This is a genomic window from uncultured Aquabacterium sp. (assembly GCF_913773725.1).
Taxonomy (GTDB): domain Bacteria; phylum Pseudomonadota; class Gammaproteobacteria; order Burkholderiales; family Burkholderiaceae_C; genus Aquabacterium.
This window is the reverse complement of record NZ_CAJYGK010000034.1, coordinates 1-54,431: the sequence shown is the minus strand read 5'-3', so window position 1 is coordinate 54,431 and position 54,431 is coordinate 1. Positions and strand designations below refer to the sequence as shown.

Genomic DNA, 54,431 nt, shown 5'->3' with positions numbered 1-54,431 from the left:
CCGATCGACATCCGGGACGGCATCCCCGTCGAGCTGGACCCGATTGCCTTCGACTACCGGCCGACGGCCTTCCGCGTGATCGACAACGGCCACACGGTGCAGGTGAACGTCGATGCCGGCAACGGCATCACCGTGAGTGGCCGGCGCTACGAGCTGGTGCAGTTTCACTTTCATCGGCCCAGCGAAGAGCGCATCAACGGCCGGCAGTTCGACATGAGCGCTCACCTCGTCCACAAGGACCCGGAGGGCCGGTTGGCCGTGGTGGCCGTGCTGTTGAATGCGGGCCCGGCCAATCCGGTGGTGCAGCAGGTGTGGAACAACCTGCCGCTGGAGAAAAGCCTGGAGCAGGCCGCCATGCAGCCCATCGATCTGAACCGCCTGCTGCCCGAGGCCCGGCAGTACTACACGTACATGGGGTCGCTCACCACGCCGCCCTGCTCGGAAGGGGTGTTGTGGCTGGTGATGAAGCAGCCCGCCGGGGTGTCGCGCGAGCAGGTGCAGGTCTTCAGCCGGCTCTACCCGATGAACGCCCGGCCGGTGCAGGCGGCCTCCGGTCGGCTGATCAAGGACGGTCAGTGAGCGTCAATACACGCGTCCGCCCTTGATCTGAGCGTGCGTCCGGCGGCTGAGGTCCGTCATCCGGGCCATCTGAGCCATGGCGTGGCCCGCATGGGCATGGCAGATGGCCAGCCCGAGCGCGTCGGCGGCGTCGTTGTGGGGCTCGCGTGGCAGATCCAGCAGCCGCATCACCATGTGCCGGATCTGCGCCTTGGCCGCGTGACCGTGGCCGACCACGGCCTTTTTCATCTGCAGCGCCGTGTACTCGGACACCTTGGGTGAGGTGTCGGACGACAGCAGGCCGGCGATGGCGGCCCCCCGCGCCTGCCCCAGCAACAGCGTGGACTGCGGGTTCACGTTCACGAAGACGATTTCCACCGAGGCGTCTGTCGGCTGATAGCGGGCCACCACCTCGCGGACCCCTTCGAAGATCAGCCGCAAACGGTTCGGGAGGTCGCCCTGGGCCGCTTCTTTCGTTCGTATCGTGCCGCTGGCCACGTAATGGAGCTTCGGCCCGTCCGTTTCCACGACCCCGAACCCGGTGGTCTGCAGGCCCGGGTCGATGCCCAGAATGCGCATGCTCATGGTGTTTCCGATTTTCCGGGGGTTGGATGTTGTGCTGTCGCATCACCCCCGCGTGAGATGGCGCTTACGGGGGGAGGAAGGTGCAGAAATCCGGTCTTTTGCACTTCTTGTGGCGGGAAAGAGCTCCATACACTTTCATCACGTGAGAGCGTCATAGGGGATTTTCAGATGCGGGCAGACAAGGGGCTGGGCCGGTGCCGGCAGGCCTGTGTCGGCCCGGGTGCTGGCGGGTTCACGGTGATCGAACTGATGGTCGTGCTGGCCGTGACCGTCATTCTGATGGCTGTGGCGGCTCCTGCCTTTCAGCCGATCGTGCAGCAGAACCGGACCCTGACCGAAATGAATGCATTGACCGCCAGCATGCGGGTGGCGCGGGCCGAGGCCATGCGCCAGGGCCTGCCTGTGACGGTGTGTGCGTCGTCGAACGGCACCAGCTGTTCGGGGCGTTCGGCCTGGGAGTCGGGCTGGATCGCCTTCGTCGACCGCGATGCGAATCAGGCGGTGGACACGGTCGACCTGGTGCTTCGCGTTCAAAGCGGGTTTTCGGGGGGCGACAGCATGGCGGCCAGCAACAGCGTGGCGGCCGTCACCTTCAGCCGGGATGGCTTCGCATTCAATCTCGGGGCGGCCGTGACGTGGACGATCCGCACCAGCCCCGTGAGCCAGAATGCCACCCGGTGCCTGGTGTTGAGTCGGGGCGGCCGGCTGCAGGAGCTGGCCTATGACGGGCAGCAGTGCACATGATGACGTCCGCCCGCCCCCCTCGCCCCGGGCAGGCCGGTTACGCCCTGCTGGAGGTCGCCGTGGCGCTGCTCGTGCTCAGCCTCGGTTTGCTGGGCGTGGCCAAGACGCAGGCCCTGATCCTCAAGAGCACGTACTCATCCGGTCAGCGGGCGCTGGTGTCGCTCGCTGCGGGCAGCCTGGCGGCCGCCCTGGAGGGCAACCCGTCCTACTGGCGGGGCGTGAGCCAGGGGCGCACGACGCCGCTGACCCTCACCGTCACACCAGGCAGCACGGGGCCCATGCTGTCGTCGTCGGATCTGACGGCGGCCACGCGCGACTGCGCGTCCAGCAGCTGCACGGCGACCGAACTCGCGGCCTACGACCTGCGTGCGTGGGCCACCAACCTGCAGTCTCAGCTCGGCGACTTCTTTCAGGGGGCCACGCTGGTTGTGCAGCCGCCTGATGCAGGGACCTCGGTGAACGTGCAGATCACGGTGCGCTGGCAGGAGAGCCTGCCGGCCATCCAGGGCAACGGTGCCGGGGTGGTGGACCAGACGCTGACCCACTATGTCCAGCCCTGATCGCCCGACCCTGCCGCCGACCCGCCTGACGCGCAGGCGGCCCGCGTCCGGCTTCACACTGGTGGAGCTGATGGTGGCCGTCGCGATCGGGCTGCTGGTGGTGTCGGCGGGCATCGGCGTCTTCGTCAACCTGAAGGCCACCTACCGTTCGCAGGACAGTCAGGCCCAACTGCAGGAGGCGCAGCGCATGGCGGTACAGATGGTCCGCACGGTGGTGCAGGCGGCAGGGTATTACATCGACCCGGCTCGCAACGCGCGTGTGGATGCCTTGCCCGCGGTGGCCGCCACCGGCGCGGTGCCGCGTTTTTCGGCGGGGCAGGCGGTGGCTGGCAAGGCCGGTTCAGGGGCCACGGGCGACACGCTGTACGTGCGTTTCCAGACGCTGTCGGGCGACGGCCTGTTCAACTGCAAGGGCGACACGAACACCGGCCCGGCGGGCACTGCCCGGCTGTACCTCAACACCTTGAGCGTCAATGCCAGCAACGAGCTGGTGTGCGAGGTGGACGACGGTGCGGCCGCCCAGCCCATTCTGGGCAATGTCCGGAGCATGGCGGTGCTGTACGGCGTGCATGAGGGCGCCGCCACCTTCGATGTGGCACGCAACGTCAGCCGCTACAAGACCGCCGCCCAGATGAGCGACGACGAGTGGCTGCGTGTCCTCACCGTGCGCATCGAGCTGACCTTCGTCGATGGACAGCGAACCTGGGTGCAGGTGATCAACCTGGCCAATTTCGTATGAAGAAGGACCTGCCTCTTGTCCGGCATGCCCGGCCGCGGTCACAGCGGGGCACGTCCCTGATCGTGTCACTGTTGCTGCTGCTGGTGGTGACGGTGCTCAGTGTTGCGATGTTCAGCAAGGTCGTGGGCGAAGAGCGCATGGCCGGCAATGTGCGGGAGCATCAGCGTGCGCTGGCCGCGGCGCAGACGGCGCTGCAGTATGCCGAGAACTGGCTCAGCGGTGTGTATACCGGCAACCTCGCCACCTGTGACGCCGGCACCGTGGCCGTGACCAGCCCCGGCCTGGTGCAGGTCTGCGACAAGCCGGTGTACGGCAGCGCGAGCACGGCCAGCGCCCAGCGGGCCATCGTCACCGAGCCGAGCAACTGGGCCACGCGTTTCACCTACCAGCCCAGCGGCATGGCCGTGGGCACGTCGGACAGCACGACCCAGCGCCATGCCCAGTTGCCCGGCTTCTACATCTCGGCCCTGGGCCTGGGACCGGACGGCCGCACGCCGCTCTACCAGGTCAGCAGCTACGGCATTGGCGGCAACGGTTCGACCATTTCGGTGGTGCAAAGCACCTATGCCCTGACCGCACAGGTCACGCCCCTGGACAACCCGTGAGATGACAACGCACATGACCCGCATCCGCACTGTTCTGCGCCCGGCGATGGTGTGCCTCGCCGTGGGGTGGCCGTTGGCGCCGCATGGCCAGCTGGTCATCAGCGACCGGTTGACCGGCGCCACCTCGTCGTACGACTGGGTGAGCCTCAATGGCGCGTGTCTGACGGCCGGCACGTACTCCGCGACCGGCACGAGTTCCATTCCCGGGTGCTCTGGCCTGCCGTACTACAGCGGCAAGACCCAGGTGGGCGGGGTCTCGGGGCGTCTTCCTGACCCGGTCGGGCAGGGGGCCTTGCGGCTGTCCAACGGTGACACCGTCAAGGATGGCAGCAACGGCAACAACCAGACCGGCGCGGTGGTGTCGAACTTCACGTTTCCTTCGGGGCAGGGCCTGCAGGTGACGTTCACCAGCGTGACCTACGGTGGCAACGCCTACAACACCACCGGTGCCGACGGCATGGTGTTCTTCCTGATGGACGGCGCCCGGTCGCCCAACGTCGGAGCCTACGGCGGCTCGCTGGGTTACAGCTGCTCGAACAACAAGGACGCTGCGGACGGGGTGCTGGGTGGCTACATCGGCCTGGGCATCGACGAGTTCGGCAACTTCTCCAATCCCGAAGACACGACCGCTTCCGGACCCGGCTTCACGCCCCGGTCCATCGTGCTGCGCGGGGGCGGCAACATCACCTGGGCCTGGCTCAATGCCAATTACCCGTCGCTTTATCCATCTGGCCTGAGCGCCAGTTCCCGGTCGGCCGCGGTCCGCAACACCTGTCGCACGGGTTATCTGTGGAACTACAACACCTGGTTTCCTGCCCAGACGTCGACACCGGTGCGCAGCTATCCGCTGATTCGCGCGCAGACTTTGCCAGCCAGCCAGCCGATTGCCAACCAGCAGGCCATCGCCTCGCCCGTGCGTGGCAACGCCATTCCGATTACCTACTCGCTCCGGTTGACGCAGTCCGGCCTGCTCAGCCTGTCCTACAGCTACAACGGGGGCGCGGCCACACCGGTCCTGACGGACCAGGCCATCACGGCGTCGAATGGCGCCTTGCCGTCCAACTTCCGATTCGGCTTCAGCGCCGGCACCGGGGGCGGCAGCAACGTCCATGAAATCACCTGCTTCAAGGCCGAGCAGATCGCCACCTCCAGCAGTTCCGGCAGCGTGAACGCCCAGCAGGCCTCACGGGTGCAGGCGGGTACGCAGGTCTACCTGGCCTACTACCACCCCACCAACAACTGGGGGCAGCTGACGGCCAACAGCCTGCTGTACGACACTTCGACCGACAGCGTCAGCCTGGCCAGCACGGCCAACTGGGACGCGCACTGCGTGCTGACGGGTGGCACCTGCCTGTCCACCGGCGGCACCACGGTGTCAGCCCAGGGCCCGACAAGCCGGGCCCTGCTGACCTGGAACGGCGCGCAAGGCATTCCTTTCCAATGGGCCAGCCTGACCAGTGCGCAGCGCAGCGCGCTCACCGCGGGCGACGCCACGGCCACGTCCGACCGGCTGAGCTACCTCCGCGGAGACCGCAGCAAGGAGATCACCTCATCGGGCACCGGCACCTTCCGCGCCCGCACCGGGGTACTGGGCGACATCCAGAACTCGAGTCCGGCCTGGGTCGGCCCGCCCACCACGAACTACCCGGACACCTGGCGTGATCGCCTGACCGGTACGCAAGGCGCCGAGACGGGCTACAGCGCCTTTCAGTCCACCTATGCCACGCGCCCCCATGTGGTGTATGTCGGCTCGAACGACGGCTGGCTGCACGGCTTCCGGGCGGGGGCTACCGATGCCAGCGGCAATTTCTCGACCACCACCACGCCGAACGACGGGCGCGAGGTGCTGGGCTACATGCCCTCGCAGGTGCTCGGCACCATCCATTCCACGACGGCATCGCTCAGCTACGCCTCGGCCAGCTACATCGACAACGCCTATGTCGACGCCACGCCGGCCACAGGCGAGATCTTCTATCGGGGCGCCTGGCGTACCTGGCTGGTCGGTGGTCTGGGGGCCGGGGGCAATGCCGGTGGGGTCATCAACAACCGCACCGCCACCGGGACCGGCACGATCTACGCGCTCGACGTGACCAACCCGTCCAGCTTCTCGGAAGCCAATGCCGCCAGCCTCGTCATCGGAGAGTGGTCCTCGGCCAGCCTCAGTTGCGTCAACGTCACCGGTTGTGGCGCACACCTGGGCAACACCTATGGCACGCCGCTGATCCGGCGCTTGCACAACGGCGAGTGGGCGCTGATCTTCGGCAACGGGCGCAACAGCGCCAACGGCGTCGCCGGCATCTTCGTCGTGACTTTCAACGCGACGTCCGGTGTGCCTTCGGTGCGCTTCCTGAGCACCGGGTACGGCCCATCCCGAGACCCGCAGGGCGCCAGCGGCAAGAACGGCATCGCCTTCGTGTCGTCGGCCGATCTCGACGGCGACCGGGTCACCGACTACCTCTATGCCGGTGATGTGTTCGGCTACGTCTGGCGCTTCGATCTGACGAGCAGCAACCCGTCGGACTGGGCGGTGCGCAGCACACCGGTGTTCTCGACCGGCGGTCTGCCGATCACCACGCGGGTGCTGGTGTCGTCGGCCCTGTCGGCCACCGGTGTACCGCGCGTCATCCTCAACGTCGGCACCGGCCAGGTTCTGCCACAGACGGCCACGGCAGGAGCTGCTTATGCCAGCGGCACGCAGTACCTGTTCGGGGTCTGGGATGCCGACATGGCGCGGTGGAACGAACTTGGCGGCGCGACCGCCCAGTACACCGGCGTCGCATCCACCGCCACCAACTATCCGACCGTGGCCACCAGCGAGCTGGTCACGCAGACCATCTCGTCCGTCACGGGCAGCAGTGGCGAGGTCAACGGGTATCGGACGGTGAGCCAGTCGGCCGTCTGCTGGCGTGGCAGCACGACCTGCACGGGCGGGACGTCCGCCAACAACCACATGGGCTGGCGCCTCGCTTTGCCGGGAACGTCCGAGCAGATCGTCTTCAACCCGGTGTTGTTCAACAGCCTGTTGGTGGCCAACACGCTGATCCCGGCCAATGACCAGCCGCTGAGTTGCACCACCACCGCCTCGGCCGGCTTCACGATGGCCATCCGGGCCGACACAGGTGCGGCCCCAGCCGCGTCGTTCTTCAGCAGCCTGACGCCCAGCAGCCTCTCCGTGCCCACCGGCGCCGTGATCGCCGGCGTGGGCCTCAACGGCACAGGCTCTCCAAGCTTCGTCACCACGCGCGGCCGCACCGTGCTGGTTCAGCAGAACAACCGGGGCACAGGCACGGCGGTGCAGGTGAACCCGAGCGCCACCGGCAAGGGGCAGCGGGTCAACTGGATCCGCGTGCGCTGAGGGCCGGGATACGAGAAAGGCATCACCATGCAGCCCCACCATCCCCTCGCGCGAGGCTTCACGCTGATCGAACTGATGATCGCGGTGGCCATCGTGGCCATCCTCGCGGCCGTGGCCTACCCGAGCTACACGGACTACGTGCGCAAGTCGCGCCGGGCCGAGGCCCGCAACGCCCTGCTCGACATCGCTGCCCGTCAGGAGCGCCGCTTCAGCCAGCTCAACAGCTACAGCAGCACGCTGTCCGACTTCGGCTACAGCGCCTCGTCGGTCAATGGCTACACGCTGGCGCTGTCGGGCGTCACCTCGTCGGCTTTCACCGTCACCGCCACGCCCACCGGCGTGCAGACGGGCGACAGCTGCGGCACCTTCGAGCTCAACGAGACCGGCCGCACGCGCAACCTGAACGGCACCACCGTCCTGACCGTGGCCGGCTGCTGGTGAAGCCTGCGCCGCCGCCATGAAAAAAGGGCCTCCGTGGAGGCCCTTGTCGCACGTGCCGATGGTGCTCAGTGGCGGAAGTGGCGCGTGCCGGTGAACACCATGGCGATGCCGCGTTCGTCGGCCGCGGCGATGACCTCGTCGTCGCGCACCGAGCCACCCGGATGGATCACGCAGGTCGCGCCCGCATCGACCACCACATCCAGGCCGTCACGGAACGGGAAGAAGGCGTCCGATGCCACGGCGGTGCCCTGCAGGGTCAGGCCGGCGTGCTGGGCCTTGATCGACGCGATGCGGGCCGAGTCCAGTCGGCTCATCTGGCCGGCGCCCACGCCCATGGTCATGCCGTCCTTGCAGAACACGATGGCGTTGCTCTTGACGAAGCGGGCCACCGTCCAGGCGAACAGCATGTCCTTCATCTGCTGCTCGGTGGGCTGCAGCTTGGTCACCACCTTGACATCGCCCACGATGTCGATCGCATCGGCCGACTGCAGCAGCATGCCGCCGCCCACACGCTTGAAGTCCAGGGCGTTGCCCAGCTTGCGGGTCGCGTCATCCAGCGGCACTTCCAGCAGACGCACGTTCTGCTTGGACGCATAAGCGGCGCGCGCGGCGTCCGTGAACTTCGGTGCAATCACCACTTCCACGAACTGCTTGTTGGCGTTGATGGCCTCGATGACGTCGGCATCGACCACGCGGTTGAAGGCCATGATGCCGCCAAACGCGCTGGTCGGGTCGGTCTTGAGGGCCTTGGTGTAGGCCTCCAGCGGACCGGCGCCCACGGCCACGCCGCAGGGGTTGGCGTGCTTGATGATGACGCAGGCCGGCGCTTCGAAGGCCTTCACGCATTCCCACGCGGCATCGGCGTCGGCGATGTTGTTGAAGGACAGTTCCTTGCCCTGGATCTGCGTCCAATTGGCCAGGGTGCTGACCACCGGCGAAGCCTCACGGTAGAAGGCCGCCGACTGGTGCGGGTTCTCGCCGTAGCGCATGCCCTGCACCTTGTGCAGCTGCAGGTTGTAGACGGCGGGGTACTCGGCCTTGGCGGGCACGGCTTCGGTTTCCAGCTCGACGCCGGCCTCCAGCGAGGTCAGGTAGTTGGTGATCATGCCGTCGTAGGCCGCGGTGTGGGCAAACACCTTCTTGGCCAGCATGAACTTGGTGGTGCGGGTGATCTGGCCGGCCTTCATCTCGGTCAGCACCTGCTCGTAGTCGACCGGGTCAATGATCACGGTCACGTCCTGCCAGTTCTTGGCGGCCGAGCGCAGCATGGTGGGGCCGCCGATGTCGATGTTCTCGATGGCGTTGGCCAGGGTGCAGTCGGCCTTGGCCGTGGCTTGCGCGAAGGGATAGAGGTTGACCACCAGCAGGTCGATCGTGTCGATGCCATGTTCCTTCAGCGCGGCCATGTGCTCGGGCAGGTCGCGGCGGGCCAGGATGCCGCCGTGCACACGGGGGTGCAGGGTCTTGACGCGACCATCCAGCATTTCGGGGAAGCCGGTGATCTCGGCCACTTCGGTGACCGGCAGGCCCTTGTCGGCCAGCAGCTTGGCGGTGCCGCCGGTGGACAGCAGGCGCACACCCTGGGCATGCAGTGCTTGCGCGAATTCAACGATGCCGGTCTTGTCGGACACGGACAGCAGGGCGGTCAGGGCCATGGTTCTTCCTTTGGGCAAAGAGCAGTGGAGGCTGGGAAATGAAAAATGGGACTGCGACGACGCTCACTTGATGAGCTTGTGTTCCACGAGCTTGCGGCGCAGGGTGTTGCGATTGATGCCGAGCCATTCGGCTGCCTTGGACTGATTGCCTTCGGCGCGCTGCATCACGACTTCGAGCATTGGGCGCTCGACCGCGTTGACGACCATGTCGTACACCGCGTGCGGTTCGGCGCCGCGCAGGTCTTGGAAGTAACTTTCAAGGTTGTCCTTGATGCAGTCCTGGATGGTCTTCTTGCTCATGTTCTTGTCGGTCAGTTCGCCATGCAGGCCGCCTGGTGGGGCGCCTGCAGGCTGTCGTCCCCGGTCGCCTCCCCGGCTGCAGCGGGCAGTCGGTCGTGGGTCAGGCTGAGGACGTCGAAAAAATCGGTGACCGCCCGCACCTGTGCATCACAGCTGTCGAGCGTGTTCATCTGGGCGCGAAAGGCTTCACCGCCAGGCAGGGCGCGCACGGCCCACCCGATGTGCTTGCGCGCGGTCCGCACACCGGCGAACTCGCCATACAGGCCATAGTGGTCTTCCAGGTGGCTCAGCAGCCAGTGCTTGACCTGTTGCGTCGTGGGCGGCGTGCGGTGTGTGCCGGTCGCCAGGTAGTGGGCGATGTCCCCGAAGATCCACGGACGCCCCTGGGCGGCGCGGCCCACCATGAGCGCGTCGGCTCCGGTGTGGCGCAGCACGGCCAGGGCCTTTTCGGGCGAGGTGATGTCGCCATTGGCCACGACCGGCACGCGGACGGCGTCCTTCACCGCCGCAATCGTGTCGTACTCGGCCTGGCCGGTGTAACCCTGCTCGCGCGTGCGGCCATGCACCGTCAGCATGGCCACGCCGGCCTGTTCGGCCGCCCGGGCCAGCCGCACGGCATTGCGATGCTGCTGGTTCCACCCTGTGCGCATCTTCAGGGTCACGGGCACCTTGTGCGGCAGGCAGGCGGCGACCACGGCCTCGACGATCTGCAACGCCAACGGCTCGTCCTGCATCAGCGCGGAGCCCGCCCATTTGTTGCAGACCTTCTTGGCCGGGCAGCCCATGTTGATGTCGATGACCTGCGCACCGCGGTCGATGTTGTAGGCCGCCGCTTCGGCCATCATGGTGGCATCGGTGCCCGCGATCTGCACGGCGATCGGTGCAGTCTCGCCGTCATGGTTGGCTCGTCGTGAGGTCTTGAGGCTGTGCCACAGATCCTTGCGCGAGGTCACCATCTCGCTGACCGCGTACCCCGCGCCGAGCTGCTTGCACAGCTGCCGGAAGGGGCGGTCGGTCACCCCGGCCATCGGCGCCACGAACAGGCGGTTCGGCAACTCGAGGGAGCCGAGTCGCAGTGCGCTGGTGGTCAAGGTGATGGAAGACATGGGCGACGAAAGGCGAGGCGGCACCAGGACCGGCACGGCAGGGGGGCCACCGAGGGCACCCGTGAAAGACAGCGCAGCCCCGTCCGCGCAGGCGAACAGGGCTGCTTAAAAAGAAGGCAGAGTATACCGGCCCTCGTCCTCCATGCGGGCGATGCCCATGGCACGAACCGCCGCCCGTGCCGCCACAGGCCGCGGGCGTTCAGGGAAATCCCGGATGAATATTGCAGTACAAATGCAATCGTTGCGGTCACAATGCCATGCGCGCGGTACCGTCGCGTTCCAATCCCTCTGACCGGTCCACCATGAAGCAGTCTTTATTCGCCTTGTCCGCCGGCGCCGTTCTGTGCGCGCTGTCCGCCTCGTCCGCACTTGCCGAGGGCTACACCATCAAGCTCGGTGGCATCTACATCGACCCGCGCGCCACCAGCAGCTCGCTCAAGGGCACCTTGCCGGTGTACCAGGGCGCCTACCTGGGCAACATCAACGTGAACGGCGGCACCCGCCTTGAAGTGCAGCCCAAGAGCACGGTCATGTTCAGCATCGAGCGCCCGCTGAGCGACCGCTGGAGCGCCGAGCTGGTGTTAGGCGTGCCGCCCGAGCACGATGTCAAGCTGCGCGCGCCGAACCCGGAGCTGAGCGCCCTCTCGGCAGAAGCTGGCACGCCGCTGGGCAACGCGAAGGTGGCGGGTACCACGCAGAAGCTGCAGCGCAACAATGGCGAGGTGGTGGCCACGGTGAAGCAGGCCGCACCGACGCTGTTCTTCAACTACCAGTTGGCCGAGCCGGGGGCCGCCCTGCGCCCGTTCATCGGTGTCGGCATCAACTACACGCGCTTCAAGGCCACCTCCAACGACGTAGGCAACAAGCTGTACAGCGACGGCAAGGTCCGCATCGATCTCACTGACTCCTACGGCCTGGCCTTCCAGACCGGCGTGAGCTACCGCATCGACCGCAACTGGTCGATCAACGCGGGCTGGGCCACGGCAGCTGTGAAGAACAAGCTCACCATCCGCACCGATCACAGCGAGCAGAAGGCCATCTACCGCTTCCACCCCTCAGCCTTCTCCATGTCGGTGGGCTACACGTTCTGATCAGAACGGCGTGACGTGCCGGCGACCGCCTTTAAGCGGTCCTGCGACAAGGGCCCCGACAGGGGCCTTTTTTTGTGGGTGTCTGGCTACCCTCCCATCCCACCGCACAATCCCCGCATGGAAGCGAGCTTGATGTCGTGGGTCCAGGTGATCCTGCAGTGGTTTGCACTCCCGGAAGTCGGTCTGGGTGCGGTGTTTCTGGTGGCCACGGTGTCGGCCACCTTGCTGCCCATGGGTTCCGAGCCCGCGGTGTACGCCCTGGTGAAGCTGCGGCCCGACCTGTTCTGGCCTGCGGTGCTGGTGGCCACGGCCGGCAACACGCTGGGCGGTGCGATCACCTGGTGGATGGGGCGGGGCGCCCATCGTGCGGCGGACGCGCTGCGCCACCGAGACGATGACCCCGCGCTGCCGCCTTCCGCGGGGCGTGCCGAGGGCCGGGCGGCGCGCTGGTTGGTGCGGTTCGGGCCGGCGGCCTGTTTGCTGTCGTGGCTGCCGGTCGTCGGCGATCCGCTGTGCGCCGTGGCCGGGTGGCTGAGGCTGCCGTTCTGGCCCTGCCTTTTCTACATGGCGATCGGCAAGGGCTTGCGGTACATCACGATGACCGCGGCGCTGTTGTGGATGATCTGAGCATCTCCCATCGGTCAAATGGGTGGGCGTGTGCGGCCGATTTCCCTCTTTCGGGGGTTTCCCATGAACATGGGAAGCATCTTGTAACGATTCCCTCGGGCCAGTCTGGCGGTTTGATCCGGCGCGCCACTAAACTGCTTTTCGTCCACCCGCATCGGTCACGCCGCAGAGCGACGACACAGTCAGCCGGCGGGGCGGCAAACAAGCAAAAACGCTGTCATCGAAGAGCCAGGTCCAGGGAGGGCATGTCTCGGGGGAAGGGCTCCGGTCTCAGGCCGGGGCCCTTTGTCCATTTCAGGGCTTGGGCGACATCGACGTGATGGTGAACTGTCCGCCCACCTTGTCCGCGGTAAAGGTCACCTTGTCGCCCACCTGAAAGCGCTTCAGCCACGCCGGGTCGGCCACACGGAAGCTCATCTGCATCGCGGGGATGTCCAGGTTGCGGATCTCGCCGTGCTTGAGCGTGATCTTGCCGGCATCCGGGTCGACCTTGCGGACTTCGCCGTCGACCGGTTGCGCCAGCGCGGACAGGGCGATCCCCAGGCCGGACAGCAGGCCCACGATCGTGCGCATGACAGAAACTTTCACAAGACACTCCGGTTGGTCAGCGGGAAACACAGCTTGTCAGACCCGCCAGGCCCAGGATGGTTCCCCGGGGCTGCGGACACATGATGCCCTGATGCCCGAACGTCCGCGCGAGGCCCCCGGTTGACCCTGTTGCCTTGCAGGAGCTTCTAAAATACCGGTTTCGCTTACCGCTCAGCCGTGCCTGCCATGCCCCACTCCTCTGCTCCGGCTTCGGCCGATCCTGTCGCCCACATCGCTCCTCGGGACAAGGCCGAGATCCTGGCGCAGGCGCTGCCCTACATCCGCAAGTTTCACGGCAAGACCATCGTCATCAAGTACGGCGGCAACGCCATGACGGACCCGGAACTGCAGGCCGACTTCGCCGAGGATGTGGTGCTGCTCAAGCTGGTCGGCCTGAACCCGGTGGTTGTGCACGGTGGCGGTCCGCAGATCGATGCCGCGCTCAACAAGATCGGCAAGAAGGGCCAGTTCATCCAGGGCATGCGCGTCACCGACGACGAGACCATGGAAGTGGTCGAGTGGGTGCTGGCCGGCGAGGTGCAGCAGGACATTGTCGGCCTGATCAACGCCGCCGGCGGCAAGGCCGTTGGCCTCACGGGCCGCGACGGGGGGCTGATCCGCGCCCGCAAGCTCAAGCTGCAGGACATCCAGGACCCGAGCAAGGAGCACGACGTCGGCCAGGTCGGCGAGATCGAATCGATCGACCCCAGCGTCGTCAAGGCCCTGCAGGACGACCAGTTCATCCCCGTCATCAGCCCGATCGGCTTCGGCTCGAAGAACGAAAGCTACAACATCAATGCTGACCTGGTGGCTTCCAAGCTGGCCGAGGTGCTCAAGGCCGAGAAGCTGATGCTGCTGACCAACATCAAGGGCGTGCTCGACAAGGACGGCAAGCTGCTGACCGACCTGACGGCCCGCCAGATCGACGAGCTGATCGCCGATGGCACCATCAGCGGCGGCATGATTCCGAAGATCGCCGGCGCCCTGGATGCAGCCAAGAGCGGCGTCAACGCCGTGCACATCGTGGACGGCCGTGTGCCGCACGCCATGCTGCTGGAGATCCTGTCGGATCAGGCCTACGGCACGATGATCCGCTCGCATTGAGATGACATTCCGCGTGCCGGGTGACGCCCTGAGGCCGTCCCCGGGGCAGGCCGTTCCCGCAGCGTGGGTGCTCCTGCTGCTGGCCTACTTGAGCTTGGTGGCCGGGCTGCAGGCGGCCGTCTCGCCCACGCTCGAGCTCGACCAGGCCGAGCAGCTCATCCTGGCCCAGAAGCTGGCCTGGGGCTACACCAACCAGCCGCCGCTCTACACCTGGCTGGTGTGGGGCTTGACGGCCCTGACGGGCTCGGTGGTGTTCTCGTTGTGGGCGCTGAAAGTGGCCTTGCTGACCGGCTTCGTGCTGGCTTGCGACGGCGCAGCCCGTTGCCTGGGCCTCGGCACAGCGCAGCGGGCCGCGGCGGTGGCAGGGCTGGCGCTGGTGCCGGCCGTCATCTGGGAAGCGCAGCGTGACCTGACGCATTCGCTGCTGGCTGCCAGCATCGGGGCGGGTGTGCTGTGGTCCGCACTCGACAGCCTGAACCGGCCTGCCTGGTGGCGTGACGCCCGCACCGGCCTGCTGGCGGCGGCCGCGCTGCTGTCCAAGCACAACGCACTCATTTTCCTGGTGGCCTTGCCGCTCACGCTGGCCTGCTCGCCGGTCACCCGCGCCCGCTGGCGTTGGGGCGGCCTGCTGACAGTGGCCGGGGTGGGCGCCCTCGCGTGGGCGCCCCATGGCGCCTGGCTGGCCGCTCACCCTGAGTCACTCAACCGAACCCTGCAGAAGATCCATGGCGACGCGGGCGCAGCCCAGCTGATGGCCGAGGCCTTTCAGGCACTGCTCGGTTTCTTCACCCCCTGGTGGCTGCTGGCTCTGCCCATGGCCTGGCAGGCCCGGCGACTCAGCGAGGCCGGGCGCTTCCTGGCGCACCTGGCTGGCGCCGTGGTCTGCTGCCTGCTGGTGTTTGCCGTGGCGCTGGGGGTCGATCGCTTCAGCCCGCGCTGGTATTTCCCGCAGCTCTTCTTCCTGCCGCTGTGGCTGGCTGCCGCGACCGATCCGGCCGTGCGCCACTGGGGGCGTCGCCTGTGCGTGGTGGGCGCGCTGCTGGCGCTGGTGGTGGCCGTCGCGCTGCCCGGCCGGGTCTGGTGGGGCGGCGCACGGCCCACGCGCCAGAACCTGCCCTATGCCGAACTCGCCGCGCAACTGCGGCAGCAGTGGGGCGGCACGGTGCCCCGTGTCGTGCTGGCCTCGCACCACCTTCCCGGGGCGAACCTGAAGGCCGCCTGGGGGGCGGACGTGCTGGTGCTGACGCCCGTCGTGCCCTGGGCCGCGCCCCTTCCCTCCGAAGTCATGCTGGTGGCGCGCGCAGAAGACCTGACCGAGCCCCGTTTTCAGACCTGGCTGGCCGCGCGCACGGGGCTGACGCCCGACGCCATCCGCTGGTCTGGCGAGGTGGCTGCGCCGCCCTATCACCGCCCGCAGGGCGCGCCGGTCACGCTGCGCTGGGCCCGCGTGGTGGCCGAGCCCGGAAAGTGAGCCATGCCACGTCCGCCGTCTTCCGCGCCGATCTGGCTCTTTGATCTCGACAACACCCTGCACGATGCGAGCCGGGCGGTCTTCGGGCGACTGAACCAGTCGATGACGGAGTACATCGTCACCCACCTTGGCCTGCCGCCCCCAGAGGCCGATGCCCTGCGCCTGCACTACTGGCGCCGCTACGGCGCCACCCTGCTCGGGCTGGAGCGCCACCATGGCATCCGCGCTGCTCACTTCCTGGCCCAGACGCACACCCTGCCTGGGCTGGAGGGGGCGCTGTCCATGCCGCATGTGGACCGGCTGGCGCTGCTGCGGCTGCCGGGGCGCAAGATCCTGCTGACCAACGCCCCGGCCGAGTATGCGCAGCGGGTGCTGACCACCCTGGATCTGGCCGGCGTGTTCGAGACCGTGGTGTCCATCGAGGCCATGCGTGTGTTCGGCGACCTGCGGCCCAAGCCCGACACGCGCATGTTGCGCGTGGTGCTGGCGCGGCTGAAGTTGCCGGCCCACCGCTGCATCCTGGTCGAGGACACCCTGGCCAACCTGCGCAGCGCCCAGAAACTGGGTCTGGGCACCGTGTGGATGCGGCACTACCTGAAGGACAACCCCCATGGCCCCGAGACGGCCACGGGTCGGGGGCGTCCGCGCTGGTTGCATGCCAGGATCCGGCGGCTCCGGGCCCTGCACCACTGGCGGCCGCATCGTCCTCGCTGACGTGGCCATGCACGCTCAATCCGTGAGCCTGGCTGGCGTGACGGTGTGGCTGCGATCCGACCGCACCGCCTGGTTGCCCCCGGACCAAGCGGGTGGCGCCGCCGATGGCGCCGCGGGCCACGCCCCGGCCGGAACCGAATGGCCTGCAGGCGGCACCCTGCTGGTGGCCGATGCGCACCTGGGCAAGGCCCATCAGTTCAGCGCCCTGGGCGTGCCCCTGCCGGCGTCGGCCCGCAGCGGGGCCGATGGCGACACGCTGGCGCGCCTGGCTGCAGCCCTGCACGCGACGGCGGCGCGCCGGCTGGTCGTGCTGGGCGACCTGTTCCATGGGCCCCAGGGGGGAGACAGCCCGGCGCGCTTTGCCCGGGCCATGGCCGCGTGGGCTGCGGGCCGCCCTGGTGGTCTCCCGGCGGAATTGGTGCTGATCGGTGGCAACCACGACACCCGGGCCCGAGCGGACCTGTCGGCCCTGCAAGGCCTGCTTGGCGAGCGGCTGATCTGCCTGCCCGAAGAAGGGCACTGGCGACATGGGCTGTTGGCGTGTGCCCACCATCCCGAGCCGGTGGCCGGCGCGGGCTACACGCTGAGCGGCCACCTGCACCCGTGCGTGCACGTTCAGGCGCCGGGGCGCGACCGCCTGCGCCTGCCGTGCTTCTGGCTGGGCGATGCCGGTGTGCGCCCCGTCGGCGTCCTGCCGGCCTTCGGGGCCTTCACCGGCATGCATCCCATCCGTCCAGCCGGAGCGGACCAGGTGTGGGCCGTCACACCGCAGGGGCTCCATCGGCTGCCGGCCTGAGCGGGGTGCGTGCGTTCTACACTCGCGGGCATGAGCTCCCCTGACGTCGTGTCCCTGATCGCGCGCGCGGAATCCCTGCTGCAGCGCCTCGAATCCCTCGTTCCCTCGCCGCATCACAGTCCCGTGATTGCGCCCGACTGGCAGGCCTCCGTGGCCTTTCGCTATCGCAAACGCAGCACGGCCGCGTGGGCGTCGGGCTGGCTCGAGCCGGTGCGCCACGTGGCCCGCATCGGCTACGACGACCTGCAGGAGGTCGATACCCAGAAGGCACGCTTTGCGCGCAACCTGGCGCAGTTCGTGGCGGGACGGCCTGCCAACAACGTGCTGCTCAGCGGCGCCCGCGGCACCGGCAAATCGTCTCTGGTGAAGGCAGCCCTGCAGGCTCACGCGGCCGACGGTCTGCGCCTGATCGAGGTCGACAAGGCCGACATGATCGACCTGCCGGACCTGATCGACCTGGTGAGCCACCGGCCTGAGCGCTTCATCGTGTTCTGCGACGACCTCAGCTTCGACGAAGGCGAGCCCGGCTACAAGGCCCTGAAGTCCATCCTCGACGGCACGGTGTCGGCCAGCGGGGACAACGTGCTGATCGTCGCCACGTCGAACCGGCGGCACCTGCTGCCCGAATACCACTCCGACAACAAGAGCTACACCCGCTCGGACGATGGTGAACTCCATCCCGGCGAGGTTGTGGAGGAGAAGATCTCGCTGTCCGAGCGCTTCGGCCTGTGGATCAGCTTCTACCCGTTCAGCCAGGACGAGTACCTGGCCATCGTGGCGCAGTGGCTGAGCCATTTCGGCCTGGATGCCGACGCCATCGAGGCCGCCCGGCCCGAGGCCCTCGTGTGGGCAATCGAGCGCGGGTCGCGTTCCGGTCGTGTGGCGTACCAGTTTGCGCGCGACCACGCTGGCCGACTCCAGGGGGATGCGTCATGAGCACGGCATCGTCCGAACGCAAGTCGTACCACGTGATGGACGCGACCGACCGTGTGCCGGTCGAGGTGGCCGTGGGCGTGCTGATCGAGCGCGATGCGCACGGGCGCGAAGGGCGCTTTCTGCTGACCTCGCGCCCGGAAGGCAAGGTCTACGCGGGCTACTGGGAGTTTCCGGGCGGCAAGCTGGAAGCCGGGGAAACGGTCGAGCAGGCCTTGCGCCGGGAGCTCACCGAGGAGCTCGGCATCACCATCGGCGAGGCCCATCCCTGGCAGGTGGAGGTGATGGACTACCCCCACGCCCGCGTGCGCCTGCATTTCTGCAAGGTCTACACCTGGGATGGAGTGTTCGAGATGCGGGAGGGGCAGCACATGGCGTGGCAGTCCTTGCCTGTCGAGGTGATGCCGGTGTTGCCGGGCACCATTCCTGTGCTGCAGTGGCTGGCCGCCGAACGCGGCCATGCTGGGCTCACCCACCAGGACAGCCCGGCGGGCGACTGATTCACGGCGCCGAGGCGCCGCGGACTCAGTTCGACGCGGCGCTGGCGGCCGGTGCGGCTTCGCTGGCCGGGGCGCTGGCAGCCGAGGCGGGCTCTTCGGTGTGGGTTGCGTCGATCCCGTGCTTCTCACCGCCCATGTCGATGTTGGCGTCGGTCTTGCTGAGCACCAACACCACGATCGCGGCGAACACCACGAAACCCACGAGCATCTTCCACATCATTTGTCTCCAGTTGGGGGCGCAGGGTTGCGCCCTGTCAGTTTCAGGCGCCTTCTGGGCGCCACCGTGTTCAAGCGCATGTTGCGCGGGCGCATTGTGTGCCCGGCCGACATGTCTTGTTCCTCCGTAGCATCCCGGGGGTGGGCTGCTCCGTCAAGGGGCATACCCCTGCGCTATTCTGGGACACCTGCGCATTGAAGCAGTCGATGTTGATCAACAACGACACACAGAAAGCGAGACAAGCGATGAGCCCTTACCAGACCCTCGACTGGAACGTGGATCCCGATGGGGTGCTGCTGCTGAGACTGAACCGGCCCGAGCAACTCAACGCCTTCACGGTGGAGATGGCGAACGAACTGGTCGATGCCTTTCAGCGTGCCAGCCAGGACGATGCGATGAGGGCCGTTGTCGTGACGGGCGCGGGCAAGGCCTTCTGTGCGGGCATGGACCTCTCGGTGGGCGGCAACGTCTTCGGCCTGGACGAGCAGCAGCGACCGACCCTGGAAGACCTTCGCGAGCGGCTCGACGACCCTGCCATCCTGAACGGGGTGCGCGACACCGGGGGGCGGGTGGTGCTCTCCATCTTCGATTGCAAGAAGCCGGTCATTGGCGCCATCAACGGGGCCGCGGTGGGCATCGGCGCCACGATGACGCTGCCGATGGACATCCGCCTGGCGTCGGACAAGGCGCGCATCGGCTTCGTGTTCGGCCGCATCGGGATCGTGCCCGAAGCCTGCTCCAGCTGGTTCCTGCCGCGCATCGTGGGCATCTCTCAGGCGCTGGAATGGACCTACATGGCCGATGTGTTCGATGGCCAGGAGGCACTGCGTGGCGGCCTGGTCAAGGCCGTCGTGCCGGCCGAGCAACTGCTGAACGAGGCCCTGAAGATCGCGCGCCGCATTGCGACCGAGCGCTCGGCGGTGGGCATCGCGCTGACGCGCCAGATGATGTACCGCAATGCGGCCCAGCCGCACCCGCTGGCGGCCCACCAGGTGGATTCGCTGGCAATGTTCTACACCAGCATCGGCGATGGCAAGGAGGGCGTGCAGGCCTTTCTCGAGAAGCGCCCGGCCCGGTTTGCCAGCCAGGCGTCCGACATGCCGCCGTTCTATCCGTGGTGGTGACGCAGGCCGTGCGTCCACGCGCAGGCGCTGCACCATGAAAAAGCCCGGCGCAAGGCCGGGCTCGGGATGCGATGCAGGGCGCGCATCGGGCAACGCGTGCGCCGCCCAGGCTCGCGAACCGATCAGCTCAGCTGGTTGCTGATGAGCTTGGTCAGTTCGAACATCGTGACCTGATCCTTGCCGAAGATGGGCTTCAGCTTGGCGTCGGCATTGATGTTGCGCTTGTTGGCTTCATCTTGCAGCTTGTGTGCCTTGATGTAATCCCACACCTTCTTGGTGACCTCGGTACGCGGCAGCGGGTCCTTGCCGATGACGGCGGCCAGCAGCGGGCTCGGGGTCAGGGGCTTGGAGAAGGCGGCGTTCGGGGCGCGCTTCGGAGCAGCTGCCTTGTCGGCAGTCTTGGTGGCGGCCTTCTTGGCCGGGGCTTTCTTCGCAGTTGCCATGTGAATTCACTCCAGAGAGAAGTCGGAATCTGTGGGCCCCGGGCGCTGGCTGCGTGCGCAAGCGTTCCTCTGAGGCGATGCATCGGACATGGTAATGCTTCTTCCCAGGCAAAACCATGCTTTCCTGGCCAATGTGGCCGGGGCACGTCACGATTTTGCCCCGTGAAGCGCCGGCCCGGCCCGCGAGCCCGGGAGAGCAAGCGGTATGCCGGCACCCTGGAATGGCGGTGCATGGAACATACCGTGACAGCCGGCTTGGCATGAACGCGCTTTGGTGTTCAATCCAGGGGGTCCCCCTCGACCCAGGAGCAAGTTGATGACCCCTCAAGCCGTGCTGGCCCAGCCCTTCACCCTGCCCAATGGCTCGGTGGTTCGCAACCGCCTGTTCAAATCGGCCATGAGCGAAGCCCTGGGCACGCGGGCCGGCGCGCCGACGCCGGAACTGGTCCGGCTGTACGGGGCCTGGGCCGATGGCGGCATCGGCCTGTGCGTGACGGGCAATGTGATGATTGACCGGGGGGCGCTCGGCGAGCCGGGCAACGTCGTCATCGAGAGCGACGAGCACCTGGCGGCCCTGACGGCCTGGGCCCATGCCGCCACCCGAGGGGGCGCGCAATGCTGGGTTCAGCTCAACCATCCCGGCAAGCAGGCGCCCAAGGGGCTCAACCGCGAAAACGTCGCGCCGTCGGCCGTGCCGTTCCGACCGGACATGCAGGCCTTTTTTCCCACCCCGCGTGAGTTGACGGACGCCGAGGTGCGCGCCCTGGTGGCCCGGTTCGGTGTGGCGGCGGGCGTGGTCAAGCGCGCCGGGTTCACGGGGGTGCAGATCCATGGCGCCCATGGCTACCTGGTCAGCCAGTTCCTGTCACCCCATCACAACCGCCGCGAAGACGAGTGGGGCGGCACGCCCGAGAAGCGGCGGCGTTTCGTGCTGGCCGTGTACCGGGCCATGCGCGAGGCGGTCGGCCCGGATTTCCCGATCGGCATCAAGCTCAACTCGGCCGATTTCCAGCGAGGCGGCTTCACGGAAGAGGAGTCGCTGGACACCATCCGTGCGCTGGCCGAGGCCGGCATCGACCTGATCGAGGTGTCGGGCGGCACGTACGAGGCCCCGGCCATGACGGGGGTGAAGGACAAGGCGCAGCCGGTCAAGGAGAGCACACGGCAGCGTGAGGCCTACTTTCTCGCGTTTGCCGAGAAGGCGCGCCAGGCCGTGCGTGTGCCGCTGGTCGTGACGGGTGGCTTTCGCTCGCTGGAGGGCATGGCCGAGGCCGTGACCTCCGGGGCGGTCGACTTCGTCGGTCTGGCGCGCGCACTGGCGATCGAGCCTGATCTGCCGCGGCGCCTGCTGGCTGGGCAACAGCCGCAGCAGACCGTGCGCCCGATCCGCACAGGCATTGGCATGGTCGATCGCATGGGGCTGATGGAGGTGACGTGGTACACGGGGCAGCTCAAGCGCATCGGCCGGGGAGAGCCGCCCAAGCCGAAGGAATCGGCGCTGTGGGTGCTGCTGGGCTTTCTGATCAAGCAGGCGGGCCTGGGGCGCAAGAAGAAGCCGACGCGCTTGCGGGCGAGTTGACGGGGCTGTCCCCTGGCTGGCGCGTCAGTCTGTACGGCAGAGGACCTGGGGGCCGATGTCGGCCACCGTGGCGCAGCCGGTGAGCGCCATGGCGATTTCGAACTCGTCGCGCAACAGCCGAATGCAATGCGCCACGCCACGCGCGCCGGCGGTGGCCAGTGCGTGCACATAGGGGCGGCCCACCATCACGGCCTGTGCGCCCAGGGCCAGGGCCTTGAGCACATCGGTGCCGCGACGGATGCCCCCGTCTACGATGACCGGAATCTGCCCCTGTGTGGCTTCGACCACGCGAGGCAGTGCATGCGCCGTGGCCGGTACGGTGTCGAGGGTGCGCCCGCCATGGTTGGACACGACAAGCCCGTGTGCGCCCTGTTCACAGGCCAGCCGGGCGTCGTCCGGGTGCAGGACGCCCTTCAGCAGAATGGGCAGATGCGTGATGCTGCGCAGCCAGGCGACATCGTCCCATGTGGGTGCGTGGTGCAGCAGGTCGTCGAACAAGGCGCTCTGGCCCGGGCGCAGCGAGACCTTCAGGGACGGGCGCACGCCGCGGAGGTTCACGGCAGAGATACCGTCTGGCAGCGAGAAGCCGGTGCGGCGCTCACGGTCCCGTGCGCCGCTGGTGGGGGCGTCGACGGTCAGGACGAGAGCCTCATAGCCCGAGGCGACGGCCCGTGCGACGAGGTCCCGGGTGAAGGCGCGATCCGGCTGTATGTAGAGCTGCATCCACAGGGGGCCCCGATCCGGGTCGCTGCCGATGGCCTGTGCCACGTCTTCCAGCCGGGTGCTGGCCTGCGAACTGAGGACCAGGCCTGCGCCCTGCGCTGCAGCCGCCAAGGCGACGCCGATCTCGCCGTCTGCATGGGCGAGGCGGTGGTAGGCCACCGGCGCGAGGATCACCGGATGAGCCAGCGTGCGCCCGAAGAGGGTGGTACGCGTGTGCCCCCCTGCCAGTCGCCTCAGCACACGGGGGTGCAGTGTCAGGCGGTCCCACGCATCGCGGTTGGCGCGGATGGTGAGCTCGTCGGCCGCGCCGCCTTGCAGCCAGGCCCAGGTCGGTACGTCCAGACGAGTGCCGGCGTGCCGTTCGTAGTCGGCCAGGCTGGCTGTGTCAGACGGGATGGCTTGCAGGGGAGGTGACGACATGGTGTGCCGGGGACGAAGGGGGAGCGCGGGTCAGGCCACGTCGTTGCCCGATGCGGGCGCCTTTCGGCCATCGAGCATGGCAAGCACCAGATTCTCGCCGTGGTGCCGCGACGTGACGATGACACCGAGGACATGCAGGAAGATCAGACCCAACAGGGACCAGGCCAAGCCGGTGTGCACCCATTCGAGCGTTTCGCTGCCCCAGTACCGATCGGTCGTCTGGAGCCAGCCGCTGACTGCGATGGCCGCCGTGGAGGCCAGCAGCGTCAGCACCATCCACCCACCCAGCGGGTTGTGCCCGATGTGCCGGGGGGCGCGGCCTTGCCGGACAGCCTGCGCGTAGCGTAACGTGGTGGACGGGCGACGGACGAACTGGCGAAAGCGGGCGTACCGCGTGCCGTACACGCCCCAGACGAGCCGCATGGCGATGCACCCGATGGCGACGTAGCCCGCAGGCTCATGCCAGGCGAGGGGGATGCCGACGCGCAGTGTGCTGAGCCACGTGACGGCCACTGCCATGACCAGAGACCAATGCAACGCGCGAACCAGCGGGTCCCAGACCCGCAGGCTGCGGGCCGGGGTCATTTCTGCAGCACGTCGGTCACGGTTTCCAACGTCTTCGGGTTGAAGTACGACTCGCGCTTCTTGCCCTTGGCGTCAAAGCCGTACACCTCGTAGCAGCCGTTGTCGACCTTGAGCTTGCGGATGGTCCAGCCTTCCTTCTCGAGCTTGCTGGCCAGTTCTTCCTTCGGGCGCCACTCGTTGGCGGGCACCTTGCATTCCACGCCTTCGCCGTGGGCGAGGACGAGGGCGGGCAACAGGGCCACGGCAGCTGTGGCGAGGGTGCGGGTGATGTTCATGGGCGTGCTTTCAGTGGGGATGTGAACGCGGGCGGGCTCAGGTTTCCGCCCACATGCGAAGGAGGTTGTGGTACGTGCCCGTCAGGCCGACGACCGTCGTGCTTTCGCCATGCGCTTCACGCAGGCGCACGAGGTTCATGTCGAGATCGAAGAGCAGACGCCGTTGTTCGTCGCTGCGCACCATGCTCTGGATCCAGAAGAAGCTGGCGATGCGGTGTCCACGCGTGACGTGCTCGACGCGGTGGACGCTGGTGCTGGGGTAGATCACCGCATGGCCGGCCGGCAGCTTGACGGCCTTGTGGCCGTAGGTGTCGTTGATCACCAGTTCGCCACCGTCGTACTCGTCGGGATCGGCCAGGAAGACGGTGCAGCTCACGTCGGAACGGACGCGCTGTCCGCTGGTGACCGAGTGCATCACGGCGCCATCGACGTGGTCGCCGTAGAAGTTGCTTTCGCCGCCGTAGCGGTTGAACTGCGGTGGGAAGATCCTGGCAGGCAGGGTGGCCGAGAAGAACAGCGGGTGGCGGTCCAGTGCCTGCAGGATCACCTGGCGAGCCAGCTGCGCTGGCGTGCTGTCCGGGGCCAGTTGTTCGTTCTGTTTGGCGTGCACCGCCTGGCTGCCTGCCGTGCGTCTGCCATCCCGCCAGCTGGCCTCGGCAAAGGCTGCCCGGATCTGGCCGAGCTCGTCGGCGGTCAGGACGTCGGGGATCTGCAGCAGCATGGCGGTGCCCTCAGGCTCAGAGTGTGACCTTCAGCGTGAGCTGGGCCGAGCGGGCGGCACCAGGCACGTAGAAGCCGTTGTAGACCTGATCGACATACAGACGGTTCGTCACGTTCGAAATGTTGAAGCGCAGCGAGGTCCGCCAGTTGACGATGTACTCGGCCATCACGTCGAACGTGGTGAAGTCGTCGGCACGGATGGTCCGGTTGGCCGGCGGAGTCTGCGAGCCGCGGTGGTTGATGCCCAGGCCCGCGCGAATCTGCGGCGTCAATTGGTAGGTGTTCCAGAGGCTGCCGCTGTGCTTGGGCGTCAGACCCGGGCGATCGCCCGCGCGTGGGGTGTTGCCGGTCACCCCTTTCGCTTCGTCGATCCGGGCATCGGGGATCCAGGTCCACGAGAGGTAGGACTCCCACTTGTCCGTGACCTGACCGGCGATGTCGATGTCCAGGCCGGCGGCGTGCCGCTTGCCCGACAGAATGATGGTGTTCGAGTCGGGATCGTTGTTGCGCTCGTTGTACTTCTCGGAATAGAAGAGCGATGCGCCGACCGACAGGCGCTGATCCAGCAGGGTCAGCTTGGTGCCGATCTCGGTGTTGCGGCTCTTTTCAGGGTCGACCACCGACTGCTTCGCACGGTTCGCCGAGTTGAGTTCGAACTGATAGGCGTCGGCAGAGACGTTGAACGACGTGCCGCGCGACACGTGGAACGAGGCCCAGTCGGTGGGCTGATACAACGCCCCGATGCGGCTGCTCCACAGGTAGTCAGTGCGGTCGTAGTTCTCGGTCGCGTTGCGGTAGTGGGCCGAGAATGCGTCGTAGCGCATGCCGCCGATGAGCTTCACCGTCGGGGTGATGGCGACCATGTCCTGCGCGTAGGCGCCGAGGTTGCGCGAGCTGAAGTAGTTGAACGCGGCCGGGGCACGGGTGTCCACAAAGGTGGCGCCGTCGTCCGGGTTGCCCACGGTGGTGTTGAGGCTGGTGCCAGTACGGGTCTGAGGATAGGTGTTGGCGCGTCGGCCCTTGTCCCACGACAGGTCTACCCCGGCAATCACGCTGTGCTCCATGCCGGCCAGCATGAGCTTGTTGGTGTAGTCGCTCTGCAGCAGGGTGCCGGTCGTGGCCGACACGCGTCCCTTCGACTGGTTGCGGGTCAGCACCGTGGCGTCACTGAAGTTGGCCAGCGTGGTGCCCGACGCATAGGCCGGCACGGTGGCCAGCAGGTCGCGTTCGAAGTGACCGTGACGCAGGCTGGTCTTGAGTTCGGCGCCGCCACCCAAACGCTTCAGGTGGGTCAGGGTCGCGTAGTCTGCCCCACCCTTGTTGTAGTCGCTGTCCAGGCCATAGAACGCGTTGTTGGCCATCACCGGCTTGATCTTGCCGTTGACCAGGAACCAGCGGTGCGCGTAGATCGGGTTGTTGTCGTACTCGAGGTGATAGAGGCTGGCGGTGAACTCGTCCGCTGTGCCGATGCCCCAGCGGAACGTCGGGGCGATGCCCTGCTTCGAAACGGTCGCGCCGTGGTTGTCCGCCTCGTGCTTCATCGCGTTGATGCGCAGTGCCGCGTTGTCCCCGGTCTTCACGTTGACGTCGGCCGTCACACGGTACATGTTGCCGGTGCCAGCCGTCGTCTCGATCTCCGTCTGGTTCATCAGGAACGGCTGCTTGTTGACCTGGTTCACCACGCCGCCCGTGGAGCCGCGGCCGAACAGCATCGACGCCGAGCCCCGCAGCACTTCCACGCGGTCGTAATTGAAGGTGTCGCGTTCGTACAGCGAGGGGTCACGCATGCCGTCGATGTACAGGTCGCCAGCCTGGGCCAGCGAGAAGCCGCGCAGGCGGACGTCTTCCTCACCCGTTTCGCCGGCCAGGAAGGTCACGCCGGCGGTGGTGCGCAGCACGTCCTTCAGGTCGGTCAGGTTGCGGTCGTCCATCAGCTTTTCAGTCACGACGGTGACGGACTGGGGAATGTCGCGCAGTTCCTGCTTGCCCTTGCCGATCGTCGTGGTGACCGCCTGGTAGGTCTCCTTGGCTGCGGGCTTGGCGACGTTTTTTGCCTTCACCCCGACCGTGGGTAGGGTGGCACCGGCTGCGGCACTTTCAGCAGTAGCCGCATTGTTGGCCGTCTGCGCCATCACCGGCACCGCCAGCAGGCTCAGGCCCACGCCGGCGGCCAGGGCGCCGAGCGGCAGGACGGTCGGGAGAGATCGGGTGGGGGCCTGCGCAGGGCGGGCCACACGAGTGCGACGTCGGGACATGAGAAGAACTCCAGAGGGCAGGGGGCCTGCGGTGCAGGCCTGGAATGCCGGGCTCCGGGTGGCTGGCTGGTCCGGACAGGGACGGGCTGGCGGGCGAGAGGAACCGGTAGATTTGCAAATGATAACGATTCGTAATACTGTTGGCATCCAAGCCCGACCGCTGAGACGGGGGGATGACACTTCCCCGCCACACTTGGCGGGCCAGTCGACCAAAAAAAATGCGCTGACCCACGCCGTTTCGCACACGGATCCGTCAGCCCCACTTGCCCCAGGATCCCGATGTCCCCACACCGGAGCGGCCGTCCTGTCAGACGGTTTGCGCTCCTCGCGAAACGACGCTGAGCAGGTCAGCGCATGGGGGAACTTTAATGCAAACGATTCTCATTTGCAAGCGATCGGGGCTCGCTTCGGGTGTGGCTGATCTGCATCAACCCCCGGGAGCGCCGCGGTCCCGGCAAGGGGCGCCCGGTGCATGATCACCGGGTTGTTCTGTTTCGGAGTCTCCCCTATGCATGGCTCACCTGCCGTGGTGGTCGCCCTCAACGCCCTGCTCGTCGACGAGCTGGCGGCACGCGATCAGTACTTCATCCATTCGCGCATGCTCGCCGAGTGGGGGTTCGCCAAGGTGGCCGCTCGCATCGCGCACGAAATGGAGGATGAGACGGGGCACGCCGATGCCCTGATCCGGCGCATCCTGATGCTGGGCGGCCATCCCGACATGAAGCCGTCGACGCTGACGATCGGCCACGATGTGCCGGAGATTTTCGCCAACGACCTGGCCGTGGAGATCTCGGTGACGGCCCACCTCCGTGAGGTGATGGCCTTGTGCGAACACGAGCGCGATTTCGTCACCCGCGACATCCTGCTGCCGATGCTGATCGACACCGAGGAAGACCACGCGCACTGGCTGTCTCAGCAGCTCAACCTCATCCGTCTGATAGGGCTGCCGAACTACCTGCAAAGCCAGCTCGGCTGACGTCGCTGCCGCCCGGCCCGTGCAAGACGCCGCGGGATGCGGACGCCTTGCGCCACAGGCCTCGGCAGGGCGGGTCAGGCCTGCGGGCCGTCGGTCGCGGTCTTGCTGCCACCGATGCTCGGCGCGGTCTTCACGCTCCAGATCATCGTGACGGCAAGGATGCCGATCACCACGCCGAGCGACACCAGCACCGGGATCTTGTACAGGTCGATCAGCATCATCTTCGTGCCGATGAAGACCAGCACCACGGCCAGGCCATAGCTCAGCAGGTGGAACTTGGCGGCCATCGCGGCGAGCAGGAAGTACATCGCCCGCAGGCCGAGGATGGCCAGGATGTTGGACGTCAGCACGATGAACGGGTCGGTGGTGATGGCGTAGATGGCGGGGATCGAGTCCACTGCGAAGATCACGTCCGTCAGGCCGACCAGGGCCACCACCAGCAGCAGCGGGGTGGCAATGCGCACGCCGCGTTGCACCGTCCAGAACCGTTCGCCGTCAAACCGGTCGCTGACCGGCAGCACGCGGCGCAGCAACTTGAGCGCCGGGTTGTCTTCGAGGTTGGGCTCCTTGTCGGCCGCCCACCACATCTTCACACCCGTGAGGAAGAGGAAGGCGCCGAACAGATAGAGAACCCAGTGGAACTCGCTGATCAGCCAGCCCCCCACCAGGATCATGATCGTGCGCAGCACGATGGCGCCGATGATGCCGATCATCAGCACCCGCTTCTGGTAGGCCGGCGGCACCGCGAAGTAGGTGAAGATCATCAGGAAGACAAAGATGTTGTCGACCGCGAGTGACTTCTCGATCAGGTAGCCGGTCAGGAACTCCAGCGCCTTGGTGTTGGCCACGGCCACGCCCTGGTCCTGCGCGAACGCCCACCACAACAGGCCATTGAAGGCCAGGCTGATGCCGACCCACACCAGGGACCAGCGAATGGCTTCGGGGACGGTGACGGCATGGGCCCCCTGTTTCTTCAGGACGACGAAGTCGACGAACAGGGCCACCAGCACGATGGCGGCAAAAACGAACCACAGCCACAAGGGCGCTATCGACAGCATGTTTGCTCCGGTGATCAAAGGCGTGCCACGGACGGCACGGGTTGGTCACCGGAAGGTCTTGCTGTGGTGGCCTGGCGTGCTGACGCCAGGGGGCACTGGTGAACCCGGGTGAGCCGGGCGGCCCACCGTGTTGACGGGATGACACCGCGACTTCATGCCGCGCGCTACTCCCCTTCCGGACAGCCCGCAGTCTAGCGCCGGCCGGCATGTCCCTTCAAGTGAGCGGGTTTTTGGTGCCCCCAAACATTGATAATGAGAATCGTTCGCATTAAAGTGTGGCGCGAAGCAAGGAGATTCCGATGTGCGATACGTCCCGCCGCTTGTTCGATTTTCCCGCGTCGCGCCCCATGCAGCCTGAGGCCGGCTCGGTCCGGCTTGTCCATGCGGCACCGCTCACACCGGTCCCGTCACCGCCGGCCGATGGCGCTCGGGGGTCGCGCCGGCGGCGCATCTGGGAGTTGGACGCGACCGCGCATTGCCCGGTCGTGGGGGTGTGCCTGCCGATTCCCACGCTGCATCATCTGGCCAGTCGGCTGTTGAGGGGCACCCCGTGGGCGGACGAATACGAGCTGCACTGCACGGTGGTGTCGGCGTGCCGTCAGCGCGGGCCGCTGGCCGAGGCGGTGCAGAAGGATCTGGATCGCCGGCATCAGCTGGCAGTGCGCCAGGCGGCGCGTTGCAAGGACGAGCTGGCGCTGCAGCAGTGGTGGCGGGCGGCGGCGGGCGGGCCCCGTCTGGCCGAGGCGTTGTGGGCCACACTCACGCACCCGCGGTGCACGCCGGACCTGGCCGCCAAGGTGCTGGGCCACGTCCACATGGTGCAGCATCAGGTGGGCGCGGCGACACGGGTGGAGCAGACGCGGTTCGAGGCCTTGCTCGCAGACCATGCGGAACTGCAACAGGCACACCAGGCCGTGCAGTTGCGTCTGCAGGATCAGGCCGCGCAGCAGGCGCGCCGCATCGACGCGCTGGAGCAGACGGTGCTGCAGCTGCGCGCCGAGCTCATCGGCCGGGACACGGCCCTGGCCCAGCTGCGTGATGAGCGTGACCATCTGGCGCAGGCCCATCCTGATCTGCCCGCCCGCGAGGCGCTGTTGCGCGAACGTCAGGCGCAGGCCGAGCGTCTGCAGGTCCTGCAACGCGAAGTGCACCGCCTGACCGAGCAGGCTCAACGCATGAGCGACCGGACCCGGGTGGCCGAGCCGATTCACTCGGACCCGCTACTGGACGCACCGGTGCACTGGCTGCCGCACGGTGCTTTGTCTAAGCGCGCCGTGCTGTGTGTGGGCGGGCGACCGGCCAGTGTGCCGGCCTACCGGAATCTGGTCGAGCAGACGGGCGGCCGGTTCCTGCACCACGACGGTGGTGACGAGGACAACCCCCAGCGGCTGGACGCCACGCTGGCGGCGGCCGACCTGGTGATCTGTCAGACCGGTTGTGTCAGCCACGGCGCGTACTGGCGCGTCAAGGCGCACTGCAAGCGCACCGGCAAACCGTGTCTGTTCATCGACACGCCCAGTCGGTCGGCGCTGGCCCGCGCCTTGGAGCAGGCCAGCGTGATCGACAAGGCCCCATCCGCTTGACGGGCTTGTATATGATAACAATTCTCATTTATATTCATGCGGTGGTGCCAGCCAGCCGTCGCCAGCCGGTCAACGCGTCCTGCCCGATGTCGGGCCCTGGAGTCGTTCATGTTCCGTCGATCTGACCGCCGCGTTCTGCCTGGCCGGTTGCCCGTGCGCACAGCACGGCCGGCTGCCTGGCTCGAAGCCTTGCGCTTCTGGTTGCCGTTCGCCGCGGTCGTGCTGGCGGTGTGGTTGACCGTGCCGGTCTACGCGACATCATGAAGCGCAGGGGCCGCGCCGGGGTGTCTACCTGGTCCGGCCTTCTCGAGGTCGGACGCTGCTTCCGCCGCCATGTCTCGCATTCCGCCTCGTCGCGCCGCCGCGACCCCCCGTCTTCTCTCTCTCGTGGCCTGCATGGCCGCCGTTCAACCTTCATCCTGGTCTCTTGCCGTGGCCGCTCCGGCCGACACGGCGGCGTCCGTAGAGGGGGTGTCGGTGTCTGCCCGCAGGGAGGACACCCCCACGGAGCACCGCGACAGCTACCGCGGCGGGCGCTCGCGCGCGGCCACCGGACTGGCCCTCACGGCGCAGGAAACGCCGCAGGCCATCAGCACCCTCACGCGGGCCCAGCTCGACGACCTTGGCCTGAACACCGTGAACGACGCGCTGATGTACGCACCGGGCGTGACGGTCGAGCGCGTCGAGACCGACCGCACCTACTACACGGCACGCGGCTTCGACATCGACCACTTCCAGCTGGATGGCGTCGGCCTGCCGTTCACCAATGGAGCCCAGTGGGGCGATGTCGATACGTTGATCTATGACCGCATCGAGGTCCTGCGGGGCGCGAACGGCCTGCTGACCGGCACCGGACAGCCTTCGGCGACCCTCAACTTCGTGCGCAAGCGGCCCACCACCGCGTTCCAGGCATCCGGCTCGGCCAGCATCGGCTCGTGGCAGACCCGGCGGCTGACCGGGGATGTTTCGGGCGCGCTGAACGCCGATGGCGGCGTGCGGGGGCGGCTGGTGGGGGCCGCACAGGACGGCGACAGCCACCTCGATCGCCATGGCAAACGCCTCTCCACGCTGTACGGCGCGCTGGATGTGGATCTCACCCGTGACATGACCCTGTCGCTGAGCTGGCTGGAGCGACAAAGCCACGCCCGAAGCCCGATGTGGGGCGCGCTGCCCATGGCCTATACGGACGGCACCCAGACAGACTACGACGTGTCCACGAGCACCGCCACCGACTGGGCCTGGTGGGACAACCGAGAGCGTCGCCTGAGTGCCGAGCTTTCGCATGACCTGGGCCAGGGTTGGCAGGTGCGCACGGTCTTGACCCACCGCCGCAACACCTCCGATTCAGAACTGTTCTATGTATTCGGCACCCCGCAGCGTGACGACCGCACGGGCTTGTTCGGCTACCCGTCGGCGTTTGATGGCCGCTACACGCAGAACCTGCTGAATGTGCAGGCATCCGGCCCTTTCCGCCTGGGCGGTCGTCGTCACGATCTGGTGGTCGGCGCGAACTGGGCCAAGGAAAAAGCCGCGGAGCGCTCGGGGTATGCGAGCTACGGTGGCTTGCGTTACACCGACTTGGGCGCCAGCCTGGTTGACTGGGACGGGCGCTTTGCCAAGCCGGCCTTGAATGCCGCCTACGATGGCTCGGACTTCGATGCCGAGCGCCGGGGTGTGTACGGTGCAGCCCGGTTCAGCCTGGGCGATGCTGTCAAATTGTTGTCTGGCGCTCAGTGGGTGAACATGCGCTCCAGCGGGGCCAACTATGGTGTCGCCCATGCCTACGACGCCACCCGCTTCACGCCGTACGTGGGTGCGGTGTGGCAGGTTCGGTCTGCGCTCTCGGCATACGCCAGCTATGCCCGGATCTTCAAGCCGCAGACCGAGGCCGGGGTGTCCGGCCAGCCTCTCGCGCCCGTGCGCGGCAGCAACGCGGAGGTCGGCCTGAAAGCCGACGTGCTGGATCGGACGCTGAGCCTGCAGGCCGCTGTGTTTCATACCCGGCAGGATGGGCTGGCGGGGGACGCGACCTGGCAGGACGGCCGCAACGTCTACTCACCGCAGGACACCCGCAGCCGCGGCGTCGAGCTGGAAGCCACCGGGCGGCTGGTGCAGGGGCTGGAAGTGGCGGCCAGCCTGACGCGCCTGCAAATCCACGACGATGCCGGCCACGATGCCCGTACCTTTCTGCCGCGCGAGCGGGCCACCCTCAGCCTGCGCCACGACCTGACCGACCGACTGCGAGCGACCGCGGGATGGCGCTGGCAGTCGGCGACGTCCCGTGCCGTCGGAGGCGCCCGTGTCCGGCAGGACAGCCATGCGTTGCTGGATCTGGGCGTGAGCTACCGCATCGATCGCCACTGGACGGTGGCGGCACAGGTTCGCAACGTGACGAACCAGAAGTACATCAACAGCCTGTACTGGGAGCAGGCGTACTACGGCGCGCCCCGCCATGCGCAGCTGACCGTGAACTGGTCGCACTGAGCCAGTGGTGCCCTGCTGCGGCGGGGCTGTGTCGTGGTCGGCCTTGTCTCGTCAGTTGGCGTCCTGCAGGTCGTCGCGCTGCTGACGCATCCACGCTTTCATGCGCGCGTCCATCACACTCAGTTCGATCACCCCGGCTGCATCCGGCTGACGGAAGCGGGCGCGGGCGCCCTGGATGCGTTCGATCGCGCCCGGCAGATCCCCCAGTGCGGCGACGGCCTCGGCCTCGGCTCGCACCGCGCGCAAGGGCTGATCAAGCTCGCTCCAGAGGCTCGCCAGCAGCGTCCAGCTGGTGGCATCGTCCGGTTGTCGGCTGACCTGCGCCTGCAGCCGCTCGGCCAGCCGCACGGCCTGTTCGCGTCGTGCGGGGCTGTCCGGGCTGGCCAGTGTGACCTGCGTGGCCAGCAGCAATTCGGGGCGCCCGTCCAGCGAGGCACCGCTGGCCAGGGCCCGCTGCAGGGCGGCCGACGCGGCTGCGGGTTGCCGGTTCAGCAGGTGGTTCTCTGCCTCGCCAAGATCCAGCACGCGCGCGACAACCGCCTGCTGAGCAAAGGGCAGTTCGCGGGCCGCATCGCGTGCACGCACCAGCGAGGCCGCGGCCTGCGTGGGGGCCCCGCCCCGCTGCGCGGCCAGCATCACCGTGTAGTGCCGGGCCACGCGCTGCAGGGCCGTGGCCTGGCTGGCCGGCTCCTGCTGCATCAGGGCCTGCAGGGCCACCGTCCGCGTGTCCATCAACACCCGGGACCGCGCTGCCATCATGGCGTGCAGGGCTGCCCGCTCCCCGTCAGGCCGGCTGGCCGGCGGGATCGCGTGGTCGCCGCCCAGCCCAAGCCGCGCCCGGGCATCGCCGATGCGCTCGCTGGTCAGTGGGTGGGTGCGCAGGTAGGGGTAGCGGCCATCGTCGTTCAGCCGCGAAGCCTGCTGCAGCATCTCGAACATCGACGCCATGCCGGCGGTGTCGTACCCCGCCTGCGCCAGGACGCCGAAGCCGACCCGGTCGGCTTCGCGCTCCATGTCTCGGGAAAAGTTGAGCTGCGTCTGGGTGGACACGGCCTGCCCCCCATAGATCAGGGCCTGGGCCGCCTGCGCGTTGCGGCTCGCCGCCAGGATGCCGGCAATCATCGTGGCGATGCTCACCCACGAGGTGCGTGACTGCTGCCCGATCATCCGGGCGATGTGTCGCTGCGTCACATGGGACAGCTCGTGCGCCAGCACCGAGGCCAGCTCGTCGGCCGTGTTCGTCATGGCGATCAGGCCCAGGTGGATGCCGATGTAGCCGCCGGGCAGGGCAAAGGCGTTCACGGACCGGTCGCGCACCAGGAAGGACGACCAGGCGTGTGCCGCATCCAGGTCCGGGCCAATCTCACCGCGCAGGCGCGCCGCCACGAGCAGCCCTCGCCACTGCTGCTCGATGTAGGCCTGAATCAGCGGGTCGTCGATCACGTCCGGATCGCGCTTGAGGCTGCGCATGATCCGGTCTCCCAGGCGCCGCTCGGCGGTGGGCGACAGTTCCTGCGAGACCGAGTCGCCCAGCGAGGGCAGCGGATTGCCCTCGAGCGCCTGCCCATGGGCCCGTGGGCCGCCCCAGATGCTGGCGGTCAGCAGGGTGGCCAGGGCCACCCACCGGATGGCCGGTCGGGCAGCGGCTTGGCGGCGGGGGGCGGGCGTCGGGCGCGGCAGAGGCATCAACATGGTCACCATCGAATCAGGTGGACTGCGCAGTATGCTGCGAAGCCATGACGCCCGCCGCGCGCGCACCTCATCAGGGGAGGGCCGTGGGGTCACTTTTGTGCTTCTTTACCTGCCAGACATGTCCGTTCTCACGCATTTCGATTCCGAGGGTCAGGCCCACATGGTGGACGTTTCCGCGAAGCTGCCCACGGCGCGGGTGGCGGTCGCAGCGGGGCGGATCTGCATGGCGCCCGACACGCTGGCCCTGATCCGCGAGGGGCGTGCCGGCAAGGGCGATGTGCTGGGCGTGGCCCGGATCGCCGCCATCCAGGGTGCCAAGCGCACGGCGGACCTCATTCCGCTGTGCCATCCGCTGTCGCTGTCCCGGGTGGCAGTCCATTTCGAATTCGAGGCGTCGCCTCCGGCCGTGCGCTGCGAGGTGACTGCGCAGACCGTCGGTCCCACTGGCGTCGAGATGGAAGCCCTCACTGCAGTGCAGGTGGGGTTGCTCACCATCTACGACATGTGCAAGGCCGCCGACAAGGGCATGCTCATCACCGACGTCGGCCTGATGGAGAAGCAGGGCGGCAAGAGTGGGCCCTGGCGCCGCGATCAGGGCAGCACGTCAGACCAGGCGTAAGGGCGCGACGGCGGCTGGCACTGGAAGGGCTCTTCGTCGTCGTCCTCGGGTTCGGTATCGCAGGGCGCCAGGAAGGGCTTGGCCATGCTGTTGCGGAACTCCTTGAGCCGCGCCACCACGTAGCGGGCCTCGTCGACCCGGCCGTGCTCGGCCAGCGAGCGCGCGTACGCGATCATCAGGCGGGCGTCGATCAGGTTGTGCAGGGCGCGCCGGAAGGCCTCTGGCGGCAGGCTCGGATCGTCGGCATCGGGCGCAGTCACGGCAGCGTAGTCGGCCTGGTAGCCGAACCAGGGCATGCGCTGCCCGAACGCGATGCGCTCCGCCAGCGGCCCCGCGCCGGCCCGTGGCGCATAGATGTTGGCCGCAGCCTGGTAATCCAGCGCGCACCACACGGCGCCCAGGGCCGTCAGCACACCGCCCGCTGCCATGGCGCGAACCCAGCGCCCCGTGTCGCTCAACCGGGGGGGCGCTTCCCGGGCGGGCTCGGCGCATTCACGGGCACCCAGCCCCAGGCCCCAGGCAAACGCAGCCGGCAACAGGAAGTAGCTGTACCACAGCGGGTACTCGAGCAGGCTGTGCAGCCCCGCAAGGGCCACGATGACGGCCGCTGCGGGGGCCGGGCTGATCGCAGGGGGGGGGGCGCTGCGCTGGCGGCGCCCGATCAGCCCTGCGAAGGCCCACAGGCACAGCCCGGTCAGGGCCATCGCCACCGGCACGCCGAACTCGACCGCCCATTGCAGCAGCAGGTTGTGGGTGTGGTCGAAAAAGGCCACCGGTCGGTCAGGGAAGACTGACAACGTCCAGGCGACGTTGAATTCGCCGTAGCCCACGCCGGTCCATGGGTGCTGCCGGATCAGCGACAGCACGTTGGCCCAGATCGCAAAGCGCGAACTCGAGATGTCGCTGCCGTCGTGCAGCCGCGCCTCAGCGGCAAAGGCGATGCTGCCATCGGCGTGCGACCACAGCCACATCACACCCCACCATCCTGCATACAGCACCGGTGCGGCCGTGAGGACCGCGCGCAGCTTGCGCGGCAGGCTGCGATCCAGCAGGCCCCACAGGCACAGGAAAGCCATGCCAACCATGCCGGTGCGCGAGGCCGTCCACACCACCCCCCCTATGAAGAGGGCCACCAGCGCGGCGCTCGCGCTTTCGGGCAGGCGGCGGCGCTGGCCCAGCCAGATCACGGCGCAGCAGCACCACACCAGCAGGGTGCTGAAATGGTTGGGCTGGCGCAGGTTGCCCACGGCGCGGCCGGCCACGGACGGCGTGGCGATCAGGCGCCCGTCCGCCCAGGCAGGGTGGAACACCTGGATCACGGCCAGCACCATGCCAATCACGCCCGCCACCGCGAGCGCGCCGAAGAACACGTCGGCCACCCCGTGCTGCGCCGGGCCGCGGCCGGCCCGCCAGCCTCCCAGCACCGCCAACAGGGCTGCCAGGCACAGCCCTGCGCCCATCATCCCCAGCCCCGCTGGCAGCAGGCCGCCCGCGCTGGACCATGCCGCCAGCGCCGCCTGGAGCGCCAGCACCCCGGCCAGTGCCCACGTCGCCCGGCCGGGGCGAATGCCCGCTGGCAGAGGGGTGGAAGACAGCATGGCCAGGAACAGGCCCCAGCCCAGTACCGCCAAGGCCTGGTTGTAGAACGTCACCGAAGGAGGGTCGTGGGCCGCCAGCAGCGTCGGCGCCACGATGGCCAGCAGGGCAAGGGGCCACCAGCGGGTGGCTGGGCCGGCCACAGGCCAAGGCCGATGATCAAGGGCATCCGAGGTCATGGCCGCTATTGTCAGGCCTCGTGGACGGCCTTCTGCCACTGTGCACCGGGCCACGTCAGCCAGGGAAACCCCCGGTTCTTGCGCTGTCGCAAGGGTTTGCGGCCTTTCCACACGGGGCGTCGCGCACCCCATACAAACACTGATGTCATGCCCTTGTCACACGCCGCCGACGCGCGCACACTGGTCTTCCGGTTGGAGCAAAAGCCGACGACCGGATGTTCTCAACCTTTCTGCTCTCGAAAGGAGGCAGTATGAATTTGACGATCAGTGGCCACCATCTTGAAGTGACTCCCGCCCTGCGTGAGTACGTTCTGACCAAGCTGGACCGAGTGACCCGTCATTTCGACCAGGTCGTGGACGTGACCGTCCTGCTCAGTGTTGAAAAGCAAAAGGAAAAGGATCGCCGCCAGAAGGCTGAAGTCAACCTGCACGTGAAGGGCAAGGACATCTTTGTTGAAACCGCGCACGAGGATCTGTACGCCGCCATTGATCAATTGATGGACAAGCTGGACCGCCAGGTCTGCCGCCACAAGGACAAGGTGCAGGATCACCATCACGCCTCGCCCAAGCGCGACGGCGTCTGGGACAACGCACAGTGAGCGCCGGCATGGCGTGCCTGACCCTGGCACGCCGGTCGAGCAACGACGGCCCTTCGGGGCCGTTTTTCATGGGCGCGGCTCGCGCGAGGCTCTGCTTGTGTGATTTTTTGCTTGCTGCAGTGCAGCAGCAGATGCAGAATCCCGCACATCGATGGAATTTGACGGTACCGTGTCGGTCTGTCGATTCCCTATAATCCGCCCCTCATCCGTCCCCGGAAGCGGAGCCAAGGCCCCCCGGTCGTCGCCCCCCGCCAGCATCAAGATGAACCGTCTCGCAGCCATCCTTACCCCCGGCCAGGTGCTGGTGGACGTCGACGCCAGCAGCAAGAAGCGCGTCTTCGAACAAGCCGGACTGCTGTTCGAGAACCAGAACGCGATCGCGCGGGCCACGGTCACGGACAACCTGTTCGCGCGCGAGCGCCTGGGTTCGACGGGCCTGGGCCATGGCGTGGCCATCCCGCACGGCCGCATCAAGGGTTTGAAGAACCCGCTGGCCGCCGTCATCCGCCTGAGCCAGCCCATTCCCTTCGATGCGCCGGACGACGAACCCGTCAACCTGCTGATCTTCCTGCTCGTGCCCGAGGCTGCCACGCAGCGCCACCTCGAGATCCTCTCCGAGATCGCCGAGCTGCTCTCCGACCGAGAACTGCGCGAGCGCCTCAAGACCGAGACCAGTGCCGCCGAGGTTCATGGCCTGATCGAGCGTTGGCAGCCCCTGAAGTCCGTGGCCTGACCGCTGCGCATTCATCGGGCATCATGGCGTGACACAGAACTGAAGGCATTTGCGATCCTGTGAGCGTCAAAGACATTGCCGTCATCAGTGCGGAAACCCTGTTCGAGGCCAACCGCACCTCCCTGCGCTGGGAATGGATCGCGGGCCACGCGCACCCTGAGCGCCGCTTCGACGAAGAGGCTGTCCACGCCGCGCAGTCCGCTGCGGATCTGGTGGGCTACCTCAATTACATCCACCCCTATCGGGTGCAGATCGTGGGGCGCCGCGAAACGGCCTATTTCACGAACTCCACTCCGGAAGACCAGGAGCGGCGCATCCAGCGCATCGTGACCCTGGAGCCGCCGGTGGTCGTCGTGGCCGATGGCGAAACGCCCTCTGACAAGCTGGTCGCGATGTGCGGCCGTGCCGGCATTCCGCTGTTCGTCACCCGCGAGCCGGCCGGTCACGTGATCGACGTGCTGCGCAACTACCTGACGCAGCACTTTGCCGAACGCATCACGCGTCACGGCGTTTTCATGGACATCCTGGGCCTGGGCGTCCTGCTCACCGGCGAGTCCGGTCTGGGCAAGAGCGAACTGGGGCTCGAACTGATTTCGCGGGGTCACGGGCTGGTGGCCGACGACGCGGTCGACCTCTACCGCGTCTCGCGCACGGCCGTCGAGGGGCGCTGTCCCGAGCTGTTGCAGAACCTGCTGGAAGTGCGCGGCATCGGCCTGCTCGACATCAAGGCCATCTTTGGTGAGACGGCCGTGCGCCGCAAGATGCGGCTCAAGCTCATCGTGCACCTGGTCCGCAAGGAAACCATGGAGCGCGAGTTCGAGCGCCTGCCTTATGAGCCCCTCTATGAAGAGGTGATGGGCGTGGCCATCCGCAAGGCGGTGATCGCGGTGGACGCCGGCCGCAACCTGGCGGTGCTGGTCGAGGCCGCGGTGCGCAACACCGTGCTGCAGCTGCGTGGCATCGACACCTACAAGGAATTCATCGAGCGTCACCAGCGCGCGATGGAGCGCGGCGGCAGCTTCTGAGCCGCCCCGTCGAGAGCCGCGGCCTCAACGCGGGCCGCTGCCCTTGCCTGTGCAGTCCGGACGGTTGCACTCGATGTACAGCGACAGCGCGTGATCGTGGAGCTTGTAGCCCCGTTCCGCTGCGATTTCCTGCTGGCGTCGTTCGATCTCGGGGTCAAAGAACTCTTCCACCCGCCCGCAGTTCACGCACACCAGATGGTCGTGATGCTTGCCTTCGTTCAGTTCGAACACGGCCTTGCCGGCCTCGAAGTGATTGCGCGACAGGATACCGGCCTGCTCGAACTGCATCAGCACCCGGTAGACGGTGGCCAGGCCGATGTCCGAACCTTCGGACAGCAGCACCTTGTACACGTCTTCGGCCGTCATGTGACGGTGGGCAGTCTGCTGGAACACCTCCAGGATCTTGATGCGGGGCAGCGTGGCCTTCAGCCCGTTGCTTTTGAGTTCTTCGGCGTGGTTCATGGTGGTCTCCAGGTCGCAGGCAGGCGGTCTCCGCCCCCGCTAGAATCCCAATGATATCGACTTGCCTCCCACCCGTGCCGGCGTGAGGCCTTGTCGAGCCACCCTGACTGTGACGACCGCACCCATGACGCTGCCTCTTCCCCGTCGCGCCCTGCTGGCCCTGGTGCCGCTGGCGCTGCTTTCGGCCTGCTCGAGCACGGTCTCCCTCAGCAAGCCCGAGACCCTGTTCGGCCTGCTCGAGCCCTATCGCATCGACATCGTGCAGGGCAATGTGGTGACCCAGGAGATCATCGCGCAGGTTCAGCCCGGGCTGGGGCGCATGCAGGTTCGCGAGATCCTGGGTACGCCACTGCTGATGGACCCGTTCCACGCGGACCGCTGGGATTACGTGTTCACCATCCGCCGCCAGGGCGTGCCGGACCAGCGTCGTGCCGTGACGGTGTTCTTCAAGAACGATGTGGTGGACCACTTCGAGACCGAGCCCTTGCCGTCCGAGCGGGATTTCGTGGCGTCGATCGACAAGCCGGTGACCCGCACGGCGGCCCCCAACCTGACGCCGCAGCAGGTCGATGCGCTGCCCGCGCCGCCCAAGACCGAGACCGCACCGCGCAAACAGCCCCAGGGCGCTGTGCGTGACTACCCGCCGCTGGAAGGCGGTCGTCCCTGACGCGGCGGGCTGCGCCCGTTCCCGCGAACCTTCTTTCCGTTGACCGTGGCAGCCCGGCCGGGTGTGCCCTCTGACCGACTCCTTATCCGCATGAGCACCACCGCCACTCACCCGATCGCCATCGCCGGAGCCTCTGGCCGCATGGGCCGCATGCTGGTCGAGGCCGTCCAGGCCGCCCCGGACGCCCGCCTGGCGGGCGCGCTCGACATCGCGGCCAGCCCGGCCGTGGGCGCCGATGCCACCGCCTTCCTCGGACAGACCAGCGGTGTGGCCATCACCGCCGACCTGCATCAGGGCCTGAAGGACGCCGGCTTCCTGATCGACTTCACCCGCCCCGAGGGAACGATGGCCCACCTGCGCGTGTGCCGTGAGCTGGGCGTCAAGATGGTCATCGGCACCACCGGCTTCACCGACGAGCAGAAGGCCGAGATCGAGGATGCCGCCCGAGACATCGCCATCGTGATGGCCCCCAACATGGCCGTGGGCGTCAATGTCGTCTTCAAGCTGCTGGCCCAGGCGGCCAAGGCGCTGAAGGAAGGTTACGACATCGAGATCATCGAGGCCCATCACCGTCACAAGGTCGATGCCCCCAGCGGCACCGCCCTGAAGATGGGCGAAGTGGTGGCCGAGGCCGTGGGCCGAGACCTGAAGGAATGTGCCGTGTACGGTCGCGAAGGCGTCACCGGCGAGCGCGACCCGAGCACCATCGGCTTTGCCACCATTCGCGGGGGCGACGTTGTGGGCGACCACACCGTGCTGTTTGCCGGCATCGGTGAGCGCATCGAGATCACCCACAAGTCCTCCAGCCGCGCCACCTATGCTCAGGGCAGCCTCCGGGCCGTGCGCTTCCTGGCCCAGCAGCCGCATGGCCTGTTCGGCATGGACGACGTGCTCGGTCTGAAGTGACCGTGAACCGGGCGATCCAACAGGGGCAGGGCACATGAACGGCTGGACCCACTTCTGGGAACAGGGCGATGCGGTCGGCAAGGCTGTGGCCCTCATGCTGTTGCTGATGTCGATCAGTGCCTGGGTCGTGATCTTCTGGAAGGGCTGGCTGCTCAGCCGCGCGCGCCGGGACCTGGCCGCAGGCGCCCGGGTGTTCTGGAAGGCGTCCGACCTGCAGCAGGCCCGTACCGCCTTGCGCACGGTGGACCGTGAAGCGCTCCTGCTGACGCTGGTCGACTCGGTCAGCGAACCCGTGGATGGTGCCTCCCTCGAGGGGCGCGCCGACCGCAGCGCGCAGCTGACCCGGCGCCTGCGCGATGCCCTGCACGCCGTGCTGGCACGCCTGCAGGCCGGGCAGGTGCTGCTGGCCTCGGTCGGCGCGGTGGCGCCATTCGTGGGGCTGTTCGGCACCGTCTGGGGCATCTACCACGCGATGATGGGCATCAGCAGCGAAGGCTCGGTGAGCATCGACAAGGTGGCTGGCCCCGTGGGCGAGGCCCTCATCATGACCGCAGCGGGCCTGGCGGTGGCCATTCCGGCCGTGCTGGCCTACAACCTGTTCGGCAAGTATGTGTCGGCCTGCGAGGCCGACCTCGAGGGCTTTGCGCACGACCTGCGCGAGGCCTTGCTGGCCGGCGACGCGGACTGACCGCGCACGGAGCCCGGCCCCATGGCATTCGGTCGACTCGAGCGTCCTCAGGGCAGCCAGCCCATGAGCGACATCAACATGACGCCGTTGATCGACGTGATGCTGGTGCTGCTCATCATTTTCATGCTGACCGCGCCGCTGATGACCTCCCGGCTCAAGCTCGACCTGCCGAAGGCCCCTGCGCCCAGCGCCGAGCCAGCGCCCCTGACCTTCACGGTGGCCCTGACAGCCGATGGGCTGCTGCACCTGGATGACGCGGTGGTGTCCAAAGAGGCCCTGCGCCAGCAGGCCCGGGCCCAGGCCGAGCAGAAGCCGGACACCGAGGTGCAGTTGCGCGCAGACAAGGTTGTGCCGTATGGGCAGGTGGCCGAGCTCATCGGCCTGCTGCAGCAGGCGGGGTTGAGCCGCATCGCGTTCGTGACCGAGGCAGCAGACACCGCAGGCGACACCCCCGCCGCACCCTGAGCGGGTTCAGGGCCACGCCCGGGCACATCGACCAGTGTCACGCGGCCGGCGGCGGCGATCAAGCCTTTCCGCCCTTGTGGGGGGCGCCTGTCGACGCAGGGCGACACCGCCCACGCGGCGCGGCCCTGGTCACACATGGGGTGGGGATTGCACGCGCACAATGGGACGCATCGCGACAGTGGACCTCATCCGGTTTCCCTCATGGCCGCCCCCAAGTTCCCCACCCAGCGCTTCGACAACGCCGACGCCGCCCTGCGCCACGTCACCCAGCTCTACGACTCGCAGATCCAGTACCTGCGTGATTCGCTGCAGCGCTTCGTGGCCGGCGACACGATCCGGCACCACATCCGCGCCAAGTACCCCTTCGTGCGCGTGCACACCGACACCGTCGCCCGCGCCGACTCGCGCCTGTCTTACGGCTTCGTGGCCGGACCGGGCACGTACGAAACCACGGTGACCCGCCCTGATCTGTTCGCCAACTACTACCGCGAGCAGTTCCAGCTGTTGCTGGACAACCATGGCGTGCCCATCGAGGTGGGGTTGGGCGGCGACGCGATCCCGGTGCACTTCAGCCTGGACGAGCACCAGCACCTTGAAGGCAGCCTGAGCCCCGAACGCCGCCTGCTGCTGCGGGACCTGTTCGACCTGCCCGATCTGGCGTCGATGGATGACGGCATTGCCAATGGCACCTATGAAACGCGCGGAGGGGCGCGGCCGCTGTCGCTGTTCACGGCGCCGCGCGTCGACTACTCGCTGCATCGGCTGCGCCACTACACCGGCACCTCGCCGTCGCACTTCCAGAACTTCGTGCTGTTCACGAACTACCAGTTCTACATCGACGAATTCGTGCGCATGGGGCATGAGCTGATGCGGCGTGCCCCCGATCCCGCCAACCCGCGGGACGACGACGATTGCATCGCCTTCGTCGAGCCCGGCAACGTGGTGACGCGCCGGGTGGGGCAGGCGATCGAGCCGGGGGATGCGCTGGGGGCGGTGCCACCGCGCCTGCCGCAGATGCCCGCCTACCACCTGATCCGCAAGGACCGCAGCGGCGTCACCATGGTCAACATCGGGGTGGGGCCGGCCAATGCCAAGACCATCACCGACCACATTGCGGTGTTGCGCCCGCACGCATGGATCATGCTGGGCCACTGCGCGGGCCTGCGCAATTCACAGCAGCTGGGCGATTACGTGCTGGCCCATGGCTATGTGCGCGAGGACCACGTGCTCGACGAGGACCTGCCGTTGTGGGTGCCCATTCCGCCGCTGGCCGAGATCCAGCTGGCGCTGGAAGGCGCTGTGGCGGACGTGACGCAGCTGCACGGCTACGAGCTCAAGCGCATCATGCGCACGGGCACGGTGGCCTCGACCGACAACCGCAACTGGGAGCTGTTGCCGCAGCGCGAGCCCGAGCGGCGTTTCAGTCAGAGCCGCGCCGTGGCGCTGGACATGGAGAGCGCGACCATCGCGGCCAATGGCTTCCGGTTCCGGGTGCCCTACGGCACCTTGCTGTGCGTGAGCGACAAGCCGCTGCACGGTGAACTGAAGCTGCCGGGCATGGCCAACCAGTTTTACCGCGAGCGCGTCGACCAGCATCTGCGCATCGGCTTGCGCGCCATCGAGCGCCTGCGCGGCGACCGGGCCGGGCAGCTGCACAGCCGCAAGCTGCGGAGCTTCGCCGAGGTGGCCTTCCAGTGAGGCCTCGCCCACCCGGGGAGGGTGGGCGGTTAACCTGAAAAGGTTAGGTTCAGGCGGCGTCGGCCAGCACCCGTGCGTCCTGCACCGGGGCGACCTCGCGGCGGATCTGATCGCCGGCGGCCTGCTCGGCCACACGCAGGTCATAGGCCGTCTGCAGGTCCATCCAGTACTGCGGCGTGGTCCCGAAGAAGCGGGCCAGGCGCAGCGCAGAGTCCGGGCTGATGCCACGACGCTCCCGAACGATGTCGTTCACGCGCGGCGCCGGCACGTGCAGACGGATGGCCAGACCACTGGCCGACAGCCCGTGCGGGGCCATGAACTTGGAGCGGAGGATGGCGCCTGGGTGCACAGCTTGGGAGGGAGTCATGGTCGTGATGGGATTTAGGGGATACTTCATTCATCGTATGTGGTTTACCCCAATCAGATTGTCAATCGCTCGACAATTAGATGCGTTGCATCTAACCATTACGGGGGATTGTCGTGAGATTGTCCCCAACGTTAGCCGTTTGGCGATTTTCGTCATCGGATGTCCATGAGCCCCCGTTCCACGCCGCACCCGACCACCTTGTTGCCTGCGCTGCGAACCCACGTGTGGTTTGCCAGTTGCCCGGAGGCGTTGCAGGAGGCGCTCGTGGAGCGGGCGCGGGTGGTGACGCTGAGGGCCGGCGATCCGCTGTTCAAGCGCGGCGACCCGAACGATGGCTTGTGCTGTGTGCTGGCCGGGGCCTTGAAGGTCGGCTCCACCCACCCGCGCGACGGCACCATGCGCCTCACGCTGTATGTCGAGCCCTATCACTGGTTTGGCGAGATCGCCCTGATCGACCGGCAGCCGCGCAGCCTGCATGCCATCGCCGACATGGACAGCATGGTGCTGATGGTGCCCCGGCCGCTGATCGAGGCCTGGCTGGATGAACACCCGGCCTGCTGGCGCGACATTGCCCGGCTCGCGTGCGGCAAGGTGCGGCTGATGCTCACGGCCATGGAAGACAATGCGACCCTGCCGCTGCACCAGGTGCTGGCGCGCCGGCTCCTGTTCTTCTCGACCGGGTTCGGCCAGTCGACGCAGACCGAGCCGCGTCGCCGCCTGCGTCTGCCTCAGGAGTACCTGGCCAGCATGCTGGGGGTGTCACGCCAGACGGTCAACAAGGCGTTGCGTGCGCTGGAGCGGGAGCAGGTGGTGGCCCTGCATTACGCCGAGATCGAAATCCTGGATCTGCCTGGGCTGGTGCAGCGTGCCGGGCAGATCGACCCGGGCCTGCATCCGCGGCCCCTGCCCGCGGCCCCACCGGCCGAGCCGGCGGGCTGAGCGCCAGCAGGCGAGGGCCGTTCAGCCCGCGTCCGGCACGCGTGGGCGCACGCACGCTGCAGCCCGCAGCGCCTTGGCGCGGGCCGCTTCGATGTCGGCGTCGGTGGCCAGCGCCACGCCCAGGCGCCGCTTGACGAAGCTCTCCGGCTTGCCGAACAGACGCAGATCGGTGCCCGGCTCGCTCAATGCCTGAGCCACCCCGTCGAACACCACGTCCTGCGCGTCCACGCCGCCGTAGATCACGGCCGACGCACCCGCCTGACGCAGGCTGGTGTCCACGGGCAGGCCGAGGATGGCGCGCGCGTGAAGCTCGAACTCGCTTTGCACCTGCGTGCTCAGCGTGACGAGGCCGGTGTCGTGCGGGCGGGGGCTGACCTCGCTGAACCACACCATGTCACCCTTGACGAAGAGCTCGACCCCGAACAGGCCCTGGCCGCCAAGGTTGTCGGTCACGGCCTTGGCGATCTCGCGGGCGCGTTGCAGCGCCACGGGCGACATCGGCTGCGGCTGCCAGCTCTCGACGTAATCGCCGCTGACCTGCTTGTGGCCGATGGGCTCGCAGAAGTGGGTCAGGGCCTCGCCGAGCTGGGCTCCGCGGCCTGCGGCGCGCACGGTGAGTTGCGTGATTTCGTAGTCGAAATCGATGAAGCCTTCGACGATGACCCGGCCATGGCTGACGCGGCCGCCGGCCATGGCGTGGTCCCACGCGGCCTGCACGTCGGCCGGGCCATCGATCTTGCTCTGGCCCTTGCCGGACGAGCTCATCACCGGCTTCACGATGCAGGGGTAGCCGATGGGGGGCTCGCCATCCCGGCCGTCGATGGCGGCCTGCAGCGCTGCCAGCGAGTCGCAGAAACGATAGGGGCTGGTGGGCAGGCCGAGGGTTTCGGCGGCCAGGCGGCGGATGCCCTCCCGGTCCATCGTGAGGCGGGCCGCGCGGGCGGTGGGAATCACGCGCACCACGCCTGCCGCTTCGAGCTCTTCCAGTACCGGGGTGGCGATGGCCTCGATTTCCGGCACGACGAGGTCGGGTTGCTCCGCTTCAATCAGGGCGCGCAGCTGGTCCGGGTCGCTCATGGTGATGGTCCGGCGGTGGTGGGCCACCTGCTGGCCCGGTGCGTGGTCGTAGCGGTCGACAGCGATGGTTTCGACGCCCAGGCGCTGCAGGGCGATCAGCACCTCCTTGCCGAGCTCACCCGAGCCCAGCAGCATGACGCGCACGGCCGACGGTGACAGGGGGGTGCCAAGGGTCAGGGTCTGGACAGGCAGGTTCATGGCCGATGGGGGGCTGGTGATGAGAGGGGGAATTGTCGCTGCGAAGCAGCGGGGGGCGACAGCGGCAGCGTCACGGTGAAGCGGGTGCCCTGTGCGGGCTGGCTGTCCACGTCGATGTGGCCGCCCAGACGCTCCACCAGCCGTTGCACCACGGCCAGGCCCAGGCCCGAGCCGCCGACGCGGTCGCTGCGCGGGTCTTCCAGGCGTACATGGGGCTCGAAAATCCGGTGCCGCTGGGACGGGTCGATGCCGATGCCGGTGTCTTCCACTTCCAGCTGCAGCAGGGCGGGGCGGGGCAAGGCGGGATGCAGCGTGGCCCGGACCGTGATTTCGCCGTCGGGCGTGTACTTGATGGCGTTGCTCAGCAGGTTGAGCAGGATCTGGCGGACCCGAACGGGGTCCAGTCTCTGCATGCCCAGGGGGGGCGCCTCTGTCGTGGCGTCGGGGAGCCGGCAATACAGCGCCAGGCGCTTGTGTTCGGCCAGGGGCGCCATCTGGTCGCACACGTCCTGCACCAGTTGCGCGACGTCGGTGTCCTCTTCGTGCAGTTGCCAGTCAGGGCTTTCCAGTCGGGTGTACTCGGTGATGTCACGCAAGTGGGCTTCGAGTTGTGTCGCCGCGCGACGCAGGCGGTCGACCGCACGTTGGCCGGCGTCGTCGTGCAGGCGCATGGCCAGCAGATCGATGGAGCCGAGCATGGACTGCAGGGGCGACCGGATTTCGTGTGACAGCATGGCCAGGAAGCGCTCCTTGCCTTCATGGGCCTCGCGCTCGGCGCGCTGCAGCCGCCCTCGCAGCGCCGTGATGTACTGAAGGGCGAGGATGCAGACCGGGTTCACCAGCAGCAGCACGGTCCACACGTGCCCGCTGAGCTGCTGGTATGTGCCGCCGGCCTGCACGACGTCGCGGTAAAGCCAGCCGTACAGACCCAGCAGCGCGGCATACATGGCGGCACTGACCCACAGGGCACTGCGGCGCAAGGCGATGAACGCCGCCACATACAGAAGCGGCATGAACTGCGCGTTGGCGCCGACGGCGTAAAGTCCCTGCGCGCTGTCGAGCCGCGCGCCCTCGTACAGGCAGCCCAGGAAATAGAAGCCGGTGCAGCCGAGTGTGCCGCCCACGATCACATCGATCCGGTGCGGGCGCCACCACAGCAGGATCGACGCCAGCCCGTACAACGTGGACAGGATGGGTCCGAAGCGCGACTCCCAGGGGGTGTTGAGCCCTGCCGCCCCATCCTGCAGCAAGAGCAGCATGCTGCCCACGGCCAGCATCAGGGCCAACGGGGCCAGGCGGCGCGCGGCCAGTGTCCGGGTGTCGACCTCAGGCATGACGAGCGGTCGCGTCGCCGCCGTGTCGCAGCCGGTCGAGGTGGCGCTGGATGGCGGCCATGAGCACGGTGGGGCGCACCGGCTTTTCGAAGAAGACCACGTCCTGTGTACGCAGCAGCGTGGCCAGGGTGGCCTCCGGGGCCGGGCCCTCGCGCAGTTGGCCGGTCAGCAGCACGATGGGCACCTGGGGGCGATCGGCGCGGATGCGCTCCACCAGCGCCTGCGAGGTCTGGCCCCCGGCCAGGATGAGATCGATCACATAGGCATCGTGCTGCAAAGCGCCCGGGGCCATCAACTCGGTGGTGCGGGTGTATGCCTGGGCACGCCACCCTGCTTCACACAGCCAGTCGCTCAGGGCGTCGGCGGCGTCGGGGTCGTCGTCGACCACAGCCACACGGGGGCGCTCCGGTTCGCGGCAGGGCACCACCGTCAGGTGGTCGACCGCATAGCGCGGCAGCCCGGGCGCGAGGGCGGCCAGGGTGGCTTCCGTGCCCACGTGCCACTGGCCCTCCGCATGCACGGCCTCCAGGGGCGGCGGCACAGCGGTGGGCAGCACAGGGCCGAGTTGCACCTGGCAGGGCAGGACTCGCCCGTCGATGTGCAGCCGCGCCGGGTGGGGGGCAGGCTTGCCGACCGGCGCCGGGTTAGGGGCCAGGGGCGCGTGATCGGCCGCGCCGCGGGCCACGGCCGACGGAAACAAGTCGTCCAGGCGGGCCCCGACGTGCTGGCACACCGCCCTCACTTCATCGAAAAGCCAGACAGCGCCTTTCAGCTTGCGGCGAGCCTGGCTGACCGAGATCGCGCATATTTGCGCGACTTGGGCGGCTTGGTGCCGTGCAGGGATGCCATGCCGGCCCAACAGCGCCGCCAGCGCCGCAGCGGTTTCCGCGTGCGGCGCGTCGTCCAGGGGGGCGTCGTCGCTGTCGAAGTAGGGCGCCATGGTCAAAGGGCAGGTTCAGGGGCGTGAGGTGATTATCCCGGCGCTTCGCCCTCTTGGGGGAGGGGGCTCCCCAAATCGTAACATTGCGTCAGATATGCGCGTTTGGTCAGATATGGCACATACAATGCGGCCGGTGCGCTGACATGAAAAGACACAACGAGGCGCCGCTCGGGGAGAATCTTGAAACACGCAACGCCTTCGGGTGTTGACAACCGGCCGGGGCCTGCTCCGTGAACGGTTGGCGCCGCAAGGCTTTGCACAAACCACCCTGCGGGGTGGTTTTTTTCTGGGCGATGATGTGGCCTTTCCCCCTGCCACCGCACCATGCCTGTCGACCCTTCTGTCCCCCATGCCGTCCCGCGCCCGGATCGTTTCCTGCCGGCTGGCATGCAGGGCGAGGTTGGCCCCATCGGGTTGATGGCGGCCCTGCCGGAGGAGCTGGCTGCCGTGCTGGAGATCATGCCGGACGAAGCGCAGGTGCAGCTGGGCGGGCGCACGTTCTGGGTGGGGCACCTGCATGGCCGCGCGGTCGTGGCCGTGCTGTCGGGCATCGGCAAGGTCGCCGCGGCCACCACCACCACGCTGCTCGCCGGTCATTTCGGTGTGAGCCAGATCGTGTTCGTCGGTGTGGCGGGCGGTCTGGGCGAGGGCGTGCGGGTGGGGGATGTGGTGCTGGCCGATGCCCTGCTGCAGCACGACATGGACGCGTCGCCGCTGTTTCCGCGGTTCGAGTTGCCGGGCACGGGGCTCAGTCGGCTGCCGGCCGATCCGGCCCGGGTGACGCTGGCGCGTGAGACGCTGGCCGCCGCGCTGGCCCCCGAAGTCCTGTCCATGGCGCAGCCGCACCCGTTGCGGGCCGAGGATCTGACGGCGCTGGGCCTGACCTGGCCCCGGCTGCACACCGGGCTGATTGTCAGTGGCGACCAGTTCGTGTGCACCGATCAGGCCAGTGCGACGCTGCGTACCGCGTTGCCCGATGCCCTGGCGGTCGAAATGGAGGGGGCCGCGGTGGCCCAGGTGTGCCGCGACCTGACCGTGCCCTGCCTCGTGATCCGCACGGTGTCCGATCGGGCGGACGACGCGGCCCACATCGACTTCCCCCGTTTCCTGCAGACCGTCGCCAGCCCGTATGCGGGCGCCATGCTGGCCCACCTCGTGCCGGCGCTCTGACACGCCCCACTTTGGCACGGGCTTTGCCCCCTGCTTGACCCGCGGCGCGCCGGACGTGGCGGGTGTCCCATTCCGATGCAGACCTGGTTCACTCCGGGACGTCTGCATCGCCCGGTCTCCGCGATAACCCTCAGCCTGGCGGGTGGCGCTGTGTCAGCGTGCCCGTGGCCCGAGGCAAAGCGACAAAACATCGGAGACAAGAAGTGAAACAGAAGTCCGGCCCCGAGGCCGATGACCTGGCCGCCTCTCTGGGCCTGGTCGCCGGCGTGCGCCTGCCATGGCGCGTCAGTCAGCATGCGGTGGACAGCACCGCGCGCAGCGTGCACCTGTGGGTCACACAGGAACCCGAGCCCCCAGTGGAAGCCCGACGGGCATGGTTCGGCTTGCGGCGGGTGGTCATGGTGCCGCGACCGGCCCTGAAGGAGGGGCAGGTGTGGCGCCATCTGGATTGCATGGGCTATGCCTGTTTCATCCACACACTGGACCGGTTGTACGACGACGAGCGCAGCCTCGACTGGCTCGGTGCCGACCAGATGCCCTTCACGCACGCGTTGGGTCGCAAGGTCTACGCGCTGCTGGCCGAAGGGCTGGACATGGCGGTGGTCTGCGAGCTGATGCGCCTGCCCTTCGCCGAGGTCTGGAAGTTCCGTTATGCGCTGGACAACGGCCAGATGCCCTACGAGTACGCCACCGCGCGGCGCGTGCGCGGCCGGACGCCACCTTTCCCGGCGACGGGGGCGGACACGCCGTTGCCGGGGGCGTCCCCGGTGGGGTTGCCGGTGACGCGCGTGCCGGCGGACGAGGCCATCGTGGTGAACCGGGGCCTGCCGGCCTGGGACGATCCGGTGTGGGTCCGGCTGATTGGTGGCGAGTTGCCCATCGACATCCGCACCCTGGGCTTTCAGCTGCTGCTGGCCCGACTGCGCCAGCAGCTCAGCCAGCAACCGGGCGATGAGGTGTTGCAGGTCAAGCTGCGTGAACTGCACCGCTATGTGCAGCGCCACGAGCGCGTGCTGGGACACGAGTTGCAGCAACTGCAGACCCTGCGTGAGGGAGGTGCAGCATGAGCGCGTGGCGACAGGCCCTGGTCGATCACGACATGGCCGTGACCCTGATCGAAAGCGGCGCGTGGCTCACCATCGCAGGCGACGAGATGGCCCTGAGTCGCCTGCCACGGGGGCGCTGGATCGGGGGCACCATTCCTTACTTCATGGGGCAGGAAGGCGGCCAGACCAGCCGAACCGAGTTGTTCGTGACCGTGCTCGACCAGTTTGCCGGGCACGAGCCGCACGTGGCCCTTCACGATGTGGACAGCCTGTCCCGGATCTGCGTGGAAGCGCCGGACAATGGCTTTTCGCTCTTGATCCTCCCGGCGTTCTCGGCCGTGCACAGCGCCTATGCGCAGCATGCTCCGGCTTACGAGGACATGTACCTGAAGCCGGTGGTCGGTTGGGTCGCTGGCGTGCACCTGGACGACATGGGGCAGCGGCGTGCCAAGGTGGTCGACGGGACCACGGGCCGCCTGTACGAAGACCAGGCGGTGGTGCTGCATGTGCCCTTGCCGGACAGCCTGGTGGCCGATGTGCGCATCGTCAACCTGTTCCAGCAGGGCGCGGGACCGACGATCCGCTTCGATCAGGACGGCTTCGACGTGGCGGACTGCCTGATCGACGGCGTGCGGACGCCATTGGCGAGCTACCTGCACGAGCGCGGGCACGACACCCGGCTGCCCCTGGTGGCCGATTGCAACGGGGCTGCCGTCAATGTGAGCTTCCGCTGGGTCGATCCCCAGCGCGGTCGTGTGGCTTTTTACGGGCCGGTGTTCAGCGGCGTGGACTATCGGCTGGCCCAGCCCTTTGCGGGGCGCTATGACGAGGCCTTCGCGCAGGCAGGGGCCGATCTGCCCGAGGCCCAGTTCTCGTGCAACTGCATCCTCAACTACCTGTATGGCGAGCTGGAAGGCCGCCGAACCGGCGAGGCCATCGGACCCATGACCTTCGGTGAAGTGGCGTATCAGCTGCTCAACCAGACCATGGTGCAGCTGACGCTGAGCCTGCGCTGATCCCGTTCCTCTTCTGGCTCATGTGATGAGCCATTTGCGGCCCGCTCCTTCCGGACGGGCCGCTTTTCTTTGGTGCCCCTTCGCGTCACGGGCCGGTGCCCGCTGGAAATCCCTGCAAGCGTTTTCCCTATTTTGTTCTGCTATGCAGAAATGCGTTCTGTGTTTTCGTTGACTCTGTGCGGTTTGGGGAACAAACTGGACCGCATATCGGCACGGTGTTCACCTTTGCCGCAACGCGAACCAAGGAGCGCATCTTGGAGCTGTTCTTTCAGCAACTGCTCAATGGCCTGACGATCGGCGGCGTCTACAGCCTGGTCGCACTGGGCCTGACGCTGGTCTACGGAATCCTGCATGTGCCGAACTTCGCCCACGGCGCGTTCTACATGGCCGGGGCCTACGTGGCCTTCTACCTGATGGGGTCGCTGGGCCTGAACTACTGGCTGGCCATGGCCGGCTCGGCGGTGGCCGTGGCCGTGCTGTCGATGCTGGCAGAGCGGCTGGTGTTCAACCCGCTGCGCAATGCGCCCCCTCTGCACGACATGATTGCCGCCATCGGCATCCTGCTGTTTCTCGAGGCCGGCGCACAGGCACTGTGGGGCGCCGACTTCCACCGCATGAGCAGCCCTTATGGGCAGTTGGTGGAGGTGTTCGGGCTCACGGTGGCGTTGCAGCGTCTGCTGATCCTGGCCGGGGCGGTCTTGCTGGTCGTGCTGCTGCACCTGTTCCTCACGCGCACCACCACGGGCGCCACCATCGTCGCGATGGCGCAGAACCGCGATGGCGCCGCGCTCGTCGGCATCGACGCCACGCGGGTCACGCTGATGGTGTTTGCCATTTCCGGCGCGCTGGCGGCGGTGGCCGCGGTGCTGTATGCGCCGATCAACCTGGTCTACCCGGCCATGGGGCATCTGGTCATCACCAAGGCCTTCGTGATCATCATCCTCGGCGGCATGGGCAGCTTTCCCGGTGCCATCGTGGGCGGTCTGATCATTGGCCTGGCCGAGGCCTTCGGCGGCTTCTACTTCTCGACCGACTACAAGGACCTGATTGCCTTCGTGCTGCTGGTGCTGATCCTGTCGGTCCGCCCCCAAGGTCTGTTCTCGAAAGGTGCGCACTGACATGACGCTGCTGCAAGGCAAGGCGGGCTGGGGCCTGCTCATCGCGCTGGCCCTCGTGTTCCCCTACGTGGTGCCCAACAACTACTTCCTGTCGGTGATGACGCTGTCGTACATCTTCGCGATCGCGGCACTCGGGCTCAACCTCATCACCGGCTACACGGGCCAGTTCAATCTGGCGCACGGCGGGTTCATGGCGATCGGCGCCTATGCGGTCGGCCTGCTCACCACCGATTACCAATGGGGCTTCTGGTGGGCGTTTGCCGCTGCGGGCGCCGTGTGCGGGGTGCTGGGCTGGTTGATCGGCATGCTGTCGCTGCGCATGACGGGCCATGTGTTCTCGATCTTCACGCTGTGCGTGGGCTACATCATCTACCTGCTGATCGAGAAGTGGGAGGCCGTGACCCACGGTGCGGTCGGTGTGATGGGCATTCCCGCGCCGGCGCATCCTTTCGGTGGCGAGGTCGACACGCCCATCGGCCAGTACTACCTGATGCTGGGCTTTCTGGTGCTGGGGGCCGTGGTGATGCAGCGCATCGTTCGTTCGATTCTGGGGCGCAGCTTCATGGCGGTGCGCAACGGCGAGGCCCTGGCCGAGGCGCTGGGCATCCCGCTGATGCGGACCAAGCGGCTGGCCTTCGTGCTGTCGGTGATCTACGCCGGGTTGGCGGGCGGCCTGTATGCCGGGCACGTGCGCTTTCTCGGTCCGGAACTGGCGGCCACCCACCACACCTTCGAGCTGGTGATGTTCATGCTGGTGGGCGGCATCGGCACGCTGTTCGGGCCGATCCTGGGCTCGGTGCTGGTGCCGTGGCTGACCCAGTCGCTGCAGTTCCTGCAGGACTACCGCATGGTCGTCTTCGGCCCGCTGCTCATCGTGCTGCTCATCTTCCTGCCGCATGGCATCGTGGGCACCTGGCTGCATCGCCAGGCGCGCCGTGAGGCGGCGAAACGTGCACAGGCTGTGCCGCCGGCCCCCCCTGTGT

The 54,431-nt window shown here is 67.6% G+C and carries 56 protein-coding genes (1 of these 56 running past the window's edge); 36 read left to right on the top strand and 20 right to left on the bottom strand.

Features of this window, described 5'->3' with window-relative positions:
• Nucleotides 1–579, top strand: the 3' portion of a protein-coding gene (locus QZ709_RS03640) for a carbonic anhydrase (RefSeq protein WP_294635978.1). The gene continues 459 nt to the left of window position 1, outside the view; 579 of the gene's 1,038 nt are visible here — the last part of the coding sequence; its start codon lies beyond the left edge, outside the window; the stop codon is at nt 577–579.
• A gap of 3 nt (nt 580–582) precedes the next feature.
• On the opposite strand, the gene ruvC is transcribed toward QZ709_RS03640, so the two are convergent.
• Entirely contained in the window at nt 583–1,137 is a 555-nt protein-coding gene (gene ruvC, locus QZ709_RS03635; RefSeq protein WP_294636084.1) for a crossover junction endodeoxyribonuclease RuvC, read from the bottom strand.
• A 174-nt stretch (nt 1,138–1,311) separates the two neighbouring features.
• Here ruvC and QZ709_RS03630 point away from each other — a divergent pair, with 174 nt between their 5' ends.
• The 6 genes from QZ709_RS03630 to QZ709_RS03605 are packed head-to-tail and all read left to right on the top strand — an operon-like array spanning nt 1,312 to nt 7,587.
• A complete protein-coding gene (locus QZ709_RS03630) occupies nt 1,312–1,887 on the top strand; it encodes a GspH/FimT family pseudopilin (RefSeq protein ID WP_294635977.1) in 576 nt (191 codons plus the stop codon).
• Complete coding sequence (gene pilV, locus QZ709_RS03625; protein ID WP_294635976.1) at nt 1,884–2,447, top strand: type IV pilus modification protein PilV; 564 nt, start codon at nt 1,884–1,886, stop codon at nt 2,445–2,447. The genes QZ709_RS03630 and pilV overlap by 4 nt, the downstream gene beginning before the upstream one ends.
• Complete coding sequence (locus QZ709_RS03620; protein ID WP_294635975.1) at nt 2,434–3,186, top strand: PilW family protein; 753 nt, start codon at nt 2,434–2,436, stop codon at nt 3,184–3,186. Before pilV ends, QZ709_RS03620 begins: the two co-directional genes overlap by 14 nt.
• Complete coding sequence (locus QZ709_RS03615) at nt 3,183–3,791, top strand: PilX N-terminal domain-containing pilus assembly protein (RefSeq protein WP_294635974.1); 609 nt, start codon at nt 3,183–3,185, stop codon at nt 3,789–3,791. Before QZ709_RS03620 ends, QZ709_RS03615 begins: the two co-directional genes overlap by 4 nt.
• Before the next feature lie 13 nt (nt 3,792–3,804).
• On the top strand, nt 3,805–7,146 hold the full coding sequence (locus QZ709_RS03610) for a PilC/PilY family type IV pilus protein (protein ID WP_294635973.1): 3,342 nt from the start codon (nt 3,805–3,807) through the stop codon (nt 7,144–7,146).
• A 27-nt stretch (nt 7,147–7,173) separates the two neighbouring features.
• A complete protein-coding gene (locus QZ709_RS03605; RefSeq protein WP_294635972.1) occupies nt 7,174–7,587 on the top strand; it encodes a type IV pilin protein in 414 nt (137 codons plus the stop codon).
• A 65-nt stretch (nt 7,588–7,652) separates the two neighbouring features.
• On the opposite strand, the gene purH is transcribed toward QZ709_RS03605, so the two are convergent.
• The 3 genes from purH to dusB all read right to left on the bottom strand — a co-directional run bounded on the left by purH (nt 7,653) and on the right by dusB (nt 10,618).
• Entirely contained in the window at nt 7,653–9,242 is a 1,590-nt protein-coding gene (purH, locus tag QZ709_RS03600) for a bifunctional phosphoribosylaminoimidazolecarboxamide formyltransferase/IMP cyclohydrolase (protein ID WP_294635971.1), read from the bottom strand.
• A 63-nt stretch (nt 9,243–9,305) separates the two neighbouring features.
• Nucleotides 9,306–9,542: a Fis family transcriptional regulator gene (locus tag QZ709_RS03595; protein ID WP_294635970.1), complete on the bottom strand. Its 237-nt coding sequence runs from the start codon at nt 9,540–9,542 to the stop codon at nt 9,306–9,308.
• Nucleotides 9,543–9,553: 11 nt separating this feature from the next.
• On the bottom strand, nt 9,554–10,618 hold the full coding sequence (gene dusB, locus QZ709_RS03590; RefSeq protein ID WP_294636083.1) for a tRNA dihydrouridine synthase DusB: 1,065 nt from the start codon (nt 10,616–10,618) through the stop codon (nt 9,554–9,556).
• A 332-nt stretch (nt 10,619–10,950) separates the two neighbouring features.
• On the opposite strand from dusB, the gene QZ709_RS03585 reads away from it, so the two are divergent.
• Both QZ709_RS03585 and QZ709_RS03580 read left to right on the top strand, forming a co-directional pair.
• Nucleotides 10,951–11,739, top strand: a complete 789-nt coding sequence (locus QZ709_RS03585) for an OmpW family outer membrane protein (RefSeq protein ID WP_294635969.1) — start codon at nt 10,951–10,953, stop codon at nt 11,737–11,739.
• 117 nt (nt 11,740–11,856) lie between these two features.
• Nucleotides 11,857–12,366 (top strand): YqaA family protein, encoded by a 510-nt coding sequence (locus QZ709_RS03580; protein WP_294635968.1) that lies wholly within the window; start codon nt 11,857–11,859, stop codon nt 12,364–12,366.
• Between the two features lie 294 nt (nt 12,367–12,660).
• On the opposite strand, the gene QZ709_RS03575 is transcribed toward QZ709_RS03580, so the two are convergent.
• Nucleotides 12,661–12,954 (bottom strand): copper-binding protein, encoded by a 294-nt coding sequence (locus tag QZ709_RS03575; RefSeq protein ID WP_294635967.1) that lies wholly within the window; start codon nt 12,952–12,954, stop codon nt 12,661–12,663.
• 186 nt (nt 12,955–13,140) lie between these two features.
• On the opposite strand from QZ709_RS03575, the gene argB reads away from it, so the two are divergent.
• Genes argB through QZ709_RS03545 form a run of 6 tightly spaced genes read left to right on the top strand, consistent with a single transcriptional unit; the run spans nt 13,141 to nt 18,472 of the window.
• Nucleotides 13,141–14,058, top strand: a complete 918-nt coding sequence (argB, locus tag QZ709_RS03570; protein WP_294635966.1) for an acetylglutamate kinase — start codon at nt 13,141–13,143, stop codon at nt 14,056–14,058.
• 1 nt (nt 14,059) lies between these two features.
• On the top strand, nt 14,060–15,529 hold the full coding sequence (locus QZ709_RS03565; protein WP_294635965.1) for a glycosyltransferase family 39 protein: 1,470 nt from the start codon (nt 14,060–14,062) through the stop codon (nt 15,527–15,529).
• A 3-nt stretch (nt 15,530–15,532) separates the two neighbouring features.
• Nucleotides 15,533–16,243: a pyrimidine 5'-nucleotidase gene (locus QZ709_RS03560; protein WP_294635964.1), complete on the top strand. Its 711-nt coding sequence runs from the start codon at nt 15,533–15,535 to the stop codon at nt 16,241–16,243.
• Between the two features lie 7 nt (nt 16,244–16,250).
• Nucleotides 16,251–17,039, top strand: a complete 789-nt coding sequence (locus tag QZ709_RS03555; protein ID WP_294635963.1) for a DEAD/DEAH box helicase — start codon at nt 16,251–16,253, stop codon at nt 17,037–17,039.
• A gap of 30 nt (nt 17,040–17,069) precedes the next feature.
• A complete protein-coding gene (locus QZ709_RS03550) occupies nt 17,070–17,975 on the top strand; it encodes an ATP-binding protein (protein ID WP_294635962.1) in 906 nt (301 codons plus the stop codon).
• 35 nt (nt 17,976–18,010) lie between these two features.
• Nucleotides 18,011–18,472, top strand: coding sequence for an NUDIX domain-containing protein (locus tag QZ709_RS03545; protein WP_294636082.1), 462 nt, complete (start codon nt 18,011–18,013; stop codon nt 18,470–18,472).
• Between the two features lie 25 nt (nt 18,473–18,497).
• Here QZ709_RS03545 and QZ709_RS03540 read toward each other — a convergent pair whose 3' ends face one another.
• A complete protein-coding gene (locus tag QZ709_RS03540; protein WP_294635961.1) occupies nt 18,498–18,689 on the bottom strand; it encodes a hypothetical protein in 192 nt (63 codons plus the stop codon).
• 245 nt (nt 18,690–18,934) lie between these two features.
• Between QZ709_RS03540 and QZ709_RS03535 the strand changes: the two genes are divergently transcribed.
• Nucleotides 18,935–19,813 (top strand): crotonase/enoyl-CoA hydratase family protein, encoded by an 879-nt coding sequence (locus QZ709_RS03535; protein ID WP_294635960.1) that lies wholly within the window; start codon nt 18,935–18,937, stop codon nt 19,811–19,813.
• A 122-nt stretch (nt 19,814–19,935) separates the two neighbouring features.
• On the opposite strand, the gene QZ709_RS03530 is transcribed toward QZ709_RS03535, so the two are convergent.
• On the bottom strand, nt 19,936–20,256 hold the full coding sequence (locus tag QZ709_RS03530) for an SWIB/MDM2 domain-containing protein (protein ID WP_294635959.1): 321 nt from the start codon (nt 20,254–20,256) through the stop codon (nt 19,936–19,938).
• Between the two features lie 316 nt (nt 20,257–20,572).
• Here QZ709_RS03530 and QZ709_RS03525 point away from each other — a divergent pair, with 316 nt between their 5' ends.
• Complete coding sequence (locus tag QZ709_RS03525; protein ID WP_294635958.1) at nt 20,573–21,835, top strand: NADH:flavin oxidoreductase/NADH oxidase family protein; 1,263 nt, start codon at nt 20,573–20,575, stop codon at nt 21,833–21,835.
• A gap of 24 nt (nt 21,836–21,859) precedes the next feature.
• Here the strand turns inward: QZ709_RS03525 and QZ709_RS03520 are convergent, their stop codons facing one another.
• From QZ709_RS03520 to QZ709_RS03500, 5 genes are read right to left on the bottom strand one after another with little or no spacing between them, the layout of a single operon-like run.
• Nucleotides 21,860–22,978, bottom strand: a complete 1,119-nt coding sequence (locus QZ709_RS03520; RefSeq protein ID WP_294635957.1) for an alpha-hydroxy acid oxidase — start codon at nt 22,976–22,978, stop codon at nt 21,860–21,862.
• 30 nt (nt 22,979–23,008) lie between these two features.
• The gene (locus QZ709_RS03515) at nt 23,009–23,563 is read right to left on the bottom strand and encodes a cytochrome b/b6 domain-containing protein (RefSeq protein ID WP_294635956.1); all 555 of its coding nucleotides are present in this window, start codon (nt 23,561–23,563) and stop codon (nt 23,009–23,011) included.
• Nucleotides 23,560–23,838 carry a PepSY domain-containing protein gene (locus QZ709_RS03510; protein WP_294635955.1) on the bottom strand — a complete coding sequence of 93 codons (279 nt, stop codon included), beginning with the start codon at nt 23,836–23,838 and terminating at the stop codon, nt 23,560–23,562. The genes QZ709_RS03515 and QZ709_RS03510 overlap by 4 nt, the downstream gene beginning before the upstream one ends.
• 37 nt (nt 23,839–23,875) lie before the next feature.
• Complete coding sequence (locus QZ709_RS03505; RefSeq protein ID WP_294635954.1) at nt 23,876–24,559, bottom strand: Fe2+-dependent dioxygenase; 684 nt, start codon at nt 24,557–24,559, stop codon at nt 23,876–23,878.
• Between the two features lie 16 nt (nt 24,560–24,575).
• A complete protein-coding gene (locus QZ709_RS03500) occupies nt 24,576–26,813 on the bottom strand; it encodes a TonB-dependent siderophore receptor (RefSeq protein ID WP_294635953.1) in 2,238 nt (745 codons plus the stop codon).
• Nucleotides 26,814–27,321: 508 nt separating this feature from the next.
• Between QZ709_RS03500 and bfr the strand changes: the two genes are divergently transcribed.
• Entirely contained in the window at nt 27,322–27,789 is a 468-nt protein-coding gene (gene bfr, locus QZ709_RS03495) for a bacterioferritin (RefSeq protein WP_294635952.1), read from the top strand.
• A 74-nt stretch (nt 27,790–27,863) separates the two neighbouring features.
• Here the strand turns inward: bfr and QZ709_RS03490 are convergent, their stop codons facing one another.
• Complete coding sequence (locus tag QZ709_RS03490) at nt 27,864–28,847, bottom strand: TerC family protein (protein ID WP_294635951.1); 984 nt, start codon at nt 28,845–28,847, stop codon at nt 27,864–27,866.
• Nucleotides 28,848–29,146: 299 nt separating this feature from the next.
• Between QZ709_RS03490 and QZ709_RS03485 the strand changes: the two genes are divergently transcribed.
• From QZ709_RS03485 to QZ709_RS03475, 3 genes are all read left to right on the top strand, one after another.
• The gene (locus QZ709_RS03485) at nt 29,147–30,430 is read left to right on the top strand and encodes a DUF2325 domain-containing protein (RefSeq protein WP_294635950.1); all 1,284 of its coding nucleotides are present in this window, start codon (nt 29,147–29,149) and stop codon (nt 30,428–30,430) included.
• Between the two features lie 108 nt (nt 30,431–30,538).
• Nucleotides 30,539–30,694 (top strand): hypothetical protein, encoded by a 156-nt coding sequence (locus QZ709_RS03480; RefSeq protein ID WP_294635949.1) that lies wholly within the window; start codon nt 30,539–30,541, stop codon nt 30,692–30,694.
• A gap of 132 nt (nt 30,695–30,826) precedes the next feature.
• The gene (locus QZ709_RS03475) at nt 30,827–32,914 is read left to right on the top strand and encodes a TonB-dependent siderophore receptor (protein WP_294635948.1); all 2,088 of its coding nucleotides are present in this window, start codon (nt 30,827–30,829) and stop codon (nt 32,912–32,914) included.
• A gap of 51 nt (nt 32,915–32,965) precedes the next feature.
• Here the strand turns inward: QZ709_RS03475 and QZ709_RS03470 are convergent, their stop codons facing one another.
• Nucleotides 32,966–34,606 carry a M48 family metalloprotease gene (locus QZ709_RS03470; RefSeq protein WP_294635947.1) on the bottom strand — a complete coding sequence of 547 codons (1,641 nt, stop codon included), beginning with the start codon at nt 34,604–34,606 and terminating at the stop codon, nt 32,966–32,968.
• A 118-nt stretch (nt 34,607–34,724) separates the two neighbouring features.
• On the opposite strand from QZ709_RS03470, the gene moaC reads away from it, so the two are divergent.
• A complete protein-coding gene (gene moaC / locus QZ709_RS03465) occupies nt 34,725–35,225 on the top strand; it encodes a cyclic pyranopterin monophosphate synthase MoaC (RefSeq protein ID WP_294635946.1) in 501 nt (166 codons plus the stop codon).
• On the opposite strand, the gene QZ709_RS03460 is transcribed toward moaC, so the two are convergent.
• On the bottom strand, nt 35,198–37,000 hold the full coding sequence (locus QZ709_RS03460) for an O-antigen ligase family protein (protein ID WP_294635945.1): 1,803 nt from the start codon (nt 36,998–37,000) through the stop codon (nt 35,198–35,200). The two genes, moaC and QZ709_RS03460, sit on opposite strands and share 28 nt — an antisense overlap.
• A 251-nt stretch (nt 37,001–37,251) precedes the next feature.
• Here QZ709_RS03460 and raiA point away from each other — a divergent pair, with 251 nt between their 5' ends.
• The 3 genes from raiA to hprK all read left to right on the top strand — a co-directional run bounded on the left by raiA (nt 37,252) and on the right by hprK (nt 39,357).
• Nucleotides 37,252–37,599 carry a ribosome-associated translation inhibitor RaiA gene (raiA, locus tag QZ709_RS03455; RefSeq protein ID WP_294635944.1) on the top strand — a complete coding sequence of 116 codons (348 nt, stop codon included), beginning with the start codon at nt 37,252–37,254 and terminating at the stop codon, nt 37,597–37,599.
• Nucleotides 37,600–37,861: 262 nt separating this feature from the next.
• The gene (ptsN, locus tag QZ709_RS03450) at nt 37,862–38,332 is read left to right on the top strand and encodes a PTS IIA-like nitrogen regulatory protein PtsN (RefSeq protein WP_294635943.1); all 471 of its coding nucleotides are present in this window, start codon (nt 37,862–37,864) and stop codon (nt 38,330–38,332) included.
• 74 nt (nt 38,333–38,406) lie between these two features.
• Nucleotides 38,407–39,357 carry an HPr(Ser) kinase/phosphatase gene (hprK, locus tag QZ709_RS03445; protein ID WP_294636081.1) on the top strand — a complete coding sequence of 317 codons (951 nt, stop codon included), beginning with the start codon at nt 38,407–38,409 and terminating at the stop codon, nt 39,355–39,357.
• Between the two features lie 24 nt (nt 39,358–39,381).
• Here the strand turns inward: hprK and fur are convergent, their stop codons facing one another.
• Nucleotides 39,382–39,819, bottom strand: a complete 438-nt coding sequence (fur, locus tag QZ709_RS03440; RefSeq protein WP_294635942.1) for a ferric iron uptake transcriptional regulator — start codon at nt 39,817–39,819, stop codon at nt 39,382–39,384.
• Nucleotides 39,820–39,943: 124 nt separating this feature from the next.
• Between fur and QZ709_RS03435 the strand changes: the two genes are divergently transcribed.
• From QZ709_RS03435 to QZ709_RS03415, 5 genes are all read left to right on the top strand, one after another.
• Complete coding sequence (locus tag QZ709_RS03435) at nt 39,944–40,486, top strand: outer membrane protein assembly factor BamE (RefSeq protein WP_294635941.1); 543 nt, start codon at nt 39,944–39,946, stop codon at nt 40,484–40,486.
• A 90-nt stretch (nt 40,487–40,576) separates the two neighbouring features.
• The gene (dapB, locus tag QZ709_RS03430) at nt 40,577–41,392 is read left to right on the top strand and encodes a 4-hydroxy-tetrahydrodipicolinate reductase (protein ID WP_294635940.1); all 816 of its coding nucleotides are present in this window, start codon (nt 40,577–40,579) and stop codon (nt 41,390–41,392) included.
• A gap of 34 nt (nt 41,393–41,426) precedes the next feature.
• Nucleotides 41,427–42,080 carry a MotA/TolQ/ExbB proton channel family protein gene (locus QZ709_RS03425; protein WP_294635939.1) on the top strand — a complete coding sequence of 218 codons (654 nt, stop codon included), beginning with the start codon at nt 41,427–41,429 and terminating at the stop codon, nt 42,078–42,080.
• 21 nt (nt 42,081–42,101) lie between these two features.
• Nucleotides 42,102–42,545: a biopolymer transporter ExbD gene (locus tag QZ709_RS03420; RefSeq protein WP_294635938.1), complete on the top strand. Its 444-nt coding sequence runs from the start codon at nt 42,102–42,104 to the stop codon at nt 42,543–42,545.
• Between the two features lie 201 nt (nt 42,546–42,746).
• Nucleotides 42,747–44,243 carry an AMP nucleosidase gene (locus QZ709_RS03415; protein ID WP_294635937.1) on the top strand — a complete coding sequence of 499 codons (1,497 nt, stop codon included), beginning with the start codon at nt 42,747–42,749 and terminating at the stop codon, nt 44,241–44,243.
• Nucleotides 44,244–44,292: 49 nt separating this feature from the next.
• Here QZ709_RS03415 and QZ709_RS03410 read toward each other — a convergent pair whose 3' ends face one another.
• A complete protein-coding gene (locus tag QZ709_RS03410; protein ID WP_294635936.1) occupies nt 44,293–44,610 on the bottom strand; it encodes a HigA family addiction module antitoxin in 318 nt (105 codons plus the stop codon).
• A gap of 165 nt (nt 44,611–44,775) precedes the next feature.
• Between QZ709_RS03410 and QZ709_RS03405 the strand changes: the two genes are divergently transcribed.
• The gene (locus tag QZ709_RS03405) at nt 44,776–45,549 is read left to right on the top strand and encodes a Crp/Fnr family transcriptional regulator (protein ID WP_294635935.1); all 774 of its coding nucleotides are present in this window, start codon (nt 44,776–44,778) and stop codon (nt 45,547–45,549) included.
• Nucleotides 45,550–45,570: 21 nt separating this feature from the next.
• Here the strand turns inward: QZ709_RS03405 and purT are convergent, their stop codons facing one another.
• The 3 genes from purT to QZ709_RS03390 are packed head-to-tail and all read right to left on the bottom strand — an operon-like array spanning nt 45,571 to nt 49,098.
• On the bottom strand, nt 45,571–46,824 hold the full coding sequence (gene purT / locus QZ709_RS03400; RefSeq protein WP_294635934.1) for a formate-dependent phosphoribosylglycinamide formyltransferase: 1,254 nt from the start codon (nt 46,822–46,824) through the stop codon (nt 45,571–45,573).
• Nucleotides 46,821–48,158 (bottom strand): HAMP domain-containing sensor histidine kinase, encoded by a 1,338-nt coding sequence (locus QZ709_RS03395; protein WP_294635933.1) that lies wholly within the window; start codon nt 48,156–48,158, stop codon nt 46,821–46,823. Before QZ709_RS03395 ends, purT begins: the two co-directional genes overlap by 4 nt.
• Nucleotides 48,151–49,098, bottom strand: a complete 948-nt coding sequence (locus tag QZ709_RS03390; RefSeq protein WP_294635932.1) for a helix-turn-helix domain-containing protein — start codon at nt 49,096–49,098, stop codon at nt 48,151–48,153. The genes QZ709_RS03395 and QZ709_RS03390 overlap by 8 nt, the downstream gene beginning before the upstream one ends.
• Before the next feature lie 387 nt (nt 49,099–49,485).
• Between QZ709_RS03390 and QZ709_RS03385 the strand changes: the two genes are divergently transcribed.
• The 5 genes from QZ709_RS03385 to QZ709_RS03365 all read left to right on the top strand — a co-directional run.
• Nucleotides 49,486–50,268, top strand: a complete 783-nt coding sequence (locus QZ709_RS03385) for a 5'-methylthioadenosine/adenosylhomocysteine nucleosidase (RefSeq protein ID WP_294636080.1) — start codon at nt 49,486–49,488, stop codon at nt 50,266–50,268.
• A gap of 203 nt (nt 50,269–50,471) precedes the next feature.
• A complete protein-coding gene (locus tag QZ709_RS03380; protein ID WP_294635931.1) occupies nt 50,472–51,335 on the top strand; it encodes a hypothetical protein in 864 nt (287 codons plus the stop codon).
• Complete coding sequence (locus QZ709_RS03375; RefSeq protein WP_294635930.1) at nt 51,332–52,330, top strand: hypothetical protein; 999 nt, start codon at nt 51,332–51,334, stop codon at nt 52,328–52,330. The genes QZ709_RS03380 and QZ709_RS03375 overlap by 4 nt, the downstream gene beginning before the upstream one ends.
• A 254-nt stretch (nt 52,331–52,584) precedes the next feature.
• On the top strand, nt 52,585–53,448 hold the full coding sequence (locus QZ709_RS03370) for a branched-chain amino acid ABC transporter permease (RefSeq protein WP_294635929.1): 864 nt from the start codon (nt 52,585–52,587) through the stop codon (nt 53,446–53,448).
• Between the two features lies 1 nt (nt 53,449).
• Nucleotides 53,450–54,431, top strand: a 982-nt coding sequence (locus QZ709_RS03365; RefSeq protein ID WP_294635928.1) for a branched-chain amino acid ABC transporter permease, incomplete at its 3' end; no start/stop codon positions are given.

What these genes read in the sequence shown, in the direction of transcription:
- fur (WP_294635942.1), bottom strand. Translation starts at nt 39,819, where the DNA reads ATGAACCACGCCGAAGAACTCAAAAGCAACGGGCTGAAGGCCACGCTG.
- purT (WP_294635934.1), bottom strand. Translation starts at nt 46,824, where the DNA reads ATGAACCTGCCTGTCCAGACCCTGACCCTTGGCACCCCCCTGTCACCG.
- QZ709_RS03480 (WP_294635949.1), top strand. Translation starts at nt 30,539, where the DNA reads ATGTTCCGTCGATCTGACCGCCGCGTTCTGCCTGGCCGGTTGCCCGTG.
- QZ709_RS03520 (WP_294635957.1), bottom strand. Translation starts at nt 22,978, where the DNA reads ATGTCGTCACCTCCCCTGCAAGCCATCCCGTCTGACACAGCCAGCCTG.
- QZ709_RS03535 (WP_294635960.1), top strand. Translation starts at nt 18,935, where the DNA reads ATGAGCCCTTACCAGACCCTCGACTGGAACGTGGATCCCGATGGGGTG.
- QZ709_RS03515 (WP_294635956.1), bottom strand. Translation starts at nt 23,563, where the DNA reads ATGACCCCGGCCCGCAGCCTGCGGGTCTGGGACCCGCTGGTTCGCGCG.
- QZ709_RS03630 (WP_294635977.1), top strand. Translation starts at nt 1,312, where the DNA reads ATGCGGGCAGACAAGGGGCTGGGCCGGTGCCGGCAGGCCTGTGTCGGC.
- argB (WP_294635966.1), top strand. Translation starts at nt 13,141, where the DNA reads ATGCCCCACTCCTCTGCTCCGGCTTCGGCCGATCCTGTCGCCCACATC.
- QZ709_RS03505 (WP_294635954.1), bottom strand. Translation starts at nt 24,559, where the DNA reads ATGCTGCTGCAGATCCCCGACGTCCTGACCGCCGACGAGCTCGGCCAG.
- QZ709_RS03510 (WP_294635955.1), bottom strand. Translation starts at nt 23,838, where the DNA reads ATGAACATCACCCGCACCCTCGCCACAGCTGCCGTGGCCCTGTTGCCC.
- QZ709_RS03390 (WP_294635932.1), bottom strand. Translation starts at nt 49,098, where the DNA reads ATGGCGCCCTACTTCGACAGCGACGACGCCCCCCTGGACGACGCGCCG.
- QZ709_RS03435 (WP_294635941.1), top strand. Translation starts at nt 39,944, where the DNA reads ATGACGCTGCCTCTTCCCCGTCGCGCCCTGCTGGCCCTGGTGCCGCTG.
- QZ709_RS03425 (WP_294635939.1), top strand. Translation starts at nt 41,427, where the DNA reads ATGAACGGCTGGACCCACTTCTGGGAACAGGGCGATGCGGTCGGCAAG.
- QZ709_RS03410 (WP_294635936.1), bottom strand. Translation starts at nt 44,610, where the DNA reads ATGACTCCCTCCCAAGCTGTGCACCCAGGCGCCATCCTCCGCTCCAAG.
- QZ709_RS03405 (WP_294635935.1), top strand. Translation starts at nt 44,776, where the DNA reads ATGAGCCCCCGTTCCACGCCGCACCCGACCACCTTGTTGCCTGCGCTG.
- pilV (WP_294635976.1), top strand. Translation starts at nt 1,884, where the DNA reads ATGATGACGTCCGCCCGCCCCCCTCGCCCCGGGCAGGCCGGTTACGCC.
- QZ709_RS03605 (WP_294635972.1), top strand. Translation starts at nt 7,174, where the DNA reads ATGCAGCCCCACCATCCCCTCGCGCGAGGCTTCACGCTGATCGAACTG.
- QZ709_RS03530 (WP_294635959.1), bottom strand. Translation starts at nt 20,256, where the DNA reads ATGGCAACTGCGAAGAAAGCCCCGGCCAAGAAGGCCGCCACCAAGACT.
- ruvC (WP_294636084.1), bottom strand. Translation starts at nt 1,137, where the DNA reads ATGCGCATTCTGGGCATCGACCCGGGCCTGCAGACCACCGGGTTCGGG.
- QZ709_RS03385 (WP_294636080.1), top strand. Translation starts at nt 49,486, where the DNA reads ATGCAGGGCGAGGTTGGCCCCATCGGGTTGATGGCGGCCCTGCCGGAG.
- QZ709_RS03485 (WP_294635950.1), top strand. Translation starts at nt 29,147, where the DNA reads ATGTGCGATACGTCCCGCCGCTTGTTCGATTTTCCCGCGTCGCGCCCC.
- QZ709_RS03565 (WP_294635965.1), top strand. Translation starts at nt 14,060, where the DNA reads ATGACATTCCGCGTGCCGGGTGACGCCCTGAGGCCGTCCCCGGGGCAG.
- QZ709_RS03540 (WP_294635961.1), bottom strand. Translation starts at nt 18,689, where the DNA reads ATGTGGAAGATGCTCGTGGGTTTCGTGGTGTTCGCCGCGATCGTGGTG.
- raiA (WP_294635944.1), top strand. Translation starts at nt 37,252, where the DNA reads ATGAATTTGACGATCAGTGGCCACCATCTTGAAGTGACTCCCGCCCTG.
- QZ709_RS03610 (WP_294635973.1), top strand. Translation starts at nt 3,805, where the DNA reads ATGACCCGCATCCGCACTGTTCTGCGCCCGGCGATGGTGTGCCTCGCC.
- QZ709_RS03375 (WP_294635930.1), top strand. Translation starts at nt 51,332, where the DNA reads ATGAGCGCGTGGCGACAGGCCCTGGTCGATCACGACATGGCCGTGACC.
- QZ709_RS03460 (WP_294635945.1), bottom strand. Translation starts at nt 37,000, where the DNA reads ATGACCTCGGATGCCCTTGATCATCGGCCTTGGCCTGTGGCCGGCCCA.
- QZ709_RS03545 (WP_294636082.1), top strand. Translation starts at nt 18,011, where the DNA reads ATGGACGCGACCGACCGTGTGCCGGTCGAGGTGGCCGTGGGCGTGCTG.
- bfr (WP_294635952.1), top strand. Translation starts at nt 27,322, where the DNA reads ATGCATGGCTCACCTGCCGTGGTGGTCGCCCTCAACGCCCTGCTCGTC.
- QZ709_RS03550 (WP_294635962.1), top strand. Translation starts at nt 17,070, where the DNA reads ATGAGCTCCCCTGACGTCGTGTCCCTGATCGCGCGCGCGGAATCCCTG.
- QZ709_RS03415 (WP_294635937.1), top strand. Translation starts at nt 42,747, where the DNA reads ATGGCCGCCCCCAAGTTCCCCACCCAGCGCTTCGACAACGCCGACGCC.
- ptsN (WP_294635943.1), top strand. Translation starts at nt 37,862, where the DNA reads ATGAACCGTCTCGCAGCCATCCTTACCCCCGGCCAGGTGCTGGTGGAC.
- QZ709_RS03490 (WP_294635951.1), bottom strand. Translation starts at nt 28,847, where the DNA reads ATGCTGTCGATAGCGCCCTTGTGGCTGTGGTTCGTTTTTGCCGCCATC.
- QZ709_RS03585 (WP_294635969.1), top strand. Translation starts at nt 10,951, where the DNA reads ATGAAGCAGTCTTTATTCGCCTTGTCCGCCGGCGCCGTTCTGTGCGCG.
- QZ709_RS03595 (WP_294635970.1), bottom strand. Translation starts at nt 9,542, where the DNA reads ATGAGCAAGAAGACCATCCAGGACTGCATCAAGGACAACCTTGAAAGT.
- moaC (WP_294635946.1), top strand. Translation starts at nt 34,725, where the DNA reads ATGTCCGTTCTCACGCATTTCGATTCCGAGGGTCAGGCCCACATGGTG.
- QZ709_RS03560 (WP_294635964.1), top strand. Translation starts at nt 15,533, where the DNA reads ATGCCACGTCCGCCGTCTTCCGCGCCGATCTGGCTCTTTGATCTCGAC.
- QZ709_RS03555 (WP_294635963.1), top strand. Translation starts at nt 16,251, where the DNA reads ATGCACGCTCAATCCGTGAGCCTGGCTGGCGTGACGGTGTGGCTGCGA.
- QZ709_RS03395 (WP_294635933.1), bottom strand. Translation starts at nt 48,158, where the DNA reads ATGCCTGAGGTCGACACCCGGACACTGGCCGCGCGCCGCCTGGCCCCG.
- QZ709_RS03500 (WP_294635953.1), bottom strand. Translation starts at nt 26,813, where the DNA reads ATGTCCCGACGTCGCACTCGTGTGGCCCGCCCTGCGCAGGCCCCCACC.
- QZ709_RS03420 (WP_294635938.1), top strand. Translation starts at nt 42,102, where the DNA reads ATGGCATTCGGTCGACTCGAGCGTCCTCAGGGCAGCCAGCCCATGAGC.
- purH (WP_294635971.1), bottom strand. Translation starts at nt 9,242, where the DNA reads ATGGCCCTGACCGCCCTGCTGTCCGTGTCCGACAAGACCGGCATCGTT.
- QZ709_RS03475 (WP_294635948.1), top strand. Translation starts at nt 30,827, where the DNA reads ATGGCCGCCGTTCAACCTTCATCCTGGTCTCTTGCCGTGGCCGCTCCG.
- QZ709_RS03615 (WP_294635974.1), top strand. Translation starts at nt 3,183, where the DNA reads ATGAAGAAGGACCTGCCTCTTGTCCGGCATGCCCGGCCGCGGTCACAG.
- QZ709_RS03620 (WP_294635975.1), top strand. Translation starts at nt 2,434, where the DNA reads ATGTCCAGCCCTGATCGCCCGACCCTGCCGCCGACCCGCCTGACGCGC.
- QZ709_RS03580 (WP_294635968.1), top strand. Translation starts at nt 11,857, where the DNA reads ATGGAAGCGAGCTTGATGTCGTGGGTCCAGGTGATCCTGCAGTGGTTT.
- dapB (WP_294635940.1), top strand. Translation starts at nt 40,577, where the DNA reads ATGAGCACCACCGCCACTCACCCGATCGCCATCGCCGGAGCCTCTGGC.
- QZ709_RS03470 (WP_294635947.1), bottom strand. Translation starts at nt 34,606, where the DNA reads ATGTTGATGCCTCTGCCGCGCCCGACGCCCGCCCCCCGCCGCCAAGCC.
- QZ709_RS03525 (WP_294635958.1), top strand. Translation starts at nt 20,573, where the DNA reads ATGACCCCTCAAGCCGTGCTGGCCCAGCCCTTCACCCTGCCCAATGGC.